The 54676-nt window shown below is 70.6% G+C and carries 53 protein-coding genes, 6 pseudogenes and 1 riboswitch (1 of these 60 running past the window's edge); of the genes and pseudogenes, 20 read left to right on the top strand and 39 right to left on the bottom strand.

What is annotated here, in order from left to right; all coding sequences use genetic code 11:
* Positions 1–37 precede the first annotated feature (37 nt).
* Both ACFU3E_RS20135 and ACFU3E_RS20130 read right to left on the bottom strand, forming a co-directional pair.
* A complete protein-coding gene (locus tag ACFU3E_RS20135; protein ID WP_384159673.1) occupies positions 38–493 on the bottom strand; it encodes a hypothetical protein in 456 nt (151 codons plus the stop codon).
* A 115-nt stretch (positions 494–608) separates the two neighbouring features.
* Positions 609–1123: pseudogene (locus ACFU3E_RS20130) on the bottom strand (hypothetical protein).
* Positions 1124–1212: 89 nt separating this feature from the next.
* On the opposite strand from ACFU3E_RS20130, the gene ACFU3E_RS20125 reads away from it, so the two are divergent.
* Positions 1213–1872, top strand: a complete 660-nt coding sequence (locus tag ACFU3E_RS20125) for a CGNR zinc finger domain-containing protein (protein WP_384159670.1) — start codon at positions 1213–1215, stop codon at positions 1870–1872.
* 65 nt (positions 1873–1937) lie between these two features.
* Here the strand turns inward: ACFU3E_RS20125 and ACFU3E_RS20120 are convergent.
* Positions 1938–2111 (bottom strand): annotated as a pseudogene (locus tag ACFU3E_RS20120) (nickel-type superoxide dismutase maturation protease); the annotation flags it as partial.
* 223 nt (positions 2112–2334) lie between these two features.
* Between ACFU3E_RS20120 and sodN the strand changes: the two are divergent.
* Positions 2335–2730: a superoxide dismutase, Ni gene (gene sodN, locus ACFU3E_RS20115; protein ID WP_031140564.1), complete on the top strand. Its 396-nt coding sequence runs from the start codon at positions 2335–2337 to the stop codon at positions 2728–2730.
* An 8-nt stretch (positions 2731–2738) separates the two neighbouring features.
* On the opposite strand, the pseudogene ACFU3E_RS20110 reads toward sodN, so the two are convergent.
* Positions 2739–3086, bottom strand: a pseudogene (locus tag ACFU3E_RS20110) (tyrosine-type recombinase/integrase); the annotation flags it as partial.
* Here ACFU3E_RS20110 and ACFU3E_RS20105 point away from each other — a divergent pair.
* A pseudogene (locus ACFU3E_RS20105) lies at positions 3087–3313 on the top strand (DNA mismatch repair protein MutT); the annotation flags it as partial.
* Positions 3314–3574: 261 nt separating this feature from the next.
* Here ACFU3E_RS20105 and ACFU3E_RS20100 read toward each other — a convergent pair.
* On the bottom strand, positions 3575–5026 hold the full coding sequence (locus ACFU3E_RS20100) for a multicopper oxidase family protein (protein WP_384159667.1): 1452 nt from the start codon (positions 5024–5026) through the stop codon (positions 3575–3577).
* Between the two features lie 346 nt (positions 5027–5372).
* Positions 5373–5939 (bottom strand): rhodanese-like domain-containing protein, encoded by a 567-nt coding sequence (locus tag ACFU3E_RS20095; RefSeq protein ID WP_384159664.1) that lies wholly within the window; start codon positions 5937–5939, stop codon positions 5373–5375.
* Positions 5940–6018: 79 nt separating this feature from the next.
* Between ACFU3E_RS20095 and ACFU3E_RS20090 the strand changes: the two genes are divergently transcribed.
* Positions 6019–6300 (top strand): metal-sensitive transcriptional regulator, encoded by a 282-nt coding sequence (locus tag ACFU3E_RS20090; RefSeq protein WP_010358257.1) that lies wholly within the window; start codon positions 6019–6021, stop codon positions 6298–6300.
* Positions 6301–6337: 37 nt separating this feature from the next.
* Here the strand turns inward: ACFU3E_RS20090 and ACFU3E_RS20085 are convergent, their stop codons facing one another.
* The 3 genes from ACFU3E_RS20085 to ACFU3E_RS20075 are packed head-to-tail and all read right to left on the bottom strand — an operon-like array spanning position 6338 to position 8865.
* Complete coding sequence (locus ACFU3E_RS20085) at positions 6338–7090, bottom strand: sulfite exporter TauE/SafE family protein (RefSeq protein WP_384159661.1); 753 nt, start codon at positions 7088–7090, stop codon at positions 6338–6340.
* On the bottom strand, positions 7087–7449 hold the full coding sequence (locus ACFU3E_RS20080; RefSeq protein WP_384159658.1) for a rhodanese-like domain-containing protein: 363 nt from the start codon (positions 7447–7449) through the stop codon (positions 7087–7089). Before ACFU3E_RS20080 ends, ACFU3E_RS20085 begins: the two co-directional genes overlap by 4 nt.
* A gap of 39 nt (positions 7450–7488) precedes the next feature.
* Complete coding sequence (locus tag ACFU3E_RS20075) at positions 7489–8865, bottom strand: rhodanese-like domain-containing protein (protein WP_384159655.1); 1377 nt, start codon at positions 8863–8865, stop codon at positions 7489–7491.
* Positions 8866–9044: 179 nt separating this feature from the next.
* On the opposite strand from ACFU3E_RS20075, the gene ACFU3E_RS20070 reads away from it, so the two are divergent.
* Positions 9045–9434 carry a DUF302 domain-containing protein gene (locus ACFU3E_RS20070; protein WP_384159652.1) on the top strand — a complete coding sequence of 130 codons (390 nt, stop codon included), beginning with the start codon at positions 9045–9047 and terminating at the stop codon, positions 9432–9434.
* Between the two features lie 46 nt (positions 9435–9480).
* Here the strand turns inward: ACFU3E_RS20070 and ACFU3E_RS20065 are convergent, their stop codons facing one another.
* Positions 9481–10635, bottom strand: a complete 1155-nt coding sequence (locus ACFU3E_RS20065; protein WP_384159649.1) for an anion permease — start codon at positions 10633–10635, stop codon at positions 9481–9483.
* A gap of 102 nt (positions 10636–10737) precedes the next feature.
* On the opposite strand from ACFU3E_RS20065, the gene ACFU3E_RS20060 reads away from it, so the two are divergent.
* Positions 10738–11472, top strand: a complete 735-nt coding sequence (locus ACFU3E_RS20060) for a VOC family protein (protein WP_384159646.1) — start codon at positions 10738–10740, stop codon at positions 11470–11472.
* Here the strand turns inward: ACFU3E_RS20060 and ACFU3E_RS20055 are convergent.
* The 6 genes from ACFU3E_RS20055 to ACFU3E_RS20030 all read right to left on the bottom strand — a co-directional run bounded on the left by ACFU3E_RS20055 (position 11469) and on the right by ACFU3E_RS20030 (position 18401).
* On the bottom strand, positions 11469–12746 hold the full coding sequence (locus ACFU3E_RS20055; RefSeq protein WP_384159643.1) for an RNA polymerase sigma factor: 1278 nt from the start codon (positions 12744–12746) through the stop codon (positions 11469–11471). The genes ACFU3E_RS20060 and ACFU3E_RS20055 overlap by 4 nt on opposite strands.
* Positions 12747–12775: 29 nt before the next feature.
* Complete coding sequence (locus ACFU3E_RS20050) at positions 12776–13189, bottom strand: YciI family protein (protein WP_384159640.1); 414 nt, start codon at positions 13187–13189, stop codon at positions 12776–12778.
* 386 nt (positions 13190–13575) lie between these two features.
* Positions 13576–14160 (bottom strand): dihydrofolate reductase family protein, encoded by a 585-nt coding sequence (locus ACFU3E_RS20045; RefSeq protein ID WP_384159637.1) that lies wholly within the window; start codon positions 14158–14160, stop codon positions 13576–13578.
* Between the two features lie 399 nt (positions 14161–14559).
* On the bottom strand, positions 14560–15180 hold the full coding sequence (locus ACFU3E_RS20040; RefSeq protein WP_384159634.1) for a GNAT family N-acetyltransferase: 621 nt from the start codon (positions 15178–15180) through the stop codon (positions 14560–14562).
* Positions 15181–15710: 530 nt separating this feature from the next.
* Positions 15711–16883, bottom strand: a complete 1173-nt coding sequence (locus tag ACFU3E_RS20035; RefSeq protein ID WP_384159631.1) for a family 2 encapsulin nanocompartment cargo protein polyprenyl transferase — start codon at positions 16881–16883, stop codon at positions 15711–15713.
* A gap of 111 nt (positions 16884–16994) precedes the next feature.
* A complete protein-coding gene (locus ACFU3E_RS20030; protein WP_384159628.1) occupies positions 16995–18401 on the bottom strand; it encodes a family 2B encapsulin nanocompartment shell protein in 1407 nt (468 codons plus the stop codon).
* Positions 18402–18657: 256 nt separating this feature from the next.
* On the opposite strand from ACFU3E_RS20030, the gene ACFU3E_RS20025 reads away from it, so the two are divergent.
* On the top strand, positions 18658–19566 hold the full coding sequence (locus ACFU3E_RS20025; protein ID WP_384159625.1) for a 1-aminocyclopropane-1-carboxylate deaminase/D-cysteine desulfhydrase: 909 nt from the start codon (positions 18658–18660) through the stop codon (positions 19564–19566).
* A 15-nt stretch (positions 19567–19581) separates the two neighbouring features.
* Here the strand turns inward: ACFU3E_RS20025 and ACFU3E_RS20020 are convergent, their stop codons facing one another.
* Positions 19582–21180: a Na+/H+ antiporter gene (locus tag ACFU3E_RS20020; protein ID WP_384159622.1), complete on the bottom strand. Its 1599-nt coding sequence runs from the start codon at positions 21178–21180 to the stop codon at positions 19582–19584.
* A 62-nt stretch (positions 21181–21242) separates the two neighbouring features.
* Between ACFU3E_RS20020 and ACFU3E_RS20015 the strand changes: the two genes are divergently transcribed.
* The 3 genes from ACFU3E_RS20015 to ACFU3E_RS20005 all read left to right on the top strand — a co-directional run bounded on the left by ACFU3E_RS20015 (position 21243) and on the right by ACFU3E_RS20005 (position 23331).
* Positions 21243–21503, top strand: coding sequence for a UBP-type zinc finger domain-containing protein (locus ACFU3E_RS20015; RefSeq protein ID WP_384159619.1), 261 nt, complete (start codon positions 21243–21245; stop codon positions 21501–21503).
* A gap of 260 nt (positions 21504–21763) precedes the next feature.
* A complete protein-coding gene (locus ACFU3E_RS20010) occupies positions 21764–22177 on the top strand; it encodes a hypothetical protein (protein ID WP_003992877.1) in 414 nt (137 codons plus the stop codon).
* A 17-nt stretch (positions 22178–22194) separates the two neighbouring features.
* Positions 22195–23331 (top strand): RNA polymerase sigma factor SigF, encoded by a 1137-nt coding sequence (locus tag ACFU3E_RS20005; protein WP_384159613.1) that lies wholly within the window; start codon positions 22195–22197, stop codon positions 23329–23331.
* A 3-nt stretch (positions 23332–23334) separates the two neighbouring features.
* Here the strand turns inward: ACFU3E_RS20005 and ACFU3E_RS20000 are convergent, their stop codons facing one another.
* A complete protein-coding gene (locus tag ACFU3E_RS20000; protein ID WP_384159610.1) occupies positions 23335–23784 on the bottom strand; it encodes a hypothetical protein in 450 nt (149 codons plus the stop codon).
* Between the two features lie 116 nt (positions 23785–23900).
* On the opposite strand from ACFU3E_RS20000, the gene ACFU3E_RS19995 reads away from it, so the two are divergent.
* A complete protein-coding gene (locus ACFU3E_RS19995; RefSeq protein WP_384159606.1) occupies positions 23901–24869 on the top strand; it encodes a diacylglycerol/lipid kinase family protein in 969 nt (322 codons plus the stop codon).
* Positions 24870–25191: 322 nt separating this feature from the next.
* Positions 25192–25449, top strand: coding sequence for a WhiB family transcriptional regulator (locus ACFU3E_RS19990; protein WP_016639615.1), 258 nt, complete (start codon positions 25192–25194; stop codon positions 25447–25449).
* Between the two features lie 186 nt (positions 25450–25635).
* On the opposite strand, the gene ACFU3E_RS19985 is transcribed toward ACFU3E_RS19990, so the two are convergent.
* Together ACFU3E_RS19985 and ACFU3E_RS19980 are read right to left on the bottom strand one after the other, a co-directional pair.
* The gene (locus ACFU3E_RS19985; RefSeq protein ID WP_384159603.1) at positions 25636–27111 is read right to left on the bottom strand and encodes a sensor histidine kinase; all 1476 of its coding nucleotides are present in this window, start codon (positions 27109–27111) and stop codon (positions 25636–25638) included.
* A gap of 341 nt (positions 27112–27452) precedes the next feature.
* A complete protein-coding gene (locus ACFU3E_RS19980) occupies positions 27453–28142 on the bottom strand; it encodes a TetR/AcrR family transcriptional regulator (protein ID WP_384159600.1) in 690 nt (229 codons plus the stop codon).
* Positions 28143–28239: 97 nt separating this feature from the next.
* On the opposite strand from ACFU3E_RS19980, the gene ACFU3E_RS19975 reads away from it, so the two are divergent.
* Entirely contained in the window at positions 28240–28992 is a 753-nt protein-coding gene (locus ACFU3E_RS19975; protein WP_384159598.1) for an SDR family oxidoreductase, read from the top strand.
* An 87-nt stretch (positions 28993–29079) separates the two neighbouring features.
* On the opposite strand, the pseudogene ACFU3E_RS19970 reads toward ACFU3E_RS19975, so the two are convergent.
* Positions 29080–29362 (bottom strand): annotated as a pseudogene (locus tag ACFU3E_RS19970) (glucosamine-6-phosphate deaminase); the annotation flags it as partial.
* A 103-nt stretch (positions 29363–29465) separates the two neighbouring features.
* Positions 29466–29627: pseudogene (locus tag ACFU3E_RS19965) on the bottom strand (glucosamine-6-phosphate deaminase); the annotation flags it as partial.
* 262 nt (positions 29628–29889) lie between these two features.
* Here ACFU3E_RS19965 and nagB point away from each other — a divergent pair.
* Complete coding sequence (gene nagB / locus ACFU3E_RS19960) at positions 29890–30675, top strand: glucosamine-6-phosphate deaminase (RefSeq protein WP_384159595.1); 786 nt, start codon at positions 29890–29892, stop codon at positions 30673–30675.
* 77 nt (positions 30676–30752) lie between these two features.
* Here the strand turns inward: nagB and ACFU3E_RS19955 are convergent, their stop codons facing one another.
* The 6 genes from ACFU3E_RS19955 to ACFU3E_RS19930 form a co-directional block, all read right to left on the bottom strand.
* Positions 30753–31298: a hypothetical protein gene (locus tag ACFU3E_RS19955; protein ID WP_384159592.1), complete on the bottom strand. Its 546-nt coding sequence runs from the start codon at positions 31296–31298 to the stop codon at positions 30753–30755.
* Entirely contained in the window at positions 31295–31543 is a 249-nt protein-coding gene (locus tag ACFU3E_RS19950; protein WP_030851643.1) for a helix-turn-helix transcriptional regulator, read from the bottom strand. The genes ACFU3E_RS19955 and ACFU3E_RS19950 overlap by 4 nt, the downstream gene beginning before the upstream one ends.
* A 153-nt stretch (positions 31544–31696) precedes the next feature.
* Positions 31697–33235 (bottom strand): glycoside hydrolase family 3 protein, encoded by a 1539-nt coding sequence (locus ACFU3E_RS19945; protein WP_384159588.1) that lies wholly within the window; start codon positions 33233–33235, stop codon positions 31697–31699.
* A 9-nt stretch (positions 33236–33244) separates the two neighbouring features.
* Positions 33245–34084, bottom strand: a complete 840-nt coding sequence (locus tag ACFU3E_RS19940; protein ID WP_384159585.1) for a carbohydrate ABC transporter permease — start codon at positions 34082–34084, stop codon at positions 33245–33247.
* On the bottom strand, positions 34081–35070 hold the full coding sequence (locus tag ACFU3E_RS19935; RefSeq protein WP_384159582.1) for a carbohydrate ABC transporter permease: 990 nt from the start codon (positions 35068–35070) through the stop codon (positions 34081–34083). The genes ACFU3E_RS19940 and ACFU3E_RS19935 overlap by 4 nt, the downstream gene beginning before the upstream one ends.
* A gap of 71 nt (positions 35071–35141) precedes the next feature.
* On the bottom strand, positions 35142–36422 hold the full coding sequence (locus ACFU3E_RS19930; RefSeq protein WP_384159579.1) for an extracellular solute-binding protein: 1281 nt from the start codon (positions 36420–36422) through the stop codon (positions 35142–35144).
* 312 nt (positions 36423–36734) lie between these two features.
* On the opposite strand from ACFU3E_RS19930, the gene ACFU3E_RS19925 reads away from it, so the two are divergent.
* The 5 genes from ACFU3E_RS19925 to ACFU3E_RS19905 all read left to right on the top strand — a co-directional run bounded on the left by ACFU3E_RS19925 (position 36735) and on the right by ACFU3E_RS19905 (position 43402).
* Positions 36735–37499, top strand: a complete 765-nt coding sequence (locus tag ACFU3E_RS19925; protein WP_031132280.1) for a GntR family transcriptional regulator — start codon at positions 36735–36737, stop codon at positions 37497–37499.
* Positions 37500–37631: 132 nt separating this feature from the next.
* On the top strand, positions 37632–37898 hold the full coding sequence (locus ACFU3E_RS19920) for a DUF3311 domain-containing protein (protein ID WP_384159576.1): 267 nt from the start codon (positions 37632–37634) through the stop codon (positions 37896–37898).
* Positions 37895–39523, top strand: coding sequence for a monocarboxylate uptake permease MctP (gene mctP, locus ACFU3E_RS19915; protein WP_384159573.1), 1629 nt, complete (start codon positions 37895–37897; stop codon positions 39521–39523). Before ACFU3E_RS19920 ends, mctP begins: the two co-directional genes overlap by 4 nt.
* A gap of 113 nt (positions 39524–39636) precedes the next feature.
* Positions 39637–39809: riboswitch (cobalamin riboswitch) on the top strand.
* 124 nt (positions 39810–39933) lie between these two features.
* Positions 39934–42333, top strand: coding sequence for a ribonucleoside-diphosphate reductase subunit alpha (locus ACFU3E_RS19910; RefSeq protein WP_384159570.1), 2400 nt, complete (start codon positions 39934–39936; stop codon positions 42331–42333).
* Between the two features lie 64 nt (positions 42334–42397).
* The gene (locus tag ACFU3E_RS19905; protein ID WP_384159567.1) at positions 42398–43402 is read left to right on the top strand and encodes a ribonucleotide-diphosphate reductase subunit beta; all 1005 of its coding nucleotides are present in this window, start codon (positions 42398–42400) and stop codon (positions 43400–43402) included.
* Here ACFU3E_RS19905 and ACFU3E_RS19900 read toward each other — a convergent pair.
* A complete protein-coding gene (locus ACFU3E_RS19900) occupies positions 43315–43557 on the bottom strand; it encodes a hypothetical protein (RefSeq protein WP_384159564.1) in 243 nt (80 codons plus the stop codon). The genes ACFU3E_RS19905 and ACFU3E_RS19900 overlap by 88 nt on opposite strands.
* A gap of 93 nt (positions 43558–43650) precedes the next feature.
* Here ACFU3E_RS19900 and ACFU3E_RS19895 point away from each other — a divergent pair, with 93 nt between their 5' ends.
* Positions 43651–44613 (top strand): GlxA family transcriptional regulator, encoded by a 963-nt coding sequence (locus ACFU3E_RS19895; protein WP_384159561.1) that lies wholly within the window; start codon positions 43651–43653, stop codon positions 44611–44613.
* Between the two features lie 12 nt (positions 44614–44625).
* Here ACFU3E_RS19895 and ACFU3E_RS19890 read toward each other — a convergent pair whose 3' ends face one another.
* The 10 genes from ACFU3E_RS19890 to ACFU3E_RS19845 all read right to left on the bottom strand — a co-directional run.
* Positions 44626–45996 carry a cytochrome P450 gene (locus ACFU3E_RS19890; protein WP_384159558.1) on the bottom strand — a complete coding sequence of 457 codons (1371 nt, stop codon included), beginning with the start codon at positions 45994–45996 and terminating at the stop codon, positions 44626–44628.
* Positions 45993–47078, bottom strand: a complete 1086-nt coding sequence (gene cyc1, locus ACFU3E_RS19885) for an epi-isozizaene synthase (protein ID WP_384159555.1) — start codon at positions 47076–47078, stop codon at positions 45993–45995. The genes ACFU3E_RS19890 and cyc1 overlap by 4 nt, the downstream gene beginning before the upstream one ends.
* A gap of 295 nt (positions 47079–47373) precedes the next feature.
* Positions 47374–48024, bottom strand: coding sequence for a peptide deformylase (gene def / locus ACFU3E_RS19880; RefSeq protein WP_384159552.1), 651 nt, complete (start codon positions 48022–48024; stop codon positions 47374–47376).
* Between the two features lie 127 nt (positions 48025–48151).
* Complete coding sequence (locus ACFU3E_RS19875; protein WP_384159684.1) at positions 48152–49132, bottom strand: tetratricopeptide repeat protein; 981 nt, start codon at positions 49130–49132, stop codon at positions 48152–48154.
* A 117-nt stretch (positions 49133–49249) separates the two neighbouring features.
* Positions 49250–50497, bottom strand: a complete 1248-nt coding sequence (locus ACFU3E_RS19870) for an HD domain-containing protein (RefSeq protein WP_384159549.1) — start codon at positions 50495–50497, stop codon at positions 49250–49252.
* On the bottom strand, positions 50494–51831 hold the full coding sequence (locus tag ACFU3E_RS19865) for an HD-GYP domain-containing protein (RefSeq protein ID WP_384159546.1): 1338 nt from the start codon (positions 51829–51831) through the stop codon (positions 50494–50496). The genes ACFU3E_RS19870 and ACFU3E_RS19865 overlap by 4 nt, the downstream gene beginning before the upstream one ends.
* 152 nt (positions 51832–51983) lie before the next feature.
* The gene (gene rsrA / locus ACFU3E_RS19860; protein ID WP_384159544.1) at positions 51984–52295 is read right to left on the bottom strand and encodes a mycothiol system anti-sigma-R factor; all 312 of its coding nucleotides are present in this window, start codon (positions 52293–52295) and stop codon (positions 51984–51986) included.
* Positions 52292–52978 (bottom strand): RNA polymerase sigma factor SigR, encoded by a 687-nt coding sequence (gene sigR, locus ACFU3E_RS19855; protein WP_384159541.1) that lies wholly within the window; start codon positions 52976–52978, stop codon positions 52292–52294. Before sigR ends, rsrA begins: the two co-directional genes overlap by 4 nt.
* 310 nt (positions 52979–53288) lie before the next feature.
* The gene (locus ACFU3E_RS19850; protein WP_384159681.1) at positions 53289–53918 is read right to left on the bottom strand and encodes an alpha/beta family hydrolase; all 630 of its coding nucleotides are present in this window, start codon (positions 53916–53918) and stop codon (positions 53289–53291) included.
* Positions 53919–53946: 28 nt separating this feature from the next.
* Positions 53947–54676, bottom strand: the 3' portion of a protein-coding gene (locus tag ACFU3E_RS19845; RefSeq protein WP_384159538.1) for an SOS response-associated peptidase. The gene runs 86 nt beyond the window's last position; 730 of the gene's 816 nt are visible here — the last part of the coding sequence; its start codon lies off the right edge, out of view; it ends in the stop codon at positions 53947–53949.

Genomic DNA, 54676 nt, shown 5'->3' with positions numbered 1-54676 from the left:
GCCGGAAGCTTCCGGCGGGCCCGAACCTGTGCTGCTGTCAGCGCCCAGAGACGTAACCTATCGGGGCCGACGCATAGAAGACCGGCTTGCCGTTGGGGCCATCCTGCGACTCGATCTTGAAGTGCACAAGGTAACGGCTGGTTCCGTTGAGCTTGCCCTCAGGGAAGTCGTAGTCGCACCAGATGGTCTTCCCGGCGCCCTTGGTGTTGTGGCACTCACCCTTACGGATGATGTACCCGGACGTCCCCTTCTTGGTGCGGTCCCCGAGCTGCCAACGCAGTACCGTGCGCAGCCCGTCCGCGTAGTTGTCCGTCAGGCTGAACCTGTCCCCGTCGGAGTAGAAGCAGCTGAAGCCGGCCTGCTGCATCGGGCCGCTGCAGAACTCCGTGTACCCGGGGCCGGTCTTCGCGTGCGCCGACCCGCTGAAGGCGACGGCATTGACCAGCGCAGTGCCGAGTACGCCCGCGGTCACAAGGATGCGACGCTTCTTCACAGTATGATCCCCTCGTTTCTACTCGACATGGTCATGTCGAGCCACCCGGAACGCTACCGCCGCACTCACCGGTAGGGCGAAGAGGCAACGAGTTCTCTGAGTGAGATTTGAGCTTCTACCGAGGCGCCGGCACCCGTACGCCAGATGGCGAGCACCACACCGGCCTGACCTTCTCGAGTAGGCGGGCGGTGAGGACCGGGTCCTGTGCGGCGAGCCGCCACCACTCGGACCAGTCGAGGACACCACCCCGCTTCACCTGATCCATAAGGACGTGCCGCAGCCCGCTCTCGGCGGCGTCGATCCTCGGCATCGTCTCGCCGATCACCTGGTCCGCGTTCACGAAGACACCGCCGTCGCGGACGACTCCCGCGAGCCGGCCGAAGAAGTGCGCGAGGGGCTCCGGCTCGACGCCGGTGCTGATGGTCCGCGGTAACCGGGCCAACAGCCGGGCCGTGATGCTGCCCGCGCCGCAGGCGAGGTCGAGGACGCGCGGGGCGCTGCCCACGACGGCCTCGACCAATCGAGCATGATCCGGAAACGCTCCTCACTGTCGGGCAGGTACCACTCCTGCTGCCGGCCCCAGCTCCGCTGCCAGGCCTGCTGGTCGGTAGTGGTGTCCGCGTCCGCCATCGAGCCCCTCCCTCGTAATACCCTGAAAGCAACATCAGTTATTACAGCCTGCGCACTCACGCCTATGAAGCCCTCCGTAAGGACTACAAGTGGAATTGGTCTATTACTCGGACTACGCCGTGCGTCTCGTCAACACCGAGGAACCGGCCCGGGGCAAGGACACGCTGACGTCGGTCGAGGCCGTTCGCGACCTGTTCGGCGGCCAGCGGTCGGCGGCCCGCCGCGCCACGGACGCGGACGTGACCCGCTTCCGCTCGGTGCGGGCCCGGCTGCGCGCGGTCTTCGAGGCGGCCGACAGCGGTGACGAGCAGCTCGCCGTGGACCTGCTGAACTCGCTGCTGCTGGAGTTCCCGGTCAGCCCGCAGATCTCCGGGCACGACTTCCGCGACGACGACGGCCGCCCCCTGTGGCACATGCACCTGGCGGATCACCCGTCCAACGCGACGGCGGGCTACGCGGCGATCGCGGCGATGGGCCTGGCGTTCCACCTCACCGAGTACGGAGTGGACCGGCTCGGCCTGTGCGAGGCCGCGCCGTGCCGCAACGCCTACCTGGACACCTCCACCAACCGCTCCCGGCGCTACTGCTCCGACCGCTGCGCGACCCGCGCCAACGTGGCGGCCTACCGGGCCCGCAAGCGCCTGGAGGCGGCCCGGCCCGAGGCGCCCGAGAAGACGGGCCTGGCGGCCGAGAGCACCCAGCAGAGCAGCGCCCAGGGCGAGCGCCGGCCGGGCCTGAGCGGCCGATAGCGGAACCGGACCCGCCCCAGCACCAGGTCATCGGGCACGACGCCGTAGTCGGTGCTGTCGCCGCCGGCGTAGGTGTTGTCCCCGAGCACCCACCAGCCGCTCTCGCGCCGCTGGACGGCCCGCTTCACCACGAGCAGGTCCTGCTGGAACGGATGCCGCAGCACGATGACGTCACCGGGCCTGACCCGGACCCCGTAGTGCACCAGGAGCCGGTCCCCGTGGTACAGCGTGGGCACCATGGACGGCCCGGTCACCTCGGCCACCCCGAAGGGCGGGCCGGGCCTGCCCCGCTCGGACTCCTGCGACAGCTCCGGCATCACCCGGTACCTCCCCGGTTCTTCGTCCACCAGTCTCAGTCTCACCCCGGACTTTTGTCCTAAGCCCATGGGGGCACCCGCGAAAAGCCGTTCCTCACGGAGTAATGTCCCCTGTGAGAAGACGATCACGAGGAAGGAATGCTCCATGCTTTCCCGCCTGTTTGCCCCCAAGGTCAAGGTCAGTGCCCACTGCGACCTTCCCTGCGGTGTGTACGACCCCGCCCAGGCCCGCATCGAGGCGGAGTCGGTGAAGGCCGTGCAGGAGAAGATGGCCGCCAACGACGACCCGCACTTCCAGGCGCGCGCCACCGTCATCAAGGAGCAGCGTGCCGAGCTCGCGAAGCACCACGTCTCGGTGCTCTGGAGCGACTACTTCAAGCCCCCGCACTTCGAGAAGTACCCGGAGCTGCACCAGCTGGTCAACGACACCCTGAAGGCCCTCTCGGCCGCCAAGGGCTCGACCGACCCGGCCACCGGCCAGAAGGCGCTGGACTACATCGCCCAGATCGACAAGATCTTCTGGGAGACCAAGAAGGCTTGATCTTTTGATCATGCCGTTTGACCTGCGATTTCATTGATCGCATGGTCTTCCGGTCCGCACCCGGTCCGCAGGCCGCCGAGCACGGCGTCCATGACGGACCGGGTGCGGTCTTCTGCGCCCGGCCACAAGGGTGCGTAGATCCGCCGCGTGATGACGGCGGACGCGTGACCGAGGACGAGCTGGACCTGCTGGACGCTCGCGCCGCCGGCGGCGAGCGCGGAGGCGTGGAGATGCCGCAGGTCATGGGTCACCGTGTGCGGCAAGTCGACGGCCTTGCGGCCTTACCGCTCGGCGGCCTGGTTCTCGGCCGCTCGGAGCGCCCTGCGGGCACAGTTCCACTCGTTCTTCCACCGCCGGAGGTCGCCCACATCATCCACGGCGCCCGGGGCGTGGCAGCCCCCGACGACTTCCTCACGGTCGTCTTCGTCGCCCCCGAGCGGTCCGGCGAACCGGAGAACCGCGAACCGCGAGCACGTCCGAGCCCGCTGGTCGACGTCGACGCCGTCCCCGAGGAATGTGTGGAGACCACCGCCGGCGCCCTTCGTGGATACCTCACCGGCGCGCCCGGGTGTCGCTGGACGGCCGGGGCCCCTCGCAGAGGGCAACCGCCCACCGGGCAGCGGCCTGGCACTCGGCCTCCAGGAAGACACCGCCCGGGCCCTGGCCGACGATCTCCGCGCCCGGATCGACACCCTGCAGACCCAGCTCCACGAGGCCGAACCGCGTCTGGAACGCCTCGCGTTCGATGGGTCGGAGGCTGCTGGCAGCAACTTCAGGCGGGCCGGCTGAGGATGCGGCCGATGTCGGCATCGCGGCAGGAAGCCGCGTCGGCAGGGGCAGCTTGTCAGCGGTGGACGTTGATGGTCGCCATCATGCCGAGGTCCTCGTGGTCGAGAATGTGGCAGTGGTAGACGCTGCGGCCGGGGTAATCCGTGAACGGGATACGCAGCCGTACCCAGCCCCGGGCGGGCACGAGCACAACATCCTGGCGCAGCCCGACGGGGGGTACACCGGTGCTGGTCGCCAGCACCTGGAACGGCCAGACGTGCAGATGGAACGGATGATCCATGGGACTGGTGTTGACCACGGTCCACTCCTCGACGGTGTCGAGCGGGACGGTCTGGTCGTCACGGTCCGGGTCGAACGTGCGCCCGTCGATGGTGAACATCCCCCTGCCCGGGCCGCCCATCATGCCCATGGCGAAGGTGACCCGACGCTGACGGGCCACCCGGCCTTGCAGGGCGGGCGGAGCCGGTAGCGCGCCTGGCAGCGGCGGCGGTGTCGCGGCCGGTCCGGAGGCTTCCAGGGTGGCCAGGGTGACCGGACCGGACGTGGGCCGACCGCCACCCATCATGCCCGTACCGCCCCGGTCGTACGCCTCGGCAACCAGCGTGTACCGGCCGCTACGGACGGGGCGCACCAGCAGGTCGGCCCGGTTGCCCGGAGCCAGCACCACCTGGTCCCGTTCGGCCGGGGCCGGCAGGAACATCCCGTCCAGGGCGAGCTGGGTCAGCCGGTGCCCCTCCAGCCTCAGCGCGAGCACCCGGGAGACACAGCCGTTGACGACTCGCCACCGCTGCGCATCGCCGGGTGCGGCGGTGATGACGGGCTGGTGCTGTCCGTTGACCAGCACCAGGTCGCCTTCGCGGCCCAGCATCCTGGCCATCATGTTCGGCGCGGCAACCCGGCCGGCCCCGTCCAGGGTGATGTCGGTGACCAGCAGGGTCAGGTCGTCGGTCACCGGCAGATCCGGGTCCGGTCCGCCGTCGACCAGCAGCGCCCCGGCCAGGCCGGCGAAGATCTGGTCGGCGACGGTGCCGTGGTGATGCGGGTGGTACCAGAACGTGCCGGGTGGATGGTCGGCGGGAATACGGTGCACGTAGTCGAAGCTTTCGCCGGGGTCGACGGTGACGAACGGGTTGTCGCCGTTGCCGCGCGGGGAGACGTGCAGGCCGTGGGTGTGCAGGTTCGTCGGCTGGTCAATGTGGTTGACCAGCCGCACTCGCAGCAGGTCCCCGGGCCGTACCCGCAGGGTTGGCCCCGGGCAGGTGCCGTTGTACCCCCATGCCTGGGTGTCCCGCCCGGCCAGGCGCACCCCGGGAGCGGCGGTCAGCGACACATTCAGGACCCCGTCGCGACTGGCCAGCACCGGCGGCTGGGCCAGGCCCTGGCCCGAGGTGCCCCTGCTCGGGGCGCCCAGACCGTTGCCCCTGCCGGCCGCGCCGGCGGCGACGCCGGCCATGCCCAGTCCGATCAGACCCAAGGCACGGCGTCGGCTGATCGACGCGCCGGTCACCGCAGCACCCTCCACCGGGGCGGGTACTCCCGCTTGTCGTTTTCCCCGCGGGCGTAGCGCCCCTCGAGGATCCGTCGCGCCACCGAACCCGAACCGGACCCGTGGGCAGTTCCTCGACGGTGTGGCGCCAGCCGCAACACGGCGCAGCCGATGATCAGCACAGCCCATCCATCTTCGCCATCACGTTTCCTGAGGCAGATCCCTCGACCCAACCTAGCTCGGCTCGTCGCGACATGCCCGCCGTGCCAGCGCCAGGCGTGCTGCCAGGATCTTTGGCATCCATGCGCTCGACGGGACGGACCGCTCAGCGGGGCGGCGTTGGCGGTGCTACGGGGGTCTGGTGCCGTCAGCCGGTCAGGGCAGCGAGGGTGGCATCCAGGTCGGCTGTCCTGGGCTGGTTGTGGGGGAGCTTGGCGAGGATCTTGGCCATGCCGCAGGTGTCGGTCAGGGCGGAGAAGACCAGGCCGCCGGCGACGCCCGCGGACAGACGGCGCGCGGCGCTCCAGCGTTGTCCGGCCAGCAGACCGGCGAGGACGAGGGATCCGGCGGCGAGGCGGACCTGGCGGTCCATGGCCCAGGGGGTGCGGGTGCCGGCCGGGCGGTGGGTGTCGTGGCCGAGCTGCGTCCAGGCGGTGGTGCCGCCGGTGAGGGTGGCGGCGGTGATGCCCTGGTCGGCCAGGCGCCGGGAGGCGGTGGCGGAGCGGGCGCCGGATGCGCACACGACGAGGAGGTCGCCGCGGTCGGCGGCGATCCGCAGGGCGGGCAGGGCGGTATCGAGGTGATCGAGGGGGATGTTGTGGGCGCCGGGCAGGTGACCGGAGGCGTATTCGCCGGGGGTGCGCACGTCGATGACGGTCAGCTCGTGCAGGCGGTCGTTGGCCTGGTCGGCGGTGAGGGCGGTGGTGAGCTCCATGGGGGACTTTCCTTTACTCGGTTGGGGTTACCCCTTCGATAGGATACCCAAGGGGGTATCTCGCGAAGGAGTGTGGGTCGTGGAACTGGCGATGGCGGCTGAGGAACTGAAGACGGTGGTCAACCGGCTGCGCCGGGCGCAGGGCCAGATCGCCGGTGTGATCAAGATGATCGAGGAGGGACGGGACTGCGAGGACGTCGTCACGCAGCTCGCGGCGGCGTCCCGGGCCTTGGACAAGGCCGGTTTCGCGATCATCGCCACCGGTCTGCAGCACTGCCTGACCGATGCGGACATGGCAGCCTCCGGGGACCGGGAGCAGATGCGCACCCGGCTGGAGAAACTGTTCCTCTCTCTGGCCTGAGCCGTGGTGCCGCGGCGCCGAATCGCCTCCTGGCTCGTCAGGTGAGGGCGTCGATCAGCATGAAGGCGGCCACGGCCAGCAGCACGACGGCGAAGGCGCGCTGCAGGAGCGTGCCGGTGACCTTGGCTGCCAGGCGCTTGCCGTCCCAGGCGCCCAAGATCGCCGCCCCGGTGAAGGGGCCGATCACCGCCCAGTCGATGCCGACCGTGGTGGAGCTGCGGGTGGCCAGGGAAGCCAGCGAGTTCGCCGAGATGACCAGCAGGCTGGTGCCGACGGCGGCCTGCATCTCGAACGCCAGCACGGTGACCAGGGCCGGGACGGCGAGGAAGCCCCCGCCGACGCCGAGGAGCCCGGTCAGTGCTCCGAGCCCCGCGCCGGTGCCGACGGCCTTGGCGGGCCTCGTCCCGCCGGCTGCCGAGCCGGTGGCGGCGTCGCCGGGGCGGAGCATCTTGACGGCGGCGAGTGCGGCGATGGCGGCGAACGCGGCAGTCAGCACGGGCTGGGGCAGGCGGGATGCGGCGGCTCCAGCGGCGGCGGCGGGCAGGAGCCCGGCCGCGGCGAAGAGGGCGCCGGCCTTCCAGCGGACGTTGCCGGTGCGGGCGTGGGCGTACAGAGCGGTGAGCGAGGTGGCGGTGACGATGATCAGGCTGGCGGTGGTGGCGGCGGCCGGGGTGAAGCCGAGCAGGTAGATCAGTGCGGGCACCGCCAGGACGCTGCCGCCCCCGCCGAGCGCGCCGAGCGCGAGTCCGACCACGGCCCCGGCGATCAGGGCCAGGATCAGTTCGCTCACGCTATGACACCACCGCTGCCGCCCTCGCCGGTGACGGGCAGGCCCGCAAGGGCCCAGGCGGTCATGCCGCCGGTGACGTCGGTGACCTGAACGCCGCGTCCGGTCAGCAGCCTGGCTGCCTGCTGGGAGCGTTGACCGGAGCGGCAGATCGTGACCGCCGGCTTGCCCTGCGCGGCTGCCGGAAGCGGCGCCCCGGCCATCAGACGGGACAGCGGCAGGTGCAGCGCGTCGGGCGCGTGCCCGGCTTTCCACTCCGGTGTTTCGCGGACGTCCAGCAGGACGGCGGTGCCGTCGCTGGTCAGCTGATGTGCCTGCTGGGGGGTGAGGCGGCCGGAGCCGCGGCGAAGAAGCGAGAACATCGTTTGATCACTTTCGTCCAGAGGGCGCGGTAGGGCGTGTCAGTCGGTGCCGTCGGGGCGGGTGAGGGCCAGCCCCGCCCCGGCCGCCGCGTCGAAGGCGTCGTCGACGGCGACCACGTCGCGGCCGGCGGCATCGAGCAGGGAGGCTGCGATCGCGGCGCGCATCCCGCCGGCGCAGTGCACCCATACCGTCCCGTCCGGTACTTCGCCGATGCGGCCGTGCAGCTCGTGGATCGGGATGTGGACCGAGCCGTCGATGTGACCGCCCGCGCGCTCGGAATTCCGGCGCACGTCCAGCACCACCACTTGCTCGCCGTGCCCGCGCACATCGGCGAGGTCGGCGAAGCGGGCACGCGGGAAGGAGGCGAGTTCCTCGCCCTCGCGGACCCAGTCGGCCGGGTCCCCGGTGGCGGCGGCGGCCGGGCGGTCGATGCCCACCCGTGCCAGTTCCCGCTGCGCGTCGGTGATCTGCTGCGGAGTGTCGGCGAGCAGGGTGACGGGCTTGCCCCAGGGGATCAGCCAAGCCAGGTAGGTGGCGAGCTTGCCCTCGCCCTCGAAGTTGAACGACCCGGCCACGTGTCCCTCGGCGAAGGCCATGCGGCTGCGCAGGTCCACCACCCACTCACCCGCGGCCAGCCGGGAGGCGATCTCCTCGGCGTCCGCACGCTCGGGCGGGGTGAGGTCGACCGGGGCGGGGCCCGCGGCGTTGGCCGGGCCCATGTGTGCGTAGTACGCGGGCACGTCGTCCAGCCCGGCGAGCATCTGGGCAACGAAGGTGTCCACGTCCAGGGTCAGCGCGTCGTTGGTCTTGCGCTCCTTGCCGATCGTGGACGCGTCCCCCTCGGCCTGGGACGAGGAGCAGAAACTGCCGAACCCGTGGGTGGGCAGCACCGGCACCTCGTCGTCCAGCTCGTCGGCCAGCCGGTGGGCGGAGGCGTACTGGGCCCGGGCCAGCCGCTCGGTCAGCCTTGGTTCGACCAGGTCCGGGCGGCCTACGGTGCCGATCAGCAGCGAACCGCCGGTGAACGCCGCCACACCGCGCCCGTCCTCGGTAAGGGCGTAGGAGGTGTGGTGCGGGGTGTGCCCGGGAGTGGCGATAGCGCGCAGCACCAGGCCCTCGTCCACCGTCACCCTGTCTCCGTCTGCAACGGGGGTGCGGGCGAACGACACGTGTGCTCCGGCCGGCACCAGGTACTGCGCGCCGGTGACGCGGGCCAGCTCCAATCCGCCGGTGACGTAGTCGTTGTGCACATGGGTCTCGGCCACGAAAGCGATGCGCACCCCGCGGCGGGCCGCTGCGGCGATGACCTGGTCGATGTCCCGCGGCGGGTCTATGACCACCGCCGCACTCGGCCCGCCGGCCAGGTAACTGCGGTTGCCCAGGCCCTCGAACTCCAGGGTGTCGACGAAGAACACGGCTCATGACTCCTCTCGGGCGGTGTACCCCGGGGGGTATCTGACTCTCACCCTAACAGCTATACCCAGGGGGGTATTCCAGAGGCGGAAGGCACCCCGCTCAAGGCTTCGCCTGATGCCCTGCGGGTACCCGGCGGGGTATATCGGATTCAGTCGTTCCGCACTATTCGGGAGTGTCCGTGTCCTACGACCGCACCGTCCGCCTCGACGCCGATTTCGACACCGCCGTCGCCGCCGTACGCAAGGCCCTGGCCGATCAGGGCTTCGGCATCCTCACCGAGATCGACGTCAAGGCCACCCTCGAGGCGAAACTCGGCCATGCCATGGAGGACTACCTGATCCTCGGCGCCTGCAACCCGCCGCTCGCCCACCGGGCCCTGGAAGCCGACCGCAGCATCGGCCTGCTCCTGCCCTGCAACGTCGTCGTCCGCCGCGACGGCGACACCACGCTCGTCCAGGCCCTCGACCCGGGCACCATGGTCACCCTCACCGGCCTCGACACCCTCAAGCCCGTCGCCGACGACGCGACCGCCCGCCTGGACGCCGCCCTGGGCGCCCTGTCCGCGTGACCCCAGCGGGCAGGAGGGACGGGTAGCGCACCCGTCTCCTCTTCGTTCAGGCGGCGGCGCCGACCTTGGCCGGCGGCTCGGTGCGGATACTGACGTCGTGTGCGTCGTTGACGTTGTGCGCGTGCACCGGATTGCGGCGCGAGATGACCACGATGCCCGCGGCGAGGGCCGCGCCGACCAGGGCGACGACCGCCGTGCCGAGGTCCCCGCCGTTCTGGACGACGGCTGCGGCCAGCCCCCCGACCAGCGCGGCGGCGGGCAGGGTGACCATCCAGGCGACGGCCATCCGGGCCGCGACGCCCCAGCGGACCTCCGCGAGCCTGCGGCCCAGCCCCGCGCCGAGAATGCTGCCCGAGGCCACTTGGGTGGTGGACAGGGCGAAGCCGAGGTGGGCGGAGGTGAGGATCACGGTCGTGGAGGCGGTCTCGGCGGCGAAGCCCTGCGGCGCCTGGATCTCGGTGAGGCCCTTGCCCATGGTCCGGATGATCCGCCAGCCGCCGAGATACGTGCCGAGGCCGATGGCGAGGCCCGCGGACGCGATGACCCACAGCGGCGGGTCGGCGTCGTGGCCGAGCGCGCCCGCCGAGATCAGGGTGAGGGTGATGACGCCCATCGTCTTCTGCGCGTCGTTCGTGCCGTGGGCGAGGGAGACGAGCGAGGCGGAGGCGATCTGGCCGACGCGGAAGCCCCTGGTGACGGAGTCCTGGCGGGCCCGGTCGGTGAGCCGGTAGGCCAGGCAGGTGGCGAGCAGCGCGGCGACCCCGGCCACGACCGGCGAAGCCACCGCCGGCACCAGCACCTTCTCTACGACCTTGTCGACGTTGACGCCGTGGCTGCCCGCCCCGACCCACACGGCCCCGATCAGCCCGCCGAACAGGGCGTGCGAGGAACTCGACGGGAGACCGACCAGCCAGGTCAGCAGGTTCCACAGGATCGCGCCGACCAGCCCCGCGAAGATCATGCCCGGGGAGACGAGGGTGTCGTCCACGATGCCGTCCGAGACGGTCTTGGCGACCTCCGTGGACAGGAAGGCGCCGGCGACATTGAGGACACCGCTGATCAGGACCGCCGTACGGGGAGCGAGCGCGCCGGTGGCGATGGACGTGGCCATCGCGTTCGCCGTGTCGTGGAATCCGTTGGTGAAGTCGAAGGCGAGCGCCGTGACGATGACGACCGCCACGAGGAACGTGATGTGGTCCATTCCTGAATGCAAACAAGCGCAGACCGAGGACGGGGAACGGTGCGGCAAGGACTGGTCAAGGTTCACACAGGTGGCGGTGGTGCGCCCCTCTACGATCGCGCCATGAGGATCATCTGGACGTACGCCTTCATCGACCGCCCGCGCGAGGCCTTCGGCGCCGCCCGCGACTTCTGGACGGCGGTCACGGACACCCGCCTGTCCGAACTGCGCGGGGAGCACGACGAGTTCGTCACCCTGCTCCCCGGCGGCGCCGACGCGTACGTCAAGGTGCAGGCGGTCGGTGCGGGTCCGGGCGGTGCGCACATCGACTTCTGTGTGGACGACGTACCGGAGTTCGCCGCCGCGGCGGTACGGCTCGGCGCGCGTGTGGTGGCCGACCTCGGGTCGCTCGTCGTGCTGCGTTCGCCGGGCGGGCAGTTGTTCTGCGCGGACCCCTGGCGGGGGCAGTCGTCGCGGCCGGCCGTGGTGCGGGGCAGCCGGCTCGACCAGGTGTGCGTGGACGTCCCGGCCTCGGCCTTCGGGGCGGAAGTCGCCTTCTGGAGCGCGCTGCTCGACGGCTGGGAGTCGCTGCCGGGCACCCTGCCGGAGTTCCACGTGGTCAAGCCGCCACCCGGTATGCCCGTCCGTCTGCTCCTGCAACGCCTCGACGAGGAACGCCCGGCCTCCGCCCACCTCGACCTCGCCTGCGCGGACGTCGCGGAGACCCGGGCGCGGCACGAGGAACTCGGGGCCGCCTTCGTGGCGGGCTTCTCCCGCTGGACGGTGATGCGCGACCCGGCGGGCGGCACGTACTGCCTGACGACCCGGGATCCGGCGACGGGCGGGCCGCGCGGCTAGGGTCTGTCGTGTGGATCAGGCCGCAGGGAGGCGACGGTGCTGGTGCCCCGGCACTGGTCGCTCAACCGCGCCGCCCGGGCCCTGAGATAGCGCTGCTCGGGCAGGCTGAGGGTCTGCGCGGCCGCCGACTCGTAGGCGGCCCGGGCCGCTGCGGGCTCGCCCGCGCGCTCCAGCAGATGACCTCGTACGGCGTCCAGGCGGTGGCCCTTCAACTCGTGGGCCAGGGCGCCCACTTCGGTCAGGCCAGCGTGCGGGCCGTGCACCATGGCGACGGCGACGGCGCGGTTGAGGCGTTCGACCGGGCCGGGGACCAGGCCGACGAGGACGTCGTAGAGGCCGAGGATCTCGGCCCAGTCGGTCTCCTCGGGCGCGGATGCCTCGTCGTGCACGGCGGCGATCGCGGCCCGCAGTTGGAACGGCCCCGGGCGGCCCCTGGACAGGGCCCGGGTGACCAGCGCGACGCCCTCCTCGATCGCGGACCGGTCCCAGCGGCCGCGGTCCTGCTCGTCGAGGGGGATCAGCTCGCCGTGCGGACCACTGCGCGCATCGCGACGGGCGTCGGTGAGCAGCATGAGTGCGAGCAGACCGGCCACCTCGCAGTCGCCGGGCAGCAGCCGGTGGACCGTACGGGTCAGCCGCACGGCCTCGCCCGCGAGGTCGCGGCGCTGCAGCGCGGCACCGGAAGTGGCCGTGTAGCCCTCGTTGAAGATCAGGTAGAGGGTCTGCAGGACGGACGGCAGCCGTTGCTCCCATCGGTCCGGGCGGCCGAAGCGCACGCCCCGCACCTTCTGCTTGGCCCGGCTGACGCGCTGCGCCATCGTCGCCTCCGGGACCAGATAGGCCCGGGCGATCTCCGCCGTGGTCAGACCGCCCACGGCTCGCAGCGTGAGTGCGATCTGCGCGGGCGGCGACAGGTCCGGGTGGCAGCACAGGAACAGCAGCGAGAGCGTGTCGTCCTCGCGGGGCGCCCGCTCCCCGGGCGGCGGCGCCGTGCAGGCGCCCCGCGGCGTGAGTGCCGCCGCCCGCTCCTCGCGCTGCCGCCGGGCCTGATCGCTGCGCAGGGCGTCGGTGAGCCGCCGCGATGCCACCTTGATCAGCCAGCCGCGCGGATTGCCGGGCACACCGGCCGAGGGCCACTGTCCGGCCGCCGCGAGCAGCGCCTCCTGTACGGCGTCCTCTGCGGCGTCGAAGTGCCCGTAGCGTCTGACCAGCGCGCCGAGGACCTGCGGCGCGTTCCGGCGCAGCAGGTCCTCGATCTCGGGTGTGCTCCTCACCGGCACGTCCGTCGGCGTCGTCCTGACCCTCAGATGTCCCCGGAGCCGTCCATGATCGGACGGATCACCACCGGGTGGTTGGGGGCACCGGCCGGCTGGGGGCAGCGGGAGACGCGGTCGGCGATCTCCGTGACCCGCTCCAGGCTCTCGCACTCCAGAACCCAGTAGCCGGCCAGCAGTTCCTTGGTCTCGCTGTACGGCCCGTCGGTGATCACGGCCTTGCCGTCGTCACCGAGGGTGACGTGCCGGGTCTGGGCCGGCTCGGCCAGGCCCTGTCCGTCGACGAGCTCGCCGCTCTCGGAGAGGTCGTCGTTGATGGCGCCCATGTAGGCGAACATGGTCTGCAGCTCCTCCTCGCTCCAGGCCGGGGAGTCCGCGGACGCCTTGCCGCGCATGGCTTCGTAGTCCGCCTGTGTGCCCTGCACCATGACCAGGTACTTCATCAGTCCGCTCCTTCGGCTCTCACCGCCCCGGTGGGCGGCTCTTCACAGGGACGTCGGAGCCGGGCCGCGCATCTCGACACGGGCTCAGGGATTTTTCGCGGCGGTTTCCCCGGGGGCCGGTCCGGGCGGGGTGGTGGCGGGTGGGGGCTGTTTCCCCGAGGGCCGCGGAACCTTGCCCCGGGCGGGCACCTTCGACGGTGTGGCCGCTCGCGGCGTCTTCCGTGTCGCAGGCCCCGCACTCGGGGTTGCGGCAGGGGCCCGCCACCCGTCGTGGCACCCATGCGCCCAGCATCCGTGGCGCCCGACGACCGCTTCCACTGGCTGTCCGCAGTGGGGACAGACGTGTCCTTCGCTGCCCATGCCCTCAGCGTAGGCCGGTCGGGTGCTCAGCGCTTCCTGCTGTACGTACGCACCAGCGCGCCGTTGCCGAACGTGTGCACCGACTCCAGGGTGAAGTCCGAGATCGCGACCCCGGAGCCGAACATCGGCATCCCCGAGCCGTACACCATCGGGTAGGTCTTGATGACGAGCTCGTCGATCTCGTCGAGCAGTTCACCTGCGACCTTCGAGCCGCCGCACAGGTAGATGCCGAACGCGCTCTCCTCCGCCTTCAGTTCGCGGACCCTGCCGACCAGGTCGTCCGCGATGATCTCGACGTTCGGGTCGGGCGACTCCGTCAGGGTGCTGGAGGCGACGTACTCGCGCAGATGGGCGTAGGGGCTGGTGATGCCCTCCTTCAGGGCGAGGTCGTAGCTGCCCCGCCCCTGGATGATGGTGTCGAACCGCTTGTTCGGCTGGTCGTCGATGCCGAGGGCCCGGCGGCCGTGGGTAGGCACGGTCTCCGGGTATTCCGCCTTGATGAAGGCGAGGTACTCCTCGTCGAGGAAACGGATCATCGACGTTCCGTCGCCGCCCGGGTCCCCGATGAAGCCGTCGAGGGAGCAGGCGATGTAGTACGTGAGCTTTCGCAAGCCGGTCTCTTTCCGTAGGCCGCCGCTGTAATGACTTCAGTTGTAGTACTCCCCCTGTAGTGGTTGCAAGGTGTTTTGCGTGAGCCGCCGAAAGTGGCAAGTGGGACTCCGCATGGTCGCGGCTTCGGGCTCCGGACCGCACGCGTCGACGCCGGCAGCGAGCGGCGGCCTGATGACCTCCTGCGGCCGGCCGGTGCTCGGGGACCCGGAGGAGCCCGTGGAACTGCACCGCACCCTGCTCGACGAATGGCCTACCCCCACCGGCGCCCTACACCTCAGAAGCCGGACGCCAGGCCGCGCTCCCGGGCTGGCTGGACTGGTACACCGCCACCGGCCCCATGCCGGCATCGACGGCCACACCCGAGCCGTCCGCGTCACCGACCTGCCCGGACGGCACACCTAGGAGGTGGGCCGGTGCTCCCTGGGCTCGCGCCACATGGGCCACATCGACGGGCCGTCCGGGAGGTCGAGAACCGGGCCGGCGGGCTCGAAGCCGAGGCGCTCGTACAGCTTGCGGCTGCGGGCGTTGCTGGCCTCCAGGTAGGCGGGCAGCCCCTCACGGTCGCAGCGGGCGAGGACGGCCTCGATGAGCGCGGTACCGAGGCCCTCGCCCTGGCGGCCGGGAACCACGCCGATCATCCACAGGTACTCGTGGGCTCGCCCGGTGGGATGGATGGCGGCCGTCAGCCGGCCGATCGCCTCGATGCGCTCGTTGTCCGGGTCGACGGCCGCCCGCACCTGGGCCGGACCTTCGTCCTCGGCGTCGTGGTCGTCGGGCCCCTCGCCGGCGGGCATGGAGAGCCACAGCGCGCAGGCCGAGCCGTCCTCGGTGAGGTCGACGCGGCCTGCTGCGAGCACGATGTCGGTGAACGCGGCCATGAGCCCGGGGTGCTTGGCACGGCGGTCCTCCGCGCCGGGGAAGACCCAGCCGCTCACGGGGTCGTCCTGGAACGCCTCGTCCAGAAGCCGGACGATCAGCTCCCTGTCCCCGTCGCCCGCCGCCCGGATGGCCACACCCATGCCCGCCCCCTTCGCTCGTCCCGACGGGCGTTGATCGTAGGGGGATTGGCCCTCACGGAGGGGTTCGAGCAGGATCTTGGCGGAATTCGATCGAGCGTTTACCCGAACTCGACCGATACGGGAAGGGGGCGGGCCCCGCACACCGTGGGGAAGTGCGGGACCCGCCGGCCGGAGTCCGGCAGCCGTGCGGGGTCAGGAGCCGCACGGCCCCGGCGCTCCGGGGTCCTGCCCTTCGGTCGCCCGAAGGGGCGTCGCTGGTACAGCCGATCTCCGGCCGCTGCCGAGCATCGGCTGCGGACCGCCATCTACTGCCGACGGCCGTTCACTGCTACCGGCCATCGGTGCGTACGGCCGACGACCGTCGCGTGCGGCCCGTCATCGGCCGTCGGCGGTCGTCGGCTGCTCGCGGCCGGTCATCACCGCACCCGCTGGCTGCTGTCGTACGACAACTGCCGCGGGCCTTCCACCACTGCGAGCCGTCCACCGGCTCGGGCCGTCCACCGGCTCGGGCCGTCCACCGGCGCGGGCCGTCAACTGCTGCGCCGTGTCACGAACTCGGCGAGGGCCAGCAGGCCGCCCGCCGCCTCCGGGTCCGGCACCGCCCGGGCCAGCTGCTGCATCGCCCGGGCCATCCGGTCGGCCGCCTGTCCCTGAGCCCAATCACGGCCGCCCGCGCGCTCCACGGTCAGGGCGATGTGATCCAGGTCCTCCTTCTCTCTGGGTCGTGCGTACAGTTCGGCGAGTTCGGCCCCCGCCGGTGTGCCGGAGGCGAAGGCCGCCACCACCGGCAGTGACTTCTTGCGGGCGGCCAGGTCGGCACCGACGGGCTTGCCGGTGCGACGCGGCTCGCCCCATATGCCGATGACGTCGTCGATGAGCTGGAAGGCGAGCCCGGCCTCCCGGCCGAACCCGTCCAGCGCCGCCACTTCCGCGTCCGATGCACCCGCGTAGAGCGCACCGATCGCGCAGGCGCTCCCGAGCAGGGCGCCCGTCTTGGCCTCCGCCATGGCGAGCACCTCGTCGAGCGTGACCTCTGCGGGGGCGCGCCTCTCCATGGCCGTGTCCGCGTGCTGCCCCGCGCACAGTTCGACCACGCAGTCGGCGAGCCGGGCGGCGGCGGCCTGGGACGCCGGGTGCGGGTCCTGGGCGAGCAGCCGCAGGGCCAGTGCCTGCAGGGTGTCCCCGGCTAGGATGGCGTCGGCGTCGCCGAACACGGTCCACGCGGTGGGGCGGTGGCGGCGCATGGTGTCCCGGTCCATCACGTCGTCGTGCAGCAGCGTGAAGTTGTGGACCAGCTCCACCGCGGCGGCCGCCCGAGCCGCCCCCACCCTAGCCTCGGACCCGCCGAGGGCTGCCGCCGCGGCGAGGACCAGCGCGGGACGGATCGACTTGCCGGAGCCTCCCTCCGCCGGGGTGCCGTCAACCTGCTCCCAGCCGAAGTGGTAGAGCGCGATCCGGCGCAGCGGCCCGGGCAGCGAGCCGAGCGCGGCCCGCAGCACCGGGTCGACCTCCGCCCGGGCCCGCTCCAGCAGCATGACCGCCTCGTGCCCGTCGGCCGCTGCCGCCCGGCCGTCCCGCTGCGTCCCGATGGGCCCCCGCCTCTCCGGCTTCCCGGCCGCCTGCCGGGGCTCGGCGCCACGCTGCCCACCGGGGGCGGGCAGCGTCGTCTCCGTCCTGGACTCCGTGAGGGAGGACTCACCCATGGGACCACCTCGGAGAATGAGCGGACGGTGGCGCTTCCGCTGCCGCTGGGCTCGTACCCCGAGGATGTACCCGGCCTGGCGGGCGGGGACACGGCCGGCATACCGGGAGCGTCACTGCCAGCGGCCGATCTCGACGTTCTCCAGGACGCCGAGCGCGTCCGGGACCAGGACCGCGGCCGAGTAGTAGGCCGTGACCAGGTACTTGATGATGGCCTGTTCGTTGATGCCCATGAAGCGCACCGACAGGCTCGGCTCGATCTCGTCGGGGATGCCGGTGGCGCGCAGGCCGATGACGCCCTGGTCGGCCTCGCCGGTACGCAGGGCGATGATGGACGTCGTGCGGGCGTCCGAGACCGGGATCTTGTTGCACGGGAAGATCGGCACACCGCGCCAGGTCGGGATGCGGTTGCCGGCCATGTCGATGGTCTCGGGAACCAGTCCGCGCTTGTTGAGCTCGCGGCCGAACGCGGAGATGGCGCGCGGGTGGGCGAGGAGCATCTTGGTGCCGCGGCGCCTGCTGAGCAGCTCGTCCATGTCGTCCGGGCCGGGCACGCCGTCGTGCGGCTGGATCCGCTGGTCGTACTCGCAGTTGTGCAGGAGCCCGAAGTCGCGGTTGTTGATGAGCTCGTGCTCCTGGCGCTCCTTCAGCGCCTCGACCGTCAGCCGGATCTGCTGTTCGGTCTGGTTCATGGGCTGGTTGTACAGGTCGGCCACGCGCGTGTGGATGCGCAGCACCGTCTGCGCGACGCTCAGTTCGTACTCACGGGGCCGGGCCTCGTAGTCGACGAAGGTGTGCGGGATGTCCGGCTCACCGGAGTGGCCGGAGGAGAGGTCGATCTCCTTCTCGCCGTACTTGTTGGAACGCTGCGAGGGGATCGAGCGGAGCTGCTGAAGGTGCTCGCGCAGGGTGCCCGAGCGCTCGACGACCTGCGCGAACTCCTGGCGGGGCAGCACGAGGACGGTGCACGCGGTGAGGGCGCGGGCCGTGTACTCCCAGATCGCGTCCTCGTTCAGCAGCGCGTCGTCGCCGAAGTAGGCGCCGTCGGCGAGGACTCCGAGGGACTCGTCCTCCCCGTAGGGACCCGTGCCGACTTTCTCCACCCTGCCGTGCGCCAGGAGGTACACCTCGTCGGACGGGCTGCCGAACGAGGCGATCACCTCGCCCGCCGCGATCTCCCGCTGCTCGCAGCGGCGGGAGATCTCGAAGAGCACCTCCTCGTCCTCGTACGACCGCAGCGCCGGCAGCTCGCCGAGCTCGGCTGGGATGATCTCGACACGGTCGCCGGTCTTCACGAACGTCAGCCGGCCGTCGCCCACGGCGAACGTCATCCGGCGGTTCACCCGGTAGGTACCCCCCTGGATGTCGACCCACGGCAGCATCCGCAGCAGCCAGCGGGAGCTGATCTCCTGCATCTGTGGCACGGACTTGGTCGTGGTGGCCAGGTTCCGCGCGGCCGCCGTGCCGAGACTCTGCTGCGGCTTGGTCTGCTCCGTGCGGACCTCTTCGCCTACCGACATAGAGAACTGCCCTCCCGGTTGTGACCGACGCCCATATGCCTCGGGCATCGATGTGCACGGGCAAGCCTTCCGCACTCGACGTCGCGGTGCTATTACCCGAAAGAGCGGGAATGGATCTTCGCGCTGCTGGGCAGAGGGAGCCCGTTTCGGTGTTCGAGAGCGCCCGGGTCGGGGCCTCGGATCAGGTGCCGGGCCCCGGAGCAGGGAGTCGGCCCCCGAGCTCCCTGCTCCCCCGCTCCCGAGTGACAATGGGCCGGTGACCAGCCCCGACACCCCCGGACTCGCCGCGCTGCACCCCCGGCTCCCCTCGCCGGTGCAGGAGGTCGTGGACGGCCGGTTCGAGCGCCGGGGCGTTCGGCTGCTGCTGAAGCGGGACGATCTGATCCACCCGGAGCTGGTCGGCAACAAGTGGCGCAAGCTCGCGCCGAACCTGACCGCGGCGGGCGGCCGTACCGTCGTCACGTTCGGCGGCGCCTGGTCCAACCATCTGCGCGCGACGGCCGCGGCCGGCCGGCTGCTCGGCATCACCACGGTCGGTGTCGTACGCGGCGACGAGCTGGCCGTCCGGCCCCTCAACCCCTCGCTGGCCCGCTGCAGGGCCGACGGCATGCGGCTGCACTTCGTCGACAGGGCGACGTATCGCCGCAAGTCCGAGCCTCGGACCCTGGCCGGCATCCTGCGCACGGCGGACGCCGAGGAGGCGTACGTCGTCCCCGAGGGCGGCAGCAACGCCGAGGCCGTACGAGGCTGCCGGGCGCTCGGCGCCGAACTGCACGGCCGCTCCGAGGCCGTCGCCGTGGCGTGCGGCACCGGCGGCACGCTCGCGGGGCTGGCCGCCGGTCTCGCTCCCGGTCAGCGCGCCCTGGGCGTGCCGGTACTCAAGGGCGGCTTCCTGACCGCCGAGACGGAAGCCCTGCAGCGGGAGGCCTTCGGTGGCCGGATCGGCGCCTGGAGCCTGGACGACCGCTTCCATTTCGGCGGCTACGCGCGCGTGCCGGCCGAGCTCGACGCCTTCGCGGCGGACTTCGAGCATCGGCACGGCCTGCCCGTCGAGCGTCTGTACGTCGCCAAACTGCTGTACGGACTCGTCGCGCTGGCCGGCGAAGGCGCCTTCCCGCGCGGGACGGCGGTGGCGGCCGTGGTCACCGGCCGGCCCTTCCCCTGAGTGACCGCTCCATCGTCACACGGCCTCCCGGAAGGCCGCAGCCTCCTCCAGGTCCAGCCTGCGCAGGAGCGTCCGCAGCATCTCGTCGTCGATGTAGCGGCCGTCCCGGAGCTTGACGAACACGTCGCGCTCGGCGCTGATCATCTCCCGCGACAGCCGCCGGTAGGTGTCGTCGACGGACTCCCCGGTGATCGGGTTGGCCTGCCCGAGCCGCTCCCAGACGGCGTTGCGGCGGCGCTCCAGGACGATGCGCAGCCGGTCGGCGAGCGGGGCGGGAAGGGCGTTGCGCTCGTCGGTGAGGAGCTCGTCCAGGCGCCGTTCGGCTGCCCGGGAGGCCTGCGCCTGGGCGTTGGCCTCGGCGAGTGTCTCGGTCTGGGCGTCCCGCCCGGGGAACTTCAGCAGCCGGATCAGCGGAGGCAGGGTCAGGCCCTGGACCACCAGGGTCCCGATGACCGTCGTGAAGGTCAGGAACAGGATGAGGTTGCGCTGCGGGAAGGGCTCCTCGCCGTCGTGCATGGTGAGCGGGATCGAGAAGGCGATGGCCAGTGAGACCACACCCCGCATCCCGGCCCACGCGATGACGAAGGGCCCCTTCCAGGTCGGGTTCTGCTCCCGTTCCCGCACCCGGGCCGACAGCAGCCGGGGCAGGAAGGTGGCCGGGTACACCCAGACGAACCTGGCCGCGACGACGACCAGGAAGACGGCGACCGCGTACCAGGCCGCCTCGACGCCCTCGTACTCCCCGAGGCCCTTCAGGACCACCGGGAGCTGCAGGCCGATCAGCGCGAACACCGCCGACTCCAGGACGAAGGCGACCATCTTCCAGACCGCCTCCTCCTGCAGACGCGTGGCGAAATCGACCTCCCACGCGCGGTGCCCCAGGTAGAGCGCGACGACCACGACCGCGAGGACACCCGAGGCGTGCGCCTGCTCGGCGACGGCGTACGCGACGAAGGGGATCAGCAGGGAGAGCGTGTTCTGCAGCAGTGCCTCCTTCACGTGCGTGCGCAGCCAGTGGATCGGCGCCATCAGCAGCAGTCCCACCACGACGCCGCCGATCGCCGCGAGCAGGAACTCGCCGATGCCCCCGGCCCAGGTCGCGCCCTCGCCGACCGCGGCCGCCAGGGCCACCCGGTAGGCGGTGATCGCGGTGGCGTCGTTCAGCAGGGACTCGCCCTGGAGGATCGTGGTGACCCGTGACGGCAGCCCCACCCGGCGGGCCACCGCCGTCGCCGCGACCGCGTCGGGGGGCGCCACCACCGCCCCGAAGACCAGGGCCGCGGTCAGCGGCATGCCCGGCACTATCAGGTACAGGGCCCAGCCGACGACGAAGGTCGCGAACAGCACGTACCCGACGGACAACATCGCGACCGGCCGCAGCTGCGCCCGCAGGTCGAGGTAGGAACTGTCGATGGCGGCCGTGTGCAGCAGCGGGGGCAGGATGAGCGGCAGGACGACGTGCGGGTCGAGCGTGTACCCGGGCACCCCGGGGACGTAGCTGACCGCCAGTCCCACGGCCACCAGCAGCAGCGGCGCCGGCACCGGGATGCGGCGCGCCGCCGCGGCGGTCACGGCACTGCCCGCCACGAGCAGCAGCAGCGGCATCACGCCCATCGTTCTCGCCCGCCCTCATTTTCCGACGCGGTCTTCCGCCCGACCGTCGTAACCTGGCAATCATGAAACAGTGCACGCACGCCGCCGCGCTGCCGCACCCCGAACCCGGCCCGCTGAGCGAGACGTGTCCGGAGTGCTTGGCGGAGGGCCTGGATCCGGTGCAGCTACGGCTGTGCCTCAGCTGCGGTCACGTCGGCTGCTGCGACTCCTCGCCGGGACGGCACGCGGCGGAGCATCATAAGGAGTCCGGTCACCCCGTGATGCGGACGCACGAGCCCGGAGAGACCTGGCGTTGGTGCTTCGTCGACCACGTCCTGGCGTGACACGACAGGACCCCGGCGCCGGACGGTTCGGCCGTCTGACGTCTGGGTACGTCAACCCGGCGCGCGCTCTTCCCATTTGGGCCCGCCCAACCCCTAGACACGGAGCGTATCCGCAGGTTTACTGTGAGTGACGACAAGGGGTTGGGGTCCCGGGGACAAGACCGTCGAGAGCGCGATAGCGTCACCGCTGAACCACGTATCGCGTTATCCCGGGGGGCGACCCTCGGCCCTGAAACGCTTGTACCACCATGGAGGTGAGGGTGTCCCAGATCGCAGGCGAGCCCGCGACCCAGGACTTCGTGGAAGTCCGGCTGCCGGCCGCGGGTGCCTACCTGTCGGTGCTGCGTACGGCCACGGCCGGTCTCGCGGCCCGTTTGGACTTCACCCTCGACGAGATCGAGGATTTGCGCATCGCGGTGGACGAGGCCTGCGCGATCCTGCTTCAGCAGGCCGTGCCCGGCTCGGTGCTCAGTTGTGTCTTCCGCCTCGTCGACGACTCACTCGAGGTCACCGTCTCGGCGCCGACCACAGATGGCCATGCCCCTTCGCGGGACACGTTCGCCTGGACCGTTCTGTCCGCTCTCGCGGGCAAGGTCTCCTCCGCCGTGGACAAGGACAAAACCGTTTCGATCAGCCTCTACAAACAGCGCGGCGCGGGACCCGGGCCGGCGTGAGGAGCGAGGACGGGCCGGTGCGGGACGAAGAGCGCGGCACACGAGAGCTGCCGGCCGAGGGCACGGGCACGAGCGGCCCGAGCGGTGCCCGGCGCATGGCGGACGGCATCGACGGCATTCCCGAGCAGGCCCGCCCGCATCCTGAGGACGACTCCGCGGGGGCCGTCCTCCCGGGCGGCGGGCGGCTGGACCGGGACGGTGCCGTGCGGAGCGCGCCTCCGGGCGGGGGGATCACCGCGTCCCCGGCCCAGGGGGGTCCCCCCACTCGCGAGAAGTCGAGAGTGGCGGAGGAGGCGAGGGCTCGGGGAAGGGCGACGGGCGGGACGATGAGCGAGCACGAGCGACACTCCGAGGATCAGGCGCCGCGCGCACACCACGCACCAGGTGCGCACCACGGCTCTCCGGACCGCAGCGGGGCGCGCGAGATGTTCCTCAAACTGCGCACCCTGAGCAGCGGCAGCCCCGAGTACGCGGAGCTGCGCAACCAGCTGGTCCGGATGCATCTGCCGCTCGTGGAGCATCTGGCGCGCCGCTTCCGCAACCGCGGCGAGCCGCTGGACGACCTCACCCAGGTCGCCACGATCGGCCTGATCAAGTCGGTCGACCGTTTCGACCCGGACCGCGGCGTGGAGTTCTCGACGTACGCGACCCCGACGGTCGTCGGCGAGATCAAGCGGCACTTCCGCGACAAGGGCTGGGCGGTGCGCGTCCCGCGCCGGCTGCAGGAGCTGCGCCTGGCGCTGACCACGGCCACGGCCGAGCTCTCGCAGCTGCACGGCCGCTCCCCCACGGTCCACGAGCTCGCCGAGAAGCTGGCGATCTCGGAGGAGGAGGTCCTGGAGGGCCTGGAGTCCGCCAACGCGTACTCCACGCTGTCCCTGGACGTCCCCGACACCGACGACGAGTCCCCGGCGGTCGCGGACACCCTCGGCGCGGAGGACGAGGCGCTGGAGGGCGTGGAGTACCGGGAGTCCCTCAAGCCGCTGCTGGAGGATCTCCCGCCGCGTGAGAAGCGGATCCTGCTGCTGCGGTTCTTCGGCAACATGACCCAGTCGCAGATCGCGCAGGAGGTCGGCATCTCCCAGATGCACGTCTCCCGGCTGCTGGCGCGCACGCTGGCACAGCTGCGGGAGAAGCTCCTCGTCGAGGAGTGACGGCTACTTCTCCAGGCTGCCGGGGTTGCCGGGCCCGCGGATCCCGAGGGCCCGGGTCGTCTCGGGGTTCACCAGCAGCACGAGCGACGCGACGGCCACGACCGCGAGGGCGATCCCGCCCGGAATGGCCATGCTGTCGGCCTGCAGCAGGTTGTAGGCCACCGGCAGCGCCAAGAGCTGGGTGATCACGGCCGGACCGCGGCTCCAGCTGCGCAGGGCGAGCAGTCCGCGGGCCGCGAGCAGCGGGAGCAGCGCGAGCACCATCAGCGTGATGCCCCCGGTCACGGCCTGCTGCCGGTCGTCCGGGTGGCCCGTGAGACCGAGGACGAGGATCCAGACGCCGCCGACGACGAGCGCGAGCCCCTCCAGTGCGGCCAGCAGCGCGGCGTACGTCAGACGCCGGGGGCGGGGACCGGTGGTTTCCTCGGTGGTGGGGGTCTGCTCACTGCTCACCCCTGAAGAGTAGCCCTCGTCGTACGCGCCCCCCGTGCCGAGGTTCGCCCCCGCCCTCTTACCGGATCCCTACCTCGGTATGGGCCAGGTACCCCCCAGTAGGTACGCTGCCAGTCATGCGTGCACTTCTCGTGGTCAATCCGGCGGCAACCACCACAAGTGCGCGCACACGCGACGTACTGATCCACGCTCTCGCCAGCGAGATGAAGCTGGAAGCGGTCACCACCGAGTACCGCGGTCACGCGCGCGACCTGGGCCGGCATGCGGCGGACAGCGACGACATCGACCTGGTGGTGGCCCTCGGCGGCGACGGCACGGTCAACGAAGTGGTCAACGGCCTCCTGCACGCCGGTCCCGCTCCGGGCCGTCTGCCCGGCCTCGCCGTGGTCCCGGGTGGTTCCACCAACGTCTTCGCCCGCGCCCTGGGCCTGCCCAACGACGCCGTGGAGGCCACCGGAGCCCTGCTGGACGCCCTGCGCGACGGCAGTGAACGGACCGTCGGCCTCGGTCTGACCTCGGGCACGCCGGGCACGGAGGACGAGGCGGTGCCGTCCCGCTGGTTCACCTTCAACGCGGGGCTCGGCTTCGACGCCGGTGTGGTGGGCCGCGTGGAGCAACATCGCGAACGCGGCCTGAAATCCACACACGCTCTTTACGTGCGCCAGGTCGTGCGCCAGCTCCTCGGCGAGCCGAACCGGCGCACCGGGACGATCACGCTGGAGCGAGCCGGCGAAGACCCGGTCACGGATCTGGTGCTGTCCATAGTCTCGAACACCTCGCCCTGGACGTTTCTGGGGAATCGCCCGATCTACGCGGCACCTAAAGCCTCGTTCGATACCGGCCTCGATCTCTTCGGTCTCAGCCGCCTTTCCACCGCGGCGGTTGCCCGGTATGGCACCCAGTTGCTCACTTCGTCCCCCGAGCGTGGCCCCCATGGCAAGCACGCCACCTCCCTGCATGACTTGACAGAGTTCACCTTGCATTCGAAGGTCCCGCTGCCCCTCCAGATGGACGGTGACCACCTGGGGCTGCGAACAAGCGTGACGTTCACAGGCGTACGCCGTGCACTGCGTGTGATTGTGTGAGCAGAACTGGCTAAAGTCCTTTCACTCGAACGTTTAGGCCAGGATCCACCCCATGGAAGTACGGCTGTGACCTAGTCGACACCGAAGAATCAAAAAAAACTTTCCGGAAGGGGTTGTGTCCGCCGCTGAGGTTTGCGAGTCTCTACATGGCGATCGGGACGGCCCGCAACACCGGCCTCCACTGATCACCAGAACCCCTCTTCAACTCACAGGACCTACGTCAGGGAACCTGGCGGTCGGCCCTTCACTTGTTGAGGGATTCGTGAAAGCGTTCACATTCACAAGCAAGCCCTGCACGTAATACCAAGGAGAGGTAGCAGCCATGGACTGGCGTCACAACGCCGTTTGCCGCGAGGAAGACCCCGAGCTCTTCTTCCCCATCGGCAACACCGGTCCTGCGCTGCTGCAGATCGAGGAAGCCAAGGCCGTCTGCCGTCGCTGCCCGGTGATGGAGCAGTGTCTGCAGTGGGCGCTCGAGTCCGGCCAGGACTCCGGCGTCTGGGGTGGTCTCAGCGAGGACGAGCGCCGCGCCATGAAGCGCCGCGCCGCCCGCAACCGGGCCCGTCAGGCCTCCGCCTGACAACCCACCCCTGCTGACAGCCTGAGCTTGGCGGCGCGTACAGCGAGTACGCATCTCCCGCCCCCGAGCCGCAGCGCGCAGTTCCCCCGATGCGCTTAGTTAAGCAGCAACGAGCTTTAGCCCCGGGCCACTTGGTGGCTCGGGGCTCATTGCCGTTCCGGCCCCTTGCCCAGACCTCGGATTCCGCTACTTCTGGGACCGCACCGGGATGTCCAGGATCACCCGGGTGCCGCGCTCCGGCGCCGGGACCATGTCGAAGGTGCCGCTCAACTCGCCCTCCACCAGGGTCCGCACGATCTGCAGGCCGAGATTGCCGGCGGTGTGCGGATCGAACCCTTCCGGCAGGCCGGCCCCGTCGTCCTGGACCGTGACCAGCAGCCGGGCTTCCTTGGTCGTACCGCCGCGGACCGCCGAGACCTCGACCGTGCCCGTGTCGCCCTCACGGAAGCCGTGCTCCAGCGCGTTCTGCAGCACCTCGGTCAGCACCATCGACAGCGGCGTGGCGACCTCGGCGTCGAGAATGCCGAAGCGGCCGGTGCGTCGGCCCGCGACCTTGCCCGGGGAAATCTCCGCGACCATGGCCAGCACGCGATCGGCGATGTCGTCGAACTCCACCCGCTCGTCGAGGGTCTGGGAGAGCGTCTCGTGCACGATCGCAATCGAACCGACGCGCCGCACCGCCTCTTCGAGGGCCTCGCGCCCGCGGTCGGACTCGATGCGCCGGGCCTGCAGGCGGAGCAGCGCAGCCACCGTCTGGAGGTTGTTCTTGACGCGGTGGTGAATCTCCCGGATCGTGGCGTCCTTGGTGATCAACTCGCGCTCTCGGCGACGCAGTTCGGTGACGTCGCGGAGCAGGACGAGGGACCCGATGCGGGTGCCCTTCGGCTTGAGCGGGATCGCACGGAACTGGATGACGCCGTCGGTGGCCTCGATCTCGAACTCACGCGGCGCCCAGCCGCTGGCGACCTTGGCGAGTGCCTCGTCCACCGGGCCCCGGGTCGGGGCGAGTTCGGCGGTGGTCTTGCCCAGGTGCTGGCCGACGAGGTCGGAGGCGAGCCCGAGGCGGTGGTAGGCGGACAGGGCGTTCGGGGAGGCGTACTGGACGATGGCGTCGGCGTCGAGCCGGATCAGGCCGTCGCCCACCCGGGGCGAGGCGTCCATGTCGAGCTGCTGGTTCGCGAACGGGAAGGACCCGGCAGCGATCATCTGCGCGAGGTCGGAGGCGCTCTGCAGATAGGTGAGTTCCAGGCGGCTCGGGGTGCGCACGGTGAGGAGGTTGGTGTTGCGCGCGATGACCCCGAGGACGCGCCCCTCCCTCCGTACGGGAATCGACTCGACCCGGACGGGGACCTCCTCGCGCCACTCGGGATCACCCTCGCGCACGATCCGGCCCTCGTCGTGGGCGGCGTCCAGCATCGGACGCCGGCCACGTGGGACGAGGTGGCCCACCATGTCGTCCTGGTACGAGGTCGGGCCGGTGTTGGGCCGCATCTGGGCGACCGAGACGTACCGGGTGCCGTCGCTGGTGGGGACCCACAGGACCAGGTCTGCGAAGGAGAGGTCGGAGAGCAGCTGCCACTCCGAGACCAGCAGATGAAGCCACTCGAGATCGGTGTCGTCGAGGGCGGTGTGCTGGCGTACGAGTTCGTTCATGGAGGGCACGTGTGCGAGCGTACCCGGGGGTTCGTACGGCCCTGAAACACCCGCGGGCCGCGGCGCCTGAGAGGGACCCTCAACCCTCTCGGCACCGCAGCCCGGAGCAGCATCGGCCGTGGGGTGTGCGGTCCCGTTCGGCCGAAGGATGAGGAGCCGGGGCAGTCAGGGCAGAGAGCCTCGGTTCCTCGGTCCGCCTTCCTGTGCGGGGAAGGCGGAGGCTGGTGCGCGTTGCACGCGCTCTCGTTACGCATTGTGGACTAGACCACTTACGGGTGTCCATGCGTGCGAGGCTGTTCGTTGTTGTCATTTCCGCGACGCGTCGGACGCACTGTCGTCCGGCAGGCAGCCTAACCCGTGTGGGTTCCTGTGCGGGGCCAGATGGACAGGGCAATTTCCACGACGGCCTCCAGTTCCTCCCGGCTCGCCCCGTCGCGTGCCTGTTGTGACATGCCCTGGATCATCGCTCCGGTGTGACGGGCCAGGGCGGCGGCGTCGGTGGTCGGCGGCAGCACTCCGGCGGCCACATCGTCCTTTATACGACTCTCGAACGCGGCGATGTTGGCGTTGCGGCGGTCTCGCAGCGACTGCTCCACCTCGGGGTTCGAGCAGTTCGCGGCAGCGTGGACGACGAGGCAGCCGTGCGGGTGGCCGGGTTCGGTGTACGCGGTGGCGGCCTCGCGCAGGGTCCGCTCGACGGCGGCCCGTGCGGTGGCTTCCTCGGCGAGGGCGCGTTCGGTGAAGGATCCGTACCCCGCGCCGTAGACACGGACGACCTCTTCGAAGAGGGACCGCTTGTCACCGAAGGCCGCGTAGAGGCTGGGGGCCCCGATGTCCATGACGCGGGTGAGGTCGGAGACGGACGTGGCCTCGTAACCGCGCTCCCAGAAGGCCAGGAGGGCCTTCTCCAGCGCGGTCTCGCGATCGAAGGAGCGGGGACGGCCGCGGGGCCTGGTCCCGGCCTTGCCGTCCCCAGCGGCTGTCGCGCCGGCGGCGTCAGGCCCCTTCACGGCCTTCGTGGTTGCGTCGTCGTTCACCATGGGGTGCATTTTATAGCGGGCACTAGAGAAATGTCGGCGGACTGCTGTACGGTCATTTCTGTAACGACCGATAGAAAATTGAGAAGGGGGTGCCGCCATGGGCGTGCTCACAGGCAGGACCGCACTCGTCACGGGGGCGAGCAGGGGCATCGGGCGAGGGATCGCCGAGCGGCTGGGGCGCGACGGCGCACGGGTCGCGGTGCACTACGGCAGGAACGAGAGGGCGGCGAAGGAGACGGTAGCGGCGATCGAGAGGGCCGGGGGCTCGGCGTTCGTGGTGGGCGTGGAGCTGGGGGTGCCGGGGGACGCCGAGGCTCTGTGGGAGGAGTTCGACCGGCACGCGGACGGGCTGGACATCCTGGTGAACAACGCGGGGGTCGCCAACGCGCGGCCGATCGGGCAGCTGGAGGAGCGGGAGTTCGACGAGGTCTTCGCGGTGAACGTGAAGGCGCCGTTCTTCATCCTCAAGCACGGCATGACGCGCCTGCGGGACGGCGGCAGGGTCGTCAACGTCTCCTCGGGTCTGGCCCGTACGGCGGTGATGCCGGACTACGTGGCGTACGCGATGACGAAGGGCGCGCTGGACGTCCTCTCACGGGACCTGTCCAAGGTGCTGGGGAGCCGGGGCATCACGGTGAACTCGGTGGCGCCGGGGATCATCGACACGGACAACACGGCAGCGCTGCTGCACGGCAGCCCCGACGGACGGGCGAAGGCCGCGGCGATATCGGCGCTGGGCGGGGTGGGCGAGCCTGCCGAGGTCGCCGACGTGGTGGCATTCCTGGTGTCGGACGGGGGGCGCTGGGTGACTGGCAGCTGGGTGGATGTGACGGGGGGTTCGCTCACGTAGGCACGGTGGCCGGGCTGCGGGGTGGGCCTCAGTGGCCGCAGTGGCCAGGCCGCCCCGGCCGCGATGGCGTTCGGGAACTCCCCCTCCTCAGCGAGTCTCCGTCACCTTCGCCAGTGCGCGGGGCTCACCCGGGTCCTGGCCCCGGGCGATGGTGACCTCGTAGGCCAGGAGCTGGTGATCTCCAGCACGGGTTGGACCTCCTCGGCCACGTCGTCCGCGGGCAGGACGAAGCCGGCCGATGCCTGCTCGACCTGGTGCCGGGGCTGATGACGACGAGGCCGGCGCCGCGGCCGCGCAGTCGGTCCAGGACGGGCTGGAGCGTTTCGCCTCCCTTCCCGTCGGTGACCACGGCGATGACCGGAGAGACGTTGCCGCACGGCCAAGGAAGCCGCCCTCAAGATGATGGAGACCAGCTACATCCCCGCCCTCTCCTACTCCGGCGCGGATTTTCTGCACGGGCCGCTCGCCATGGTGCCGCAGCCGCGGGAGGTGATCACCATGCGCTCGGCGAAGCGGTAGCGGGCGGCGAGGGTGCGCACCTCGTCCTGCCGGGCGAGCCGTTGCCCTGCGAGGTCCGGCAACACCTGCGCGGGCGCGCCGTCGCCTCCGCACAGGCCCTCGACGATGAGGTGGAGCGGGGCGGCTGCAGACCCATTCCACTCCCCCGGGCAGGACAGCGCCCGCCCGGGTGGTCTCGATTCCCCCGCCACACCCCGTGCGGAGCGGCACTGTTCACCCCCTGGTGACCTGACCGGCAGGCCGGCGCTGCTCGCGTGAGAGCGGCGGCCTTCACCCTGGGAGGGACAGGACCGCTCTGTTAGATTGGTCTAAACCACCACACGACCCCTCCCAGGTCCAGTCCCAGTTGAGCACTCCTCTCAGATCGGCAGGCCCAGCGTGGAAGTTGTCATCGTTCCGGACGCCAAGGCGGGTGGCGAGCTCATCGCCGAGGCCATGGCCCAGCTGCTCCGGCGTAAGCCCGGCGCCCTGCTCGGCGTGGCCACCGGCTCGACGCCGCTGCCCGTGTACGAGGCGCTGGCGGCGAAGGTGCGCTCCGGTGCCGTGGACGTCGGGCGGGTCCGGATCGCGCAGCTCGACGAGTACGTGGGGCTACCCACCGATCATCCGGAGTCGTACCGCTCGGTGCTGCGGCGTGAGGTGCTGGAGCCGCTCGGGATCGGGATGGACCAGTTCACGGGTCCGGACGGCACTGCGGAGGACGTGCAGGGCGCGTGCGAGGCGTACGACAAGGCGCTGTCCGACGCGGGGGGTGTGGACCTGCAACTGCTCGGGATCGGGACCGACGGGCACATAGGGTTCAACGAGCCGTGCTCGTCGCTGGCCTCGCGGACGCGGATCAAGACGCTGACCGAGCAGACCCGCATCGACAACGCGCGCTTCTTCGACGGTGACATCGAGCAGGTGCCGCACCACGTGATCACGCAGGGCATCGGCACCATCCTGGAGGCCCGGCATCTGGTGCTGCTCGCCACCGGCGAGGGCAAGGCGGACGCGGTCGCGGCCACGGTGGAGGGGCCGATCGCCGCGGTGTGCCCCGCGTCCGCGCTGCAGCTCCACCCGCACGCGACCGTCGTCGTCGACGAGGCCGCCGCGTCGAAGCTGAAGCTGGCGGACTACTTCCGGCACACCTACGCCAACAAGCCGGGGTGGCAGGGGATCTAGGAACTCCCACCGGCACCGGACCCCACCGGCGCTTCCCGGCCACCTGATCCGAACGAGAGCCCTGGCGGCCGAGAGCCCTAACGGCCGAGGGCCCCAGGCTCCAGTGCGTCGTCGTCGGCCGGCTCGTCCTGGGCGCGCCAGCCGGCCACCCACAGGGGCATCAGCCAGTGAGCGACGAGGACGGCGATGAGCAGGGGTGCGGCGTAGGCCTTCGGGGCGTCGCCCGCGACCCCTCCCGTGATCAGCAGGGTGACCGCCGCCGCGGCCAGGAGCAGGGTCGTCACGTGGTGGGCCCGGGCCAGAACGCGGTTGCGTTCTGCCGACTGGCGTTCGTCCAGCGCGCGTTCGCGCAGTTCCAGCAGGCCCCGCGTGGCGATGTTGATCACGCCGGTCGCGACCATCCAGGGCAGCAGCAGCACCGCCATCACGGCCACGGCCCACAGCGGCTCGCCCTCGGCGAGGAAGAGGTAGGTCATCAGGCCGCCGATGGCCACGGTGAGGGTGAGATGGGCGGTGACGGCCAGGCGGCGGCGCGTTGCTGTGGCGTACCAGGCCGCTGCGTGGCGGTCGTTCATCAGCCGCAGCATGCTCCGGTCGTAGCGGGTCAGGCGTGTCGTCGTCATGGCTGGTTCCTCCCGTAGACCTCGTCCGTGAGCGGGCGGAACGGTTCGAGGGAGAACAGGGCCTCGACCGGCAGGCCGAAGAACTTCGAGATCTTCAGCGCCAGGTCGAGGCTCGGGTTGTACTGCCCCCGCTCGATGTAGCCGATGGTCTGGTAGTGGGCTCCCACTGCCTCGGCCAGGCTCTGGCGCGACACCTTGTGCTCGGCGCGCACCACGGCCAACCTGTTGTGCACCTGCTCGCTCATGTATAAGAAATACTACATTCAGAGGTAGAGTGACAACCACGAACCCGGTTGTTGCCGCTGCGAGCGGAGGCGGTCAGTGGTGGTGGCCATGGCGGCCGGGGCTCTCCACGGGCGTCACGCCGGGGCGGGTCCACTGCGGTGGGGGGCGTGCCCTCACAGCCCCGGGACCCCGGCGATCACCTCGGCCGCCGCCCGGCCGCAGACGCGGGCCGCACCGTGGGTGGCGATGTGCAGGGCGCCGCGCGGAGATGCCTGGGGGACGCCCATCTCGACCACGACGGTGTCGGGGCGGGCCGCCAGCAGGGTGTCGAGGGCGGAGGCCATCCAGGGGTGGCGGTGTTCGTCACGGACCACGGCGACGATGCGGCGGGGGCCGGCCGCCTGAAGCGCGGCCCGTCCGGCGCTCTCGCCGGCCGCGCTCGCCGGGCCGTCCCCGGCCGAGAAGCTGCCCGTCACCGTGCCCGGCAGGAGGTGGATCAGCTCCGCGGCGATGCCCCACGGGGTCTCGTCGCCCACCGCGATGTTGGCGACGGGGGTGAGGGCGGCGACGTAGGGCGGTTCGGTGAGGGGTTTGACGGTGTCCGGGTTGCCGAGGCCGGGCGCGGCGGTCACGGTGAGGGCGCGGCGAGCGGCGTGCAGGCCGATCTCGGTGCCGTGGGTGTCCTCGGCCGGGCGCCCCGCCGTGCCCGCCCAGCGGGCCAGTGCCCGTACCCGGCCGGCGGCCCCGGCGAGGCGTTCCTCCGGGAGTTCGCCCGCGCGCACGGCCGCGACCAGGGCGTCCCGCAGGCGCAGGACGGTCGCGTCGTCGGCGAGACCGCCGCCCACGCAGATCGCGTCGGCGCCCGCGGCGATGGCGAGGACACTGCCGTGTTCGATGCCGTAGGTGCCCGCGATGGCGCGCATCTCCATGCCGTCGGTGACGATGAGGCCGTCGTAGCCGAGCTCGCCGCGCAGCAGGCCCGTGAGGATGCGGCGGGAGAGGGTGGCCGGGCGGTCGGGGTCCAGGGCGGGGACCAGGATGTGGGCGCTCATGACGGCCCGGGTGCCGGCGGCGATGGCGGCGCGGAAGGGGGTCAGTTCGCGGTCGGCCACCACCTCGGCGGAGACGTCGATGCGCGGCAGGGCGTGGTGGGAGTCGACGGCTGTGTCGCCGTGGCCCGGGAAGTGCTTGGTGCAGGCGGCGACTCCGGCGGACTGCAGGCCCGTCACATAGGCCGCGGTGTGCCGGGAGGCCAGGCCGGTGTCGGCGCCGAAGGAGCGGACGCCGATGACCGGGTTGCGGGGGTCGGAGTTGACGTCGGCGGACGGGGCCCAGTTGAGGTTGACGCCGCAGGCGGCGAGGCGGCGGCCCAGTTCGTGGGCGACCTGGTGCGTCAGCTCCACGTCGTCGACCGCGCCGAGCGCGTGGTTGCCCGGGAAGGAGGAGCCGCTGCGCACCTCCAGGCGGGTCACGTCACCACCCTCTTCGTCGATCGCGACGAGGACGTCTTCGCGCTCGGCCCGCAGCTGGGCGGTCAGGGCGGCCAGTTGGCCGGGGGAGGCGATGTTGCGGCCGAACAGTCCCACGGAGGCGAGGCCCTCACCGAGGCGGCGCAGCAGCCAGTCGGGGGCGGTGGTGCCGGTGAAGCCGGGCTGGAGGACCGTCAGGGCGTCGCGGGTGAGCGTGTCGGTGCCGCTGGTGAGTGTCGTCATCGAGTGGGGTCATCCCTTCACGGCGCCCGCGGTCAGGCCCGCGGCCATCTTGCGCTGGACGAGGAGGAAGAGGGCGACGATCGGCACGGCCATCATCGTGGCGCCGGCCATCATCGGGGCGTATTCGGTGCCGTGCTTGGTGGTGAAGTTGCCGAGCCAGACGGTCGCCGTCTGGTTCTTCTGGCTGAGCAGCATCAGGGCGTAGAGGTACTCGTTCCAGGCCTGGATGAAACCGTAGACCGAGGTGGCGACCATGCCGGGGGCCAGGAGCGGGAAGACGACCCGGAGGAAGGCGCCGGTGCGGGAGCAGCCGTCGACCATGGCCGCCTCCTCCAGTTCCTTCGGGATGTTGACGATGAAGCCCCTCAGCGTCCATACCGTGAACGGCAGGACGAAGGTCAGGTACGTGATGATGAGGCCGGTGAGCCGGTCGTACTGGCCCAGGTCGTTGAGCAGCAGGAACACCGGGATGATCATGGCGACCAGCGGGACCATCTGGACCGCGAGGATGCCCACGATCACGATCTTGCGGCCTCGGAAGGCGAACCGGGAGATGGCGAGCGCGGCCAGCAGCCCGACCACCATGCCGATCAGGACCACCGCCAGCGACACCACCATGCTGCGGCCCACCGGCCCCCAGAAGTCGGCGATGTCCAGCGCCCGGCCGAAGTTGTCGAAGGTGATGCCGGTGGGCAGCAGGCTCGGATCCGCGTCGATGGCGTCCCTGGCGGGCTTGAACGCGGTGTTGAGCATCCAGTAGAGCGGGAAGCCGGCGGTGACGAAGACGAGGAGACCGAGGAGGTTCCACCAGAGTTTCGGCGCCCGGCGGCCCGTCAGAGTGCTGCTCATTCGACCTCTCCGATCTTCAGCATCTGCCGCATGTAGACGGCGACGACGCCGAGCAGCAGCAGGACGGTGATCAGCGCGATGGCCGAGCCCTGGGCGTAGTCGTTGACGACGAAGGCCCGGTCGTAGGAGTAGGTGTTGAGTACCTGGAACTCCGGTTCGGGGTGGCCGCCCCGCATCACGAACACCTGGGGGAAGACGCCCATGTCCCAGATGACGGACAGGGTCGTGAGCATCACGATGATCGGCTTGAGGACGGGCAGGGTGACGTAGCGGAAGACACCCCAGGAGCCGGCGCCGTCCAGGCGGGCCGCCTCCTCCAGTTCCTTGGGGACCTGGGTGAGACCCGCGCCGAGCGTGATGACCACGAACGGCACGGCTCCCCAGACCACCAGCAGCATGATCACGGCGAGGCCCTCGGGCCCGCTGGCGAACCAGTTGTGGCCGACCATGTCGACGCCGGGCAGCTTGCTGAGCAGCGCGTTGAAGACGCCGTAGTCCGTGTCGAAGAGCCACTTGAAGACCGTGGTCGCGACGATCACCGGCATGCCCCAGCTGGCCACCAGGACGATGTTGATGAGTGTCTTCAGCCAGCCGGAGACCCGCTGGAGCAGCAGGGCCAGGGCCATGCCGATCACCATCGTGAGGACGACGGCGCCGCCCGCGAAGACGACCGTGCGCAGGACGACGGCCCAGAACTCGCTGTCGCCGAGCACCTCGGCGAAGTTGCCGAAGCCGACCGATTCGGCCGGCTGGAAGCCCCACAGCTGGGACTGGCCGAACTTCTGGAAGGACAGGGTGACCAGGCGGGCCAGTGGATAGCCCATGACCAGGGCGAGGATCAGCAGGCAGGGCGCGAGCAGCAGCCAGGGCACCGCGGCCCCGCCCGGGGTGTTCTGCCCGCGGGGCCGCCGGTTCTCGGGGGGCGGCGGGGGTGCCTGCCGCTGTGGCGGCACCTTGACGGGAATGTGGGTGTCTGCGGCACTCATCGCGCGCTCCTCGGCGGTCCCTCAGGTCTTGACGACGGTGGGGCCCCACCCGGTGGGGCCCCGCCCGAAGGTCACTTGGTGTTGATGACCTTGTCGATCGCGGCGTCCGCCTCCTTGGCGGCGGCCTCGACGGACTTCTTGCCGGTGCCGATGCTCTGCAGCATGGTCTGCAGGATCTGCGCCTTCTCGACCTGGCCCCAGCCGGGGGCCATCGGGACGAACCAGTTGGACTCGGCGGCGGTGGCGGGGACGGCCGTCTTCGGGTCGTTCTTCAGCGTCGCGAGGTCGGTCTTGTTGTTGGGCAGGTTGCCCTTGGCCATCAGGCCCTTCTGCCCGGAGGAGCCGGCGAACGCGTTGATCCACTCGGCGGCCAGGGCCTGCGCGTCGGACTTCACCGGCACGGCGAGGTCGGAGCCGCCCAGGAAGACGGGCATGTTCTCGCCGGACGGTCCGGGCATCACGAAGTTCTCGAGGTTGCCCTTGAGCTTGCCGGTCTTGTCGTTCTTCGGGTCCTCGGCGGTCGCGCCCTCCCAGGCCGCGGCGAAGATCATGGCGGACTTGCCCTGGCCGTAGACGATGTAGCGGTCGGACTCGTCCTTGGTCTTGTCGCCGTGCATGTACGCGTCGACGACGTTCTTGAACTCCTTCAGGCCCTTGAGGGACTCGGGCGAGGAGAGCGACGCCTTCCACCGGCCGCCCGACTCGGTGGCGATGGCGCCGCCGGCGTCGTAGACGAAGGACATGGCCGCGTACCAGTCGCGGGTCGGCTGGTACCAGGCGCTGAACGTGTCGCCCTGCTTCTTCTGGATCTTGTCCAGGGCGGCGGTCAGCTCCTTGTACGTCTTCGGAGTGGACTTCACGCCGACCGACGCCGCCAGGTCCTTGCGCCAGTTGGCGACCCGGCCGCCGGCGTAGTACGGCACGCCGTAGGTCTCGCCCTCGTAGGTCACCGAGGCCTTCAGGCCGTCCAGCCAGGCGTCCGAGTTGTCGAACTCGGCCTGGTCGAGGGGCGCGAAGGCACCCTTGACCATGTAGCCGAGCATCTCGGTGTTGCCCATCTCGACCACGTCGGGGACCTTGTCCGTGGCGAGGACGGCGTCGAGCTTGGCGTTCTTGTCGGGCCAGCCGTAGTACTCGTGGTTGATCTCGAGGCCGGGGTGCTTCTTCTGCACGGCGGCGTCGGCGGCCTTCACCAGCTCCGGCCAGTTGTTCTGGGCGTCGACGGTGAGCCAGACGGTGAGCTCCTTGGCGTCCGCGCCCTTGTCCGAACCCCCGTCACCCTCGCCCCCGCACGCCGCGATGGAGACCATCATGCCCGCGATACCGATCGCGGCTGTCAGCTTGCGCTTCACGCCACCCTCCTCAGGGATCCCACAACCCCCCTGGCTCCCCGCAGTGAACGTGGGGCCGGGCCTGGACCAATGGTGTAGACCAGTACGGGGAGCTTGGACCAGACCAGGAGGCCTGTCAAGGGTCACGAGATGGCCCTGACCAGCCGTTATGTGACCTACATATGCAGGAACCTTTAAGTAAGAAGCCAGCGAAAACCCCGGTGGACACGGCATACTGCGGGTAGACCACAGGGAGTGGTGGACTAGACCAAAAGAGACGCCGACGGTATACAAGTGGGATCGTGTCGGCAGACCCAGCCGGGAAGGCGGAGCATGAGCACCGACGTCAGCAGTGCGGAGAACGAGAACGGGGTGCCCGTCCGTACCGCACGCGTGCCCAAGTACTACCGCCTGAAGAAGCACCTGCTCGACATGACGGAGACGCAGGCGCCCGGCACGCCGGTCCCGCCGGAGCGCACCCTGGCGGCGGAGTTCGACACCTCGCGCACGACCGTGCGCCAGGCGCTGCAGGAACTGGTCGTCGAGGGCCGGCTGGAGCGCATCCAGGGCAAGGGCACGTTCGTCGCCAAGCCGAAGGTCTCGCAGGCGCTGCAACTGACCTCGTACACCGAGGACATGCGTGCGCAGGGCCTCGAACCCACCTCTCAGCTGCTGGACATCGGCTACATCACCGCCGACGACCGCCTGGCCGGGCTGCTCGACATCACTCCCGGCGGACGGGTGCTGCGCATCGAGCGGTTGCGCATGGCCAACGGTGAGCCGATGGCCATCGAGACCACCCATCTGAGCGCGAAGCGCTTTCCGGCGTTGCGGCGTTCACTGGTGAAGTACACGTCCCTCTACACGGCACTGGCCGAGGTCTACGACGTCCATCTCGCGGAGGCCGAGGAGACCATCGAGACGTCACTGGCCACCCCGCGCGAAGCCGGCCTGCTCGGCACGGACGTCGGCCTGCCGATGCTGATGCTCTCCCGGCACTCCCTGGACCGGGACGGCCGGCCGGTGGAGTGGGTGCGGTCGGTGTACCGGGGCGACCGGTACAAGTTCGTGGCCCGTCTGAAGCGCCCCCAGGAGTAGCGGACCGGCAGCGGATCCCCCGGCTTCTTTTCGGGTACCGCATTACGGACGAGGGGTTCCGCTGCCGCCGCACCCTGACCTAGATTGCCTGCGCATTGCACAGGTGATCACTTGAGGGGACGGAGCCGCCTGATGTCGCAAGCCCCAGAAGCCAGCAGAGGGCCGGTGGTGACGCCTGTGCGCGTCGTCATCGGCTTCTGCCTCATAGCGCCCTTCGTGGCCATGCTGTGGGTCGGCTCGTACACCAAGACCGACCCTGCCTTCCTCGGGATCCCGTTCTTCTACTGGTACCAGATGGCGTGGGTGCCCATCTCCACCGTGCTGACGATGATCGCCTACAAGCTGTGGCAGCGTGACCAGCGCGCCCGCTCGGCCGCGAAGGGCGGTGCGTCGCAGTGAAGGACGGCGTGAACGGCGTCGCGCTCGGCGTCTTCATCTTCTTCTTCCTGGCCGTGACGGTCATGGGCTTCCTGGCCGCGCGCTGGCGCAAGGCCGAGAACGAGCACAGCCTCGACGAATGGGGCCTGGGCGGCCGCTCGTTCGGCACCTGGGTCACCTGGTTCCTGCTCGGCGGCGACCTGTACACGGCGTACACCTTCGTCGCCGTGCCGGCGGCGATCTACGCGGCGGGCGCGGCCGGCTTCTTCGCGGTGCCGTACACGATCCTGGTGTACCCGCTGATCTTCACGTTCCTCCCCCGCCTGTGGTCGGTGTCCCACAAGCACGGCTACGTCACCACCTCCGACTTCGTGCGCGGTCGCTACGGCTCGAAGGGCCTGTCCCTGGCGGTGGCGCTGACCGGCATCCTGGCGACGATGCCGTACATCGCGCTCCAGCTGGTCGGCATCCAGGCCGTGCTGGACGTGATGGGCGTCGGCGGCGGCGAGAACACCAACTGGTTCATCAAGGACCTGCCGCTGCTGATCGCGTTCGGCGTGCTGGCGGCGTACACGTACTCGTCGGGTCTGCGGGCCCCCGCGCTCATCGCGTTCGTGAAGGACACGCTGATCTACATCGTCATCGCGGTGGCGATCATCTACATCCCGATCAAGCTGGGCGGCTTCGACGACATCTTCGCCAAGGCGAGCGAGGCGTACAGCCAGACCAACCCGGCGACGGGCGCGCCACGCGGTGCGCTGGTGCCGGCCGAGGCCGGCCAGTGGACCTACGCCACGCTGGCGCTGGGCTCCGCCCTGGCCCTGTTCATGTACCCGCACTCGATCACGGCGACGCTGTCCTCGAAGAGCCGTGAGGTGATCCGCCGCAACACCACGATCCTGCCGCTGTACTCGCTGATGCTGGGTCTGCTGGCGCTGCTCGGGTTCATGGCGATCGCGGCCGGGATCAAGGTGCAGAACGGGCAGCTGGCCATCCCGCAGCTGTTCGAGACGATGTTCCCGGACTGGTTCGCGGGCGTGGCCTTCGCGGCGATCGGCATCGGCGCACTGGTGCCCGCGGCCATCATGTCCATCGCGGCCGCGAACCTCTTCACCCGCAACATCTACAAGGACTTCATCAAGCCCGACGCCACACCGGCGCAGGAGACCAAGGTCTCCAAGCTGGTCTCCCTGCTGGTGAAGGTCGGAGCCCTGGCCTTCGTCCTCACCATGGACAAGACGGTGGCCATCAACTTCCAGCTCCTGGGCGGCATCTGGATCCTGCAGACCTTCCCGGCCCTGGTCGGCGGCCTGTTCACCCGCTGGTTCCACCGCTGGGCCCTGCTCGCGGGCTGGGCCGTCGGCATGATCTACGGCACCGTCGCCGCGTACGGCGTGGCCTCCCCGACCCAGAAGCACTTCGGCGGCTCCGCGAAGGAGATCCCGGGCATCGGGGAGATCGGCTACATCGGCCTCACGGCGTTCGTCCTGAACCTGGTGGTGACGGTGGTCCTGACCTTCACCCTGAGGGCCCTGAAGGCCCCCGACGGCACCGACGAGACCAAGCCGGAGGACTACACGGCCGACGCGGGCGACCCCGGGGTCCAGGTGGAACTCCCGCCTGCGACTGCTGGTTCAGCGCACTAGGCCCAAGGGCGCGGGGCTGTACCGATGTACGGCTCCGCCGCGTGGGCGCGAACAGCCGCAAACACCCCGCAGCGGGCCACCGTGACAAAGCGTCACGGTGGCCCGCTGCCGCGTTTGACACAACATCTGGGGGTGCCACCGGGACCCGGCACAAGATGTATGCTCATGCTCGCTGTCGCCGCAGGGGAATCCGGTGCGAATCCGGAACTGTCCCGCAACGGTGTACTTGTGCATGTTTCGTGTACGAGAGTCAGTCCGAGGACCTGCCGACAGCGCACCCGGCCATCCGGCCGGTGTGCCCTGACGTCCGGGCCTCGTGGAATGGGCCGGTGGACGCGACGCCGCGTGCGCTCGCGTGCTGCCCCCCTGCCCTCGGCGAGGCCCCCGTGCCGAGCGAGGGAGAGCCCCACGTGACCATCGCGCCAGCCGAACCGGTCTCAGCCGCCCAAGAGGAGCACGACGCTCCCGGTGCCGCGCTGCTGCGGACCCTGACCGAGCTGACCGCCGACCTCCCCGACGCCGACCCCGGCCGGGTCGCCGCCGCCGCGCTGCGCGGCCGGTCCGCCGGCGCGGACGAAGCGGAGTTGCGGGAACTGGCGACGGAGGCCGCGGCCGGTCTGATCTCCGAGGACCCCGCCTACTCCCGGCTGGCCGCCCGGCTGCTGACCATCGGCATCCGCGAAGAGGCCGCCTCACAGGGCGTCACGTCCTTCACCGAGTCCGTCGCGGTCGGCCACCGCGAGGGCCTCATCGCCGACCGGACCGCCGAGTTCGTCCGGCTGCACGCGGCCCGGCTCGACGCCCTGATCGACACCGGCGCAGACGACCGCTTCGGCTACTTCGGCCTGCGCACGCTGCACAGCCGCTACCTGCTGCGCCACCCCCACAGCCGCAAGGTGATCGAGACGCCCCAGCACTTCATGCTGCGGGTGGCGAGCGGCCTCGCCGAGGACGACACCACACGCGCGCTGGACGAAGTCGCGGCTCTGTACGGCCTCATGAGCCGCCTCGACTACCTCCCCTCCTCCCCCACGCTCTTCAACTCGGGCACCCGGCACCCGCAGATGTCGTCCTGCTACCTCCTCGACTCCCCCAAGGACGAGCTGGACTCCCTCTACGACAGGTACCACCAGGTGGCCCGGCTGTCGAAGCACGCGGGCGGCATCGGACTGGCGTACTCCCGCATCCGTGCCCGGGGTTCGCTCATCCGCGGCACCAACGGCCACTCCAACGGCATCGTCCCGTTCCTGAAGACCCTCGACGCCTCGGTCGCCGCGGTGAACCAGGGCGGCCGCCGCAAGGGCGCGGCCGCGGTCTACCTGGAGACCTGGCACTCCGACATCGAGGAGTTCCTGGAGCTGCGCGACAACACCGGCGAGGACGCCCGCCGCACGCACAACCTGAACCTCGCGCACTGGGTGCCGGACGAGTTCATGCGCCGTGTGAACGCCGACGCGCACTGGTCGCTGTTCTCCCCTTCGGACGTGCCCGAGCTGGTCGACCTGTGGGGCGAGGAGTTCGACGCCGCGTACCGGGCGGCCGAGGCGAAGGGCCTCGCGAGGAAGACCCTGCCCGCCCGCGAGCTCTACGGCCGCATGATGCGCACCCTCGCGCAGACCGGCAACGGCTGGATGACCTTCAAGGACGCCGCCAACCGCACCGCCAACCAGACGGCCGAGCCGGGCCATGTCGTCCATTCCTCCAACCTCTGCACGGAGATCCTGGAGGTCACCAGTGACGGGGAGACGGCGGTCTGCAACCTCGGGTCGGTCAACCTGGGTTCCTTTGTCGACACATCGACCGGCGACATGGACTGGGAGCGGCTGGACGAAACCGTCCACACGGCCGTGACGTTCCTCGACCGGGTCGTGGACATCAACTTCTACCCGACCGAGCAGGCGAGCCGGTCGAACGCCCGGTGGCGCCCGGTCGGCCTCGGCGCCATGGGCCTGCAGGACGTCTTCTTCAAGCTGCGCCTGCCCTTCGACTCGCCCGAGGCCAAGGCACTCTCCACCCGCATCGCCGAGCGCATCATGCTCGCCGCCTACGAGGCCTCCGCCGACCTCGCCGAGCGCCCCCAAGCACCTGCGACAAGCTCCGGTGCAGGGGGGACCCCCATCGGCCCGCTGCCGGCCTGGGAGAAGACCCGTACGGCCAGGGGCGTGCTGCACCCCGACCACTACGGCGTCGAGTTCACCTGGCCGGAGCGCTGGTCCGCCCTGCGCGAGCGGATCGCCACGACCGGCATGCGCAACTCCCTGCTCCTCGCCATCGCCCCCACGGCGACGATCGCCTCCATCGCGGGCGTCTACGAGTGCATCGAGCCGCAGGTGTCCAACCTGTTCAAGCGCGAGACACTGTCGGGCGAGTTCCTCCAGGTCAACTCCTACCTGGTGGACGAGCTGAAGCGGCTCGGCGTGTGGGACGCACGCAGCCGGGAGGCCCTGCGCGAGGCCAGCGGCTCGGTGCAGGCCTTCGCCTGGATCCCCGAGGACGTCCGCGCCCTCTACCGCACGGCATGGGAGATCCCGCAGCGCGGCCTGATCGACATGGCGGCGGCCAGGACCCCGTTCCTGGACCAGTCCCAGTCACTGAACCTCTTCCTGGAGACGCCGACCATCGGCAAGCTCTCCTCGATGTACGCCTACGCCTGGAAGTCCGGGCTGAAGACGACGTACTACCTGCGCTCGCGGCCGGCGACCCGCATCGCCCGCGCCGCCCAGGCCACCGTCCCCGCGCAGGCCGCCCCCGATCCCGAAGCGGTCGCCTGCTCCCTGGAGAACCCCGAGTCCTGCGAGGCCTGCCAGTAATTCCCCACCCGCCACCCGCCACCCGACCGCCACCCCTGGAGGACGGCGCCTCGCGCCGACTGTCATGACTCAGAACCTTCTCGACCCCGGCTTCGAGCTCACCCTGCGCCCCATGCGCTACCCGGACTTCTACGAGCGCTACCGGGACGCCATCAAGAACACCTGGACCGTGGAGGAGGTCGACCTCCACTCGGACGTCGCCGACCTCGCCAAGCTGTCACCGGCGGAGCAGCACCTGATCGGCCGGCTGGTCGCCTTCTTCGCGACGGGCGACTCGATCGTCGCGAACAACCTCGTGCTGACGCTGTACAAGCACATCAACTCCCCCGAGGCGCGGCTGTATCTGAGCCGGCAGCTCTTCGAGGAGGCCGTGCACGTCCAGTTCTACCTGACGCTGCTCGACACCTATCTGCCCGACCCTGAGGACAGGGCGGCGGCCTTCGCGGCCGTGGAGAACATCCCGTCCATCCGCGAGAAGGCCTCGTTCTGCTTCAGGTGGATGGACTCGGTGGACAAGCTCGACCGGCTGGAGACCCAGGCCGACCGCCGGCGGTTCCTGCTCAACCTGATCTGCTTCGCCGCGTGCATCGAGGGCCTGTTCTTCTACGGCGCCTTCGCGTACGTCTACTGGTTCCGCAGCCGGGGCCTGCTGCACGGCCTGGCGACCGGCACCAACTGGGTGTTCCGCGACGAGACGATGCACATGTCCTTCGCCTTCGACGTGGTCGACACCGTCCGCAAGGAGGAGCCGGAGCTCTTCGACGACCAGCTCCAGCAGGAGGTGACGGACATGCTCCGGGAGGCCGTCGAGGCCGAGCTGCAGTTCGCGCGCGACCTGTGCGGGGACGGCCTCCCGGGCATGAACACCGAGTCGATGCGGCAGTACCTGGAGTGCGTCGCCGACCAGCGGCTCACCCGCCTCGGCTTCGCTCCGGTGTACGGCTCCGAGAACCCCTTCTCCTTCATGGAGCTCCAGGGGGTTCAGGAGCTGACCAACTTCTTCGAGCGGCGGCCTTCGGCGTACCAGGTTGCGGTGGAGGGCACCGTCGACCTCGACGAGGACTTCTGAGCAGGCACCTCTTCGCGGACCTCCTGGGCCTCCCTGATCTGACGGTCGATGCGCCTCTCGCGCACCAGGCCGATCACGGACGGGAGGACCAGGAGGACCAGGATCCCGAGTACGGCGGTCATTCCGATCAGCGCTTCTGTCTGGTTCGCGTTCATGGACACCACTCTCGCGCCGATTGCTCCTTACCGTCAGTGGCAGTACTGCCACAGACCCTCGAATTACTGCCATCGGCGAGGCACACTGGAGGCATGCTGCAGAACGTGGCCGTCGCCCTCCTCGACGGCGTGAACCCCTTCGAACTCGGTGTGGTGTGCGAGGTCTTCGGCACCGACCGCAGCGACGACGGCCTGCCGGTCTACGACTTCGCCGTCGCCTCGGCCGAGGGCCCGGTCCTGCGCATGAACTCGGGTTTCTCGCTGCACGTCGAACACGGTCTGGAGCGGCTGGAGAGGGCCGATCTGATCGCCGTGCCGGCCGGGCACAGCTACGCGTCCCGCGCGTTCCCGCCCGAACTGCTGGACGCCTTGCGGCGCGGGGTCGACCGCGGCGCCCGGGTGCTCAGCGTCTGCTCCGGCGCCTTCGTGCTGGCCGCTGCCGGGCTGCTGGACGACCGCCGCTGCGCCGTGCACTGGAAGCATGCGAAGGACCTCGCCCGGCAGTACCCGCGCGTGGCCGTCGAGCCGGACGTGCTCTACGCCGACGAGGATCCGGTGATCACCTCCGCCGGCACGGCCGCCGGTATCGACGCGTGCCTCCACCTGGTGCGCAAGGAGCAGGGCTCCGAGGTCGCCAACAAGATCGCCCGGCGGATGGTGGTGCCGCCGCACCGCGACGGCGGCCAGGCCCAGTACATCGAGCGCCCGCTGCCGCACTCCGAGGCCGACACGATCGGCGAGGTGCTGGCGTGGATGGAGCGCCATCTCGACGAGGAGGTCACCGTCGAGCAGCTGGCCGCCCGCGCCCCCATGTCCCCGCGGACCTTCGCCCGCCGCTTCCAGCAGGAGACGGGCACGACTCCCTACCGCTGGATCCTGCGCCAGCGCGTGCTGCTGGCCCAGCGGCTGCTGGAGACGACGGACGAGACCATGGACGCGATCGCCGGCCGAACGGGGTTCGGCAACGCGGCCACACTGCGCCACCACTTCGTCCGGGCGGTGGGGACCACCCCGAACGCCTACCGGCGGACGTTCAGGGGCCCCGAGGCGGCCTGACGCGAGGGGCCCTCACCTCGCCACCGGCCGCACCCGCAGGTCGTGCGGCCGGAGCGTGATCCCCACCCGCGCGTCGTCCCGGGACCCCGGCACCTGCTCGAAGCGGTACCTGGTGGCCAGAGCCGCCGTGATCAGCGTCAGCTGGGCCATGGAGAAGTGGTCGCTCGGGCACTTGCGGTTGCCCACGCTGAAGGGGCTCATGGCGTGCTTCGGGATGTCCTTGACCCGGTCCGGAAGCCAGCGGTCGGGGTCGAACTCCAGGTTCCGCTCGTACGACTTCGGGTCGCGCTGGATGGCGTACGGGCTGTAGATGATGTCCGCCCCGGACGGAATACGGTATCCACCGAGTTCCGTGTCCCGCACCGCCCGGCGCGTCAGAATCCAGACGGCGGGGCTCAAGCGGATGGACTCGACGACGACATTGTTGGTGTGCCTGAGTCCTCGGACGTCTGCGAATGCCACCGGCCTCCCACCGGTGACAGCCTGCACTTCGTCGCGCACCCGGTCGGCGTGTTCGGGGTGCTCCGCGAACATATGCAACAGCCACATGATCGTGGAGGCGATGGTTTCGCTGCCGGGGGTGAGGATCGCGATGACCTGATCGTGGATCTCCTGTTCCCCGATCGGCTCGCCATTCTCATCCGTCGCCTCCAGCAATGCCGTCAGCAAATCGTCCGGCTTTTGACCGGATGCCCGGCGCTCGGCGATGATCTCGTCGACGAGGAGATGCAAATCGGCCAATGCCCGGTTGAATTCGCGGTTGGCCGGAAGCGGCAGGTTGTAGAGCGGTCCGAGCGGGACCACCATCCGCCGGTACATCCCCCGGAAGACGGTGGCGAGGGCGACGCACAGCCGCTCCGCCCGCTCGTCCATGTAGTCGCCGCGCAGCAGGCAGCGGGCTGCGATGCGCACGGCCACCCGGAAGGACTCGGAGGTGCAGTCGATCGTCTCGCCGGGCTTCCAGCGCTCGGCCAGCGCGTGGGCCTCCTCCTCCATGATCGGGCCGTAGGCGGGGATGGCGTCGAGCCGGAAGGCGGGCTGGATGGTGCGCCGCTGGCGCCGGTGGCGGGGGCCGTTCGCCGTGGCCACGCCCTCCTTGCCGAGCAGGCCCTCCAGGGACTCCCACAGCGGCCCGGCGATGATGAAGTCGTTGCTCAGCGCCAGGGCGCCGGTCAGGTCCGGGGCGGTGACCGCGTACACGGTCTTCGGCCCGAGCTTCAGCCGCACGACGTCGCCGTGGTCGCGCAGCCGGGACATGAACGCCAGCGGATCGCGCGCGAGCTTCCAGCCGTGCCCGAGGACGGGGACGCCACCGCCCGCCCGGGGCGGCTCCCGCAGCTCCACGATCGGCGGGACTTCGGGCTTCACAGACTCGACGGTCATTTCTCACCTGCCGCTTCGTTGTTGACGTACGGGGGCGTGGACCGGTCGTCCCAGCTGTCGACCATGTACCGGCCGGACTCGTGGTGGAACCAGTAGACGGAACTGAACCAGTTCCGCATGTTGCTCAGGCAGGCCCGCACGGCGGCGCTCAGTTCCTTTCCCCGCACAGAGCCGTCGGCGAGGTCGTCGGCGAACCGCAAGGCTTCCTGCTCGACGTCGAGGAATTCGGTGATGCATTTCTCGACGCGGCCCCGGAGTTCCACCACCGCCTGTTCCAGAGTCAGCCCCTCATGGGTGATGAGACTGATTCCGAGATTGTGCACCTCGTCGCCCGCTATCTCCTTCGGAAGCGAGCACAGATCGTTGTACCAGGCGGCGAATTCCTGGCTCAGCAACGCCGCCCGCCGATATGCCGGGTTCTTCCGCACGGCGTCGGGGAGTTCACAGCCGGCGGTCGGCTCCAGCAGGTCCGTCCATATCCAGTGCGCAAAGGTGAGCCGGCGCAGTTGGAGGTATTCCTCGACCGTCGGGACGATGCCCTCGGTGCGATTGCGGAACTCCCGGTCGTACGCGTCGATCACCGCGTGGAAGTGCCGGGCGAACCGGAGGTTCCACGTCTCGGGCAGGAACGCGTACAGCCGCAGCACACTGTCCGCGAACCCGGCGACCAGTGGGTCCTCATGGTGCAGGTGCTCCCCGGGGGAGTCGAGGGCCGAGTGCAGCCGGGCCCGCAGCAGCCGCCAGGCGGCAGGACGGCCGTGCACGATGTCGCGGTCGTGCCGGTCGTCCCAGACGAAGAACCACGCGCTGTAGTCGGCGATCGCCTGCATGACCTCGTCGGAGGCTCCGAGGTAGTACCCCGCCATGAGGTCGGTGTAGCAAAGGCCGTCGGCATATTCCTCCACCTTGTCCGCAGGCATGAGCCGCTTTTCGAGCAGCCAGGCCCGGGTCTTCTCCTGGCACTTCGGCCAATACGGGTGGAGTCGCCGGGGAAACGCCGCCTCGATCACCGGAAGAGAGAGCGACGGTGGAACTGCGATCGTGGCCGGTGTCGATGTGGTGCCGTGTGACAAAGCATGCACGAACTAACCCCTCTCAGCCGCCAGTTGGCGCGGGCGCCCCTCCCTTCGTGCCGGGCGTGCGCCGTTGCATACCCCGCTCATCCCATTCAGCACTACAACTGACCGTTCTGGGAACGCATTTGCTTCATTCACTACCCCACAGTGCCGGGATCCTCCCGTTGTGTGACCACCGGTGGATCACCAGGAGAGCAGAAGCGATCGAACGTGCGACGGACAGGCGAACGACACAGTCGAACGGCGTCTGTTCGGGGTGGGACACCCGAACAGACGCCGTGCGCCTGGTGAGGCTGAGGTCTCAGTCGTTGGCCACCACGGGGTAGCGGGGCTCGTTCTCGGCCATCTGCCGCAGCGCGTCCTTGCGTTCGCGCTTGGAGAGCCGGTCGATGTACAGGTAGCCGTACAGGTGGTCCGTCTCGTGCTGCAAACACCGTGCGAAGTACCCGGTGCCGCGCACCCGGATCGGGGTGCCCTTCTCGTCCTGCCCGGTCACCTCGGCGTAGTCGGGCCGGGCGAGCGGCGCGTACGCGGTCGGCACCGACAGGCAGCCCTCGTTGCTGTCGTCCAGGCGGCGCTTCTCGGCGGGCAGTTCGACGAGCCTGGGGTTGCAGACGACGCCGGTGTGCCGGACACCCTCGTCGTCCGGGCAGTCGTAGACGAAGACCTTCGCGTCGACGCCGATCTGGTTGGCGGCGAGGCCCACGCCCTCGGCGGTGCGCTGGCTGGCGAACATGTCGGCGACGAGCTGCTGGAACTCGTCGCCGAAGTCGGTGACGTCCTTGCACTCCTTGTGCAGCACCGGGTTCCCGACCACGGTGATCGGCCGCGAGGTCCCGCGCTCCCGCCAGGCCGCCTCGCGCTCCTCGCAGTCCTCCGTGTCGATCACGTACCCCTCGTCATCGACGGGGAGCACGCCCGCGCGCTGCTGATCGGTGTCCTGCTGAGCCATGACGTTACGTACGCCTTCCTGAACAAATCCAAGCCGGGATGCTGATACAGGGTACGGGGCGCACGCCCCTTCAGGGGCGCGGGGAACTGCGCGAACGACCACGACGCAACCGCACCCGACAACGGCGCTAGCAGACCTCTTCCAAATCCCGCCAATCCCGAGAATCCGGACTGTCGGCCACCCACCCGTCCAGCACCCCCCGGACCAGCGAAGCCGGCGCGGCCAACCCGCACTCGCGCTCGGGAACCCACAGCTGCCCGTCCGTCCGGTGCCCCAGCGGCCCGGGATGCCCCGGCTCACTGTGATCATGCGGATCGAGATGCTCCCCGTCGCCCTCGTCCGACGGCATCCGGGACTCCGAACACATCCGGCACAGCAACCGCACCGAGGAGGACCAGTCCTCCGCGGCGAACCCGGCGTCCGCGGCCAGCTGCTCCAGCGCGTCCCGGTCCGACTCGGTCGCTGCCTCCAGCAGTACGACCCAGGTCGGCACGGGCGACGGCGCCCACAGCTCGATCTCGTCGAACACGGGGTACGTGTGCCCGGCGGCCGTGGTCCGCTCTCCGTGCGGCACCCCGTCGTGCAGCACGACCTCGCCCCAGCGCCGCCCCGACGAGGGCAGCGGAATGGACAGCACCTCGATCCGCGCGGGATCCAGCCGCCGCCCCCACACGACCTCGGCCTCCCCCTCAGGGGACAGCCGTACGGCCGCGCTGCCGAGGTCCATGCCGAGGGGCTCACCGGAGTCGTTGGCCGCCCCCGGCACCCGCAGCCCGTAGGCCTGCCAGGCGCGGCGGGCCAGCGGCCAGTCCTGGAGCGCGGTCGCGGCGATGCCGACGTTCCACCAGTCGGGCGCGCCGGTGTCCCGGTCGAGGAGCGCCACGGCCCTGAGTCCGGCCGCCCGCGCCTGCTCCCAGTCGTGCCGGAACTTGTGCAGGAGCGCGAGGTTGAACCAGGACTCGGAAAGCCAGGGCTCCAGATCGGCGGCACGTGTCAACAGTGCGCCCGCGTCCTCGTACCGGCCGTCGCCGATGAGGGTGAACGCCCGGTCTGTGGCCTGCCGCCAGGAGGCGGAGGGCCGGTGCCGTCCCTTGCCGAAGATCCTCACGATTCCCGCCTGCCAGTTCCGTGCGGTGGGCTGGCCGTAGCTGTGTTTCGAGCCCCCGGACACCTTCTCCTTCGCATCCAACCACGTACGGCCTCGAGGGCGCTCATTACCCATGGGTTACCCAGCCACGGGCAGGGTCAGACTGCTCCTTGCCAGTACCCGGGCCAGTGATTCCACCACCTCCGGGGCGTACGTCCCGGAGGTGGCGAGCCGGAGTTCCTCCAGCGCCGTCAGCGGCCCGCCGGGGCCTCCTTCCCGGGACTTCTCCTCGTACGCGTTCACGGCCCGGACGATTCGCGCGGCGAGCGGCTGCTCGGCGTAGGGGTCGGCCTGCCGCTCCACGACCACGGCCACCGCCTCGTCGACGCCCGTCTGCCGTACGACGGCTCCGCCGAGCAGGGCGATGCGCCGCTGCTCCGCGGCGGGCAGGGCGGCGGTGGCACCCGCCGGCACCGGGTCGACCAGGCTCAGCTGGCCGATGTCGTGCATGAGCGCGGCGTACTCCAGCACGGCCAGCTCGGGCTCGGTCAGCCCGAGGTCACGCCCCACCGCCCGGCTGATCGCGGCGACGCGCCGGGCGTGGCCGCAGGGGGTGTATCCGGCGACCTCGGTGGCCCGGGCGAGGGAGGCGATGGTCTGACGGTAGGTCGCGCGGACGGCCGCGTACCGGCGGAACGCCATCTGGGCGAGCAGCAGCGGCACGGAGAAGACGGGCAGCGCCCACAGCCCCACGACGGCGACGGCCAGCGCCATCACCGCCCCGGTGGCGATGACGGCGGACCCGATGCCGCACACGGCCCGCAGCTCGTCCCGCAGCACCGGCCCGAAGGGCCAGCCGGTGCGGGTGTGGGCCAGGGCGGCGGCGAGCACCGCCTCACACAGCGCGGTCAGCGACAGCAGCGCGAGCAGCAGCAGGGCGTAGGCGGGACCGCCCCAGTCGTCGAACATGCCCCGGTTGTACGGGGGCTGGAAGCACACGGCGACGAACCCGACGGTGAGCACGCGGCGCGTCAGGTGGTCGAGTGTGAGTCCCTGCCTGTGTGCGACGTGCGGAACGCTGCCGAGCAGCGAGGCGGCCAGCACGACGGCGACGACCTGGGCGGGGCCGTGCTGGGTGGCCCGCCCGCCGGCCTCCCCGAGCAGCGCGTAGGACAGGGCCGCAGCGGCCCCGAGCGGTGCCGGGTCCCGTACCTGCGCGCCGTTGCGCCGGGTGAGCTCGCCGACGGTGACGAGCACGCCGAAGGCGAGGGCGACCCGGCGGTCCTCGAGGCCGTGGTGGAGGGTGACGGCGAGGGACCCGGCGGCGAGGAGGGCGGCGCAGGCGTGGACGAGGGTGAGGAGCGGTGGCGGCCGGTACCCGCTCATCGATGTGCTCCCGGGCGGCTGGAGAGGGGGGCGCCGGGCGGGGGCACACGGGGCGGTCGGGTCTCCTCGTCGTCGGCGGTCACCGCGGGGTGCCACCCCGTCCGCCCGACGGCCTCGACGAGGGCCGCGACCATCACCGGGTCGAACTGGCTGCCCGCGCACCGCTCCAGCTCCGCCAGCGCCACGGCGACGGGCCGGGCCCTGCTGTAGCTGCGGGTGGAGGTCATGGCGTCGAAGGCGTCCGCGACCGCCACGACCCGTGCGGACTCCGGGATCTGACGGCCCACCAGCCCGTACGGGTAGCCGCTGCCGTCCAGCCGCTCGTGGTGGTGCAGCACGGCGGCGCGGGCCTCGCCGAGGAAGCCGATGCCGCGCACCATCTCGTGCCCGTACTCGGGGTGCAGCTCGATCACCCGTCGTTCCTCGGGCGTCAGCGGCCCGTCCTTCCTGAGCAGCCGGGTGGGTACGCCCAGTTTGCCCACGTCGTGCAGGATCCCGGCGAAGCGGAGCACTTCCACACGCTCGTCGGCCATGCCCAGCTCGCGCGCGATCATCATGGAGGCCTGCCCGACGCGCTCGCTGTGCCCGCGGGTGTACCCGTCCTTGATGTCGACGGCCTGGACCAGCGCCCGGATGGTCGCCTGATGGGCGGCGCGTTCCCGGTGGTACTGCGCGAAGGCCCACCACGACACGCACATGGGCAGCAGCACGAGCAGCGCGGCGACAGGTCCGTAGGGGCTGCGCCACAGAACGGCCATCATCAGCCCGGCGAGGCCGTGCACGGCGATCGGTGCGAGCGAGCGCGCCACCAGTCCCCGCCAGGCCCGCCGCACCGGCACCCGCTCCGCCACGGCCAGGATCCCGCCGTCGAGCAGCGCGAGCACCAGGCAGAACGCCAGCACGGCCGCTCCGGCCGGGCCGAGGGCGTACGGGACGTCGCCCGCGACGACCGCGTCCCGGCCGCCGAGCAGCCAGTGCACCTTGGCCGCGGCCCACACCCCGAGGACGAGCTGGGCGGCCCGCCAGATCCGCCGCAGTGCCACAGGCCGCTGCCCGGCCTGCGAGAGCAGCGCACCGGGCACGGCCACCAGCGCCGCGGCGGGTGCCGGCAGCAGGAAGGCACCGGCGAGCAGCACGGGGTAGAAGGTGCCGGCCGGATGGGAGATCCCCACGAACCGGGACCGGGCGACGCGCTCGCAGCCGGCGTACAGCGCGGCGAGCAGCGCGACCGCCCACCAGGGCGTGTGGATGCCCGGCAGCGGCAGCAGGCAGAGCAGCGCGGCAACGGCGGCACAGGCGATGTAGACACGTGCCCGTGCCGGTACCGCTTTCATGAGCCCCTCCCCCGGCCATGTCCGTCAGGCCCGGAGCCTAGGACGGCGGCAGGGGGTCCGCGGGTCGATAACCCGCGTATTAGCACGTTCGAGTGACGTGTTCGAGGGTGACTACCCGTTCAGAGGTGGGGTAGTTGAAAAGCGCAGGAGTGTCAGGACTCCGGGGACGTGGCGGGCGAGGCCGTGACGTCCTGCTCGGGGACGGCCTGGCCGGAGCGGATCAGCTCGATCCGCCCCATGACCTTGTCCCGCAGGTCGCCCGGCACGTCGTCGTGCCCGCAGCAGCGCTTGACGAGCTTCTTCACGGCCTGCTCGAGCCCGTACTTCTCGAGGCAGGGCGAGCACTCCTCGAAGTGGTGCTCGAACTTCACACAGTCCGAGTCCGGCATCTCCCGGTCGAGGAACTCGTAGAGATGATCGAGGATTTCGCTGCAATCCGTCTCGTGCGGCTCTCCGCAGCTCATGACCCCGAGCCTTTCGCTTCGTTCGACTCTCCGGCACCGGCCGGGACCATCCCGCGGTCACGGGCGTAGTCCTCCAGCATGCCGCGCAGCTGACGGCGGCCCCGGTGCAGCCGGGACATCACCGTACCGATGGGTGTCCCCATGATGTCGGCGATCTCCTTGTAGGCAAACCCCTCGACGTCCGCGAGATAGACGGCGATGCGGAACTCCTCGGGGATCGCCTGGAGCGCCTGCTTCACGTCCGAGTCGGGCAGGTGGTCGAGCGCCTGCGACTCCGCGGAGCGCAAGCCCGTCGACATGTGCGACTCGGCGCGGGCGAGCTGCCAGTCCTCGATCTCCTCGGCCGCGGAGCGCTGAGGCTCGCGCTGCTTCTTGCGGTACGAGTTGATGAAGGTGTTGGTGAGGATCCGGTACAGCCACGCCTTGAGGTTGGTGCCCTCGCGGAACTGGTGGAAGGACGCGTACGCCTTGGCGTACGTCTCCTGCACCAGGTCCTCGGCGTCGGCCGGGTTGCGCGTCATGCGCAGCGCGGCCGAGTACATCTGGTCGAGGAACTCCAGCGCGTCCCGTTCGAAGCGCGCACTGCGCTCCGCGGCCGTCTCCGCGCCCGCGCCGCCCTGGCCCTCGGGCTGCTCCGCCTGGCCGTCTTCGGTCCCTGCGTCGGTCCCAGTGACCGGACCCACCTCCTCGAGTGTTCTCGTGAGACCGAGACCGGTCTCACCCGAATCGGAGGATAGACGACGATCCGGTCCGCCCGCCGCCCGAACAGGGGCGGTCCTGGCCGCGTGCAGCACCGTCCAGTCCAGGTCGGCGCGGCTGCTGCGGCTCGAATCAGATTCTGCCGGGCGCAGCCCGTCCACGGGGTGGTGGCGGGTGACGGGCGGGCAGATGGTCGAACCCATGCGGCGGACTCCCTCTCCTACGACGTCGGTGCTGGTCTCCAGCACGTACGTCCCGCACAACAGTGACCGCCGCCCCGGCATTCCCGAAGCTTTACCCGAGTGACCCGGTCCACTCCACGACCGCGCCCGTGATGAGCGCCACGGCCTCGTCCTGCGAGATGTCCGCACGCTTGGGCACAGCGAACCCGTGATCTCCGTACGGAACCTCCACGAGTTCGTACGACCCCTCCGGGAACTCCTCCGGCTTCCCGAACGGGTCGTTGCCGCCCTGCACGACCAGGGTGGGCACCCCGGAGCCCAGCAGCTCCTCGGCGCGTGACTTCTCCGGCTTGCCCGGCGGGTGGAGCGGGAAGCTGAGCGCGAGCACGGCGTGGGCGCCCAGCCCGGTGGCGGTGCGGCAGGCCACCCGGGCCCCGGCACTGCGCCCACCGGAGACGACCGGCAGACCGGACCGGGCCAGCGCGGGCCAGATGCCGCGCCAGCCCGCGTCCAGGGTCTTCGGCGCCGGCGCCAGCTTCTTCCCGGCCACCCGCCAGGGCTGCTCCACCCGGGCCACGGTCACGCCGCGGGCGGGCAGGACCTCCGCCAGTGCCTTCAGGTCGCGGGCCTCGATACCGCCGCCCGCGCCGTGGCTGACGGCGAGGACCAGCCGGGCCTTCTTCGCCGTGTGCCAGGAGATGCGGGCGGTCCCGGCCTCGGTCTCGACGGTCTCGGTGGTCACGCCGGCCGCCTTCGTCACATTCGTCACGTCAGAAGAGTGTGCCCTCTTCGGGCCCTTCCAGCTCCTTCAGCAGCTCCGGTCCGTTGTTGCGGACGTTGCTGACTGCCGTGGCGACCGGGTAGGCCCGCATCAGCCCGGCGGGCGGCGGAGCGAGCAGCTCGCGCACGTCGTCGGCGTCCGTGCGGGACGGGTCCAGCCAGGCGTCCCAGCGGTCGGGGGTCAGCATCAGCGGCATCCGGGGGTGGATCTCGGCCAGCGCCCGCGGCCCGTCGGCCGGGGACACCGCGAGCGGGCTCCGCTCGGCCTCCGTGGTGATGACCGAGCACGTCACCCACCAGGCCTGCGGGTGGTCGTCCGGCAGCGTCCTGTCGCGCCAGAACTCGTACAGCCCGGCCATCGCGAAGACCGTCCCGTCCGCCGGTGTCACGAAGTAGGGCTGCTTGCGGGGCCGCTTCTTCTTGCCCTGGACCTCCAGCTCGCGCTCCTGGCCGCCGGTGACCCACTCGTAGTAGCCGTCGGCGGGCAGGATGCAGCGCCGGGAGGTGAAGGCACGGCGATAGGACGGCTTCTCGTGGACGGTCTCCGCCCTCGCGTTGATCATCCGGGCGCCGCCCTCGGGGGTCTTCGACCAGGACGGGACGAGTCCCCACTTCAACGTGCGCAGCTGCCGAACCGGCCGCGGGTCGTCGGCGTCTTTCAGGGGACGGTCCAGGACGGCGTAGACCTCTTTGGTGGGCGCCACGTTGTAGTCCGGCTCG

The organism is Streptomyces sp. NPDC057424, from assembly GCF_042803315.1.
In the GTDB taxonomy this organism is placed as follows: Bacteria; Actinomycetota; Actinomycetes; order Streptomycetales; family Streptomycetaceae; genus Streptomyces.
This window is presented reverse-complemented; position numbering and strand designations above follow the sequence as displayed.

Coding starts and splice junctions, on each gene's coding strand:
- sodN (WP_031140564.1), top strand. CDS start 2,335: ATGCTTTCCCGCCTGTTTGCCCCCAAGGTCAAGGTCAGTGCCCACTGC.
- ACFU3E_RS20095 (WP_384159664.1), bottom strand. CDS start 5,939: ATGGAGCTCACCACCGCCCTCACCGCCGACCAGGCCAACGACCGCCTG.
- ACFU3E_RS20080 (WP_384159658.1), bottom strand. CDS start 7,449: ATGTTCTCGCTTCTTCGCCGCGGCTCCGGCCGCCTCACCCCCCAGCAG.
- ACFU3E_RS20065 (WP_384159649.1), bottom strand. CDS start 10,635: ATGGACCACATCACGTTCCTCGTGGCGGTCGTCATCGTCACGGCGCTC.
- ACFU3E_RS20060 (WP_384159646.1), top strand. CDS start 10,738: ATGAGGATCATCTGGACGTACGCCTTCATCGACCGCCCGCGCGAGGCC.
- ACFU3E_RS20050 (WP_384159640.1), bottom strand. CDS start 13,189: ATGAAGTACCTGGTCATGGTGCAGGGCACACAGGCGGACTACGAAGCC.
- ACFU3E_RS20040 (WP_384159634.1), bottom strand. CDS start 15,180: ATGGGTGTGGCCATCCGGGCGGCGGGCGACGGGGACAGGGAGCTGATC.
- ACFU3E_RS20035 (WP_384159631.1), bottom strand. CDS start 16,883: ATGGGTGAGTCCTCCCTCACGGAGTCCAGGACGGAGACGACGCTGCCC.
- ACFU3E_RS20030 (WP_384159628.1), bottom strand. CDS start 18,401: ATGTCGGTAGGCGAAGAGGTCCGCACGGAGCAGACCAAGCCGCAGCAG.
- ACFU3E_RS20020 (WP_384159622.1), bottom strand. CDS start 21,180: ATGGGCGTGATGCCGCTGCTGCTGCTCGTGGCGGGCAGTGCCGTGACC.
- ACFU3E_RS20015 (WP_384159619.1), top strand. CDS start 21,243: ATGAAACAGTGCACGCACGCCGCCGCGCTGCCGCACCCCGAACCCGGC.
- ACFU3E_RS19995 (WP_384159606.1), top strand. CDS start 23,901: ATGCGTGCACTTCTCGTGGTCAATCCGGCGGCAACCACCACAAGTGCG.
- ACFU3E_RS19990 (WP_016639615.1), top strand. CDS start 25,192: ATGGACTGGCGTCACAACGCCGTTTGCCGCGAGGAAGACCCCGAGCTC.
- ACFU3E_RS19980 (WP_384159600.1), bottom strand. CDS start 28,142: ATGGTGAACGACGACGCAACCACGAAGGCCGTGAAGGGGCCTGACGCC.
- ACFU3E_RS19975 (WP_384159598.1), top strand. CDS start 28,240: ATGGGCGTGCTCACAGGCAGGACCGCACTCGTCACGGGGGCGAGCAGG.
- ACFU3E_RS19955 (WP_384159592.1), bottom strand. CDS start 31,298: ATGACGACGACACGCCTGACCCGCTACGACCGGAGCATGCTGCGGCTG.
- ACFU3E_RS19950 (WP_030851643.1), bottom strand. CDS start 31,543: ATGAGCGAGCAGGTGCACAACAGGTTGGCCGTGGTGCGCGCCGAGCAC.
- ACFU3E_RS19945 (WP_384159588.1), bottom strand. CDS start 33,235: ATGACGACACTCACCAGCGGCACCGACACGCTCACCCGCGACGCCCTG.
- ACFU3E_RS19940 (WP_384159585.1), bottom strand. CDS start 34,084: ATGAGCAGCACTCTGACGGGCCGCCGGGCGCCGAAACTCTGGTGGAAC.
- ACFU3E_RS19935 (WP_384159582.1), bottom strand. CDS start 35,070: ATGAGTGCCGCAGACACCCACATTCCCGTCAAGGTGCCGCCACAGCGG.
- ACFU3E_RS19925 (WP_031132280.1), top strand. CDS start 36,735: ATGAGCACCGACGTCAGCAGTGCGGAGAACGAGAACGGGGTGCCCGTC.
- ACFU3E_RS19920 (WP_384159576.1), top strand. CDS start 37,632: ATGTCGCAAGCCCCAGAAGCCAGCAGAGGGCCGGTGGTGACGCCTGTG.
- ACFU3E_RS19905 (WP_384159567.1), top strand. CDS start 42,398: ATGACTCAGAACCTTCTCGACCCCGGCTTCGAGCTCACCCTGCGCCCC.
- ACFU3E_RS19900 (WP_384159564.1), bottom strand. CDS start 43,557: ATGAACGCGAACCAGACAGAAGCGCTGATCGGAATGACCGCCGTACTC.
- ACFU3E_RS19895 (WP_384159561.1), top strand. CDS start 43,651: ATGCTGCAGAACGTGGCCGTCGCCCTCCTCGACGGCGTGAACCCCTTC.
- ACFU3E_RS19890 (WP_384159558.1), bottom strand. CDS start 45,996: ATGACCGTCGAGTCTGTGAAGCCCGAAGTCCCGCCGATCGTGGAGCTG.
- def (WP_384159552.1), bottom strand. CDS start 48,024: ATGGCTCAGCAGGACACCGATCAGCAGCGCGCGGGCGTGCTCCCCGTC.
- ACFU3E_RS19870 (WP_384159549.1), bottom strand. CDS start 50,497: ATGAGCGGGTACCGGCCGCCACCGCTCCTCACCCTCGTCCACGCCTGC.
- ACFU3E_RS19865 (WP_384159546.1), bottom strand. CDS start 51,831: ATGAAAGCGGTACCGGCACGGGCACGTGTCTACATCGCCTGTGCCGCC.
- rsrA (WP_384159544.1), bottom strand. CDS start 52,295: ATGAGCTGCGGAGAGCCGCACGAGACGGATTGCAGCGAAATCCTCGAT.